Source organism: Alloactinosynnema sp. L-07 (genome assembly GCF_900070365.1).
GTDB lineage: Bacteria > Actinomycetota > Actinomycetes > Mycobacteriales > Pseudonocardiaceae > Actinokineospora.
In genome coordinates this window covers 6,107,716-6,162,410 of record NZ_LN850107.1, presented here as the reverse complement: position 1 = coordinate 6,162,410, position 54,695 = coordinate 6,107,716, and the positions used below count along the sequence as shown (strand labels likewise).

Annotated in this window: 59 protein-coding genes, 2 tRNA genes, 1 other RNA gene and 1 pseudogene (1 of these 63 running past the window's edge); 25 read left to right on the top strand and 38 right to left on the bottom strand. The window is 69.4% G+C overall.

The genetic code is table 11. The features are described from left to right. Window positions 1–15 carry the start of a DUF4177 domain-containing protein gene (locus BN1701_RS36070; protein ID WP_157368260.1) on the bottom strand. Its footprint begins 144 nt before the window's first position, so only the first 15 of its 159 coding nucleotides appear in the window; the start codon lies at window positions 13–15; its stop codon lies beyond the left edge, outside the window. Between the two features lie 49 nt (window positions 16–64). Here BN1701_RS36070 and BN1701_RS28140 point away from each other — a divergent pair, with 49 nt between their 5' ends. From BN1701_RS28140 to BN1701_RS28130, 3 genes are read left to right on the top strand one after another with little or no spacing between them, the layout of a single operon-like run. Then, window positions 65–313, top strand: coding sequence for a hypothetical protein (locus tag BN1701_RS28140; RefSeq protein WP_054053778.1), 249 nt, complete (start codon window positions 65–67; stop codon window positions 311–313). 45 nt (window positions 314–358) lie between these two features. Beyond that, on the top strand, window positions 359–1,363 hold the full coding sequence (locus BN1701_RS28135) for an ArsA-related P-loop ATPase (protein WP_054053776.1): 1,005 nt from the start codon (window positions 359–361) through the stop codon (window positions 1,361–1,363). After that, a complete protein-coding gene (locus BN1701_RS28130; protein WP_054053774.1) occupies window positions 1,360–2,478 on the top strand; it encodes an ArsA family ATPase in 1,119 nt (372 codons plus the stop codon). Before BN1701_RS28135 ends, BN1701_RS28130 begins: the two co-directional genes overlap by 4 nt. 10 nt (window positions 2,479–2,488) lie before the next feature. Here the strand turns inward: BN1701_RS28130 and BN1701_RS28125 are convergent, their stop codons facing one another. Further along, entirely contained in the window at window positions 2,489–2,797 is a 309-nt protein-coding gene (locus tag BN1701_RS28125; protein WP_054053773.1) for a WhiB family transcriptional regulator, read from the bottom strand. A gap of 217 nt (window positions 2,798–3,014) precedes the next feature. Here BN1701_RS28125 and BN1701_RS28120 point away from each other — a divergent pair, with 217 nt between their 5' ends. Continuing rightward, window positions 3,015–5,525 (top strand): transglycosylase domain-containing protein, encoded by a 2,511-nt coding sequence (locus BN1701_RS28120; protein ID WP_054053771.1) that lies wholly within the window; start codon window positions 3,015–3,017, stop codon window positions 5,523–5,525. Between the two features lie 157 nt (window positions 5,526–5,682). Here the strand turns inward: BN1701_RS28120 and BN1701_RS28115 are convergent, their stop codons facing one another. Continuing rightward, on the bottom strand, window positions 5,683–6,153 hold the full coding sequence (locus BN1701_RS28115; RefSeq protein WP_054053768.1) for a GatB/YqeY domain-containing protein: 471 nt from the start codon (window positions 6,151–6,153) through the stop codon (window positions 5,683–5,685). A 90-nt stretch (window positions 6,154–6,243) separates the two neighbouring features. Here BN1701_RS28115 and BN1701_RS28110 point away from each other — a divergent pair, with 90 nt between their 5' ends. Continuing rightward, window positions 6,244–7,188 carry a metallophosphoesterase gene (locus BN1701_RS28110; protein ID WP_054056190.1) on the top strand — a complete coding sequence of 315 codons (945 nt, stop codon included), beginning with the start codon at window positions 6,244–6,246 and terminating at the stop codon, window positions 7,186–7,188. 20 nt (window positions 7,189–7,208) lie between these two features. Further along, window positions 7,209–7,282 (top strand) — tRNA-Pro (locus BN1701_RS28105). Window positions 7,283–7,378: 96 nt separating this feature from the next. Here the strand turns inward: BN1701_RS28105 and BN1701_RS28100 are convergent. Both BN1701_RS28100 and BN1701_RS28095 read right to left on the bottom strand, forming a co-directional pair. Further along, window positions 7,379–8,104, bottom strand: coding sequence for a class I SAM-dependent methyltransferase (locus tag BN1701_RS28100; protein WP_231949736.1), 726 nt, complete (start codon window positions 8,102–8,104; stop codon window positions 7,379–7,381). A 35-nt stretch (window positions 8,105–8,139) separates the two neighbouring features. Further along, the gene (locus BN1701_RS28095) at window positions 8,140–8,811 is read right to left on the bottom strand and encodes a DNA alkylation repair protein (protein WP_231949735.1); all 672 of its coding nucleotides are present in this window, start codon (window positions 8,809–8,811) and stop codon (window positions 8,140–8,142) included. 34 nt (window positions 8,812–8,845) lie between these two features. Between BN1701_RS28095 and BN1701_RS37615 the strand changes: the two genes are divergently transcribed. Both BN1701_RS37615 and cpt read left to right on the top strand, forming a co-directional pair. Continuing rightward, window positions 8,846–9,397, top strand: coding sequence for an MOSC domain-containing protein (locus tag BN1701_RS37615; RefSeq protein ID WP_054053766.1), 552 nt, complete (start codon window positions 8,846–8,848; stop codon window positions 9,395–9,397). 17 nt (window positions 9,398–9,414) lie between these two features. Further along, window positions 9,415–9,936 carry a chloramphenicol phosphotransferase CPT gene (gene cpt, locus BN1701_RS28085; RefSeq protein ID WP_054053764.1) on the top strand — a complete coding sequence of 174 codons (522 nt, stop codon included), beginning with the start codon at window positions 9,415–9,417 and terminating at the stop codon, window positions 9,934–9,936. A 39-nt stretch (window positions 9,937–9,975) separates the two neighbouring features. Here the strand turns inward: cpt and BN1701_RS28080 are convergent, their stop codons facing one another. From BN1701_RS28080 to BN1701_RS28065, 4 genes are read right to left on the bottom strand one after another with little or no spacing between them, the layout of a single operon-like run. Then, window positions 9,976–10,350, bottom strand: coding sequence for a hypothetical protein (locus BN1701_RS28080; protein WP_054053761.1), 375 nt, complete (start codon window positions 10,348–10,350; stop codon window positions 9,976–9,978). A gap of 23 nt (window positions 10,351–10,373) precedes the next feature. Then, the gene (locus BN1701_RS28075; RefSeq protein WP_157368259.1) at window positions 10,374–10,973 is read right to left on the bottom strand and encodes a hypothetical protein; all 600 of its coding nucleotides are present in this window, start codon (window positions 10,971–10,973) and stop codon (window positions 10,374–10,376) included. A gap of 57 nt (window positions 10,974–11,030) precedes the next feature. Further along, window positions 11,031–11,240, bottom strand: coding sequence for a ferredoxin (locus BN1701_RS28070; protein WP_054053758.1), 210 nt, complete (start codon window positions 11,238–11,240; stop codon window positions 11,031–11,033). 33 nt (window positions 11,241–11,273) lie between these two features. Next, on the bottom strand, window positions 11,274–11,849 hold the full coding sequence (locus BN1701_RS28065) for a hypothetical protein (protein WP_054053756.1): 576 nt from the start codon (window positions 11,847–11,849) through the stop codon (window positions 11,274–11,276). A 67-nt stretch (window positions 11,850–11,916) separates the two neighbouring features. Here BN1701_RS28065 and BN1701_RS28060 point away from each other — a divergent pair, with 67 nt between their 5' ends. Beyond that, on the top strand, window positions 11,917–13,758 hold the full coding sequence (locus BN1701_RS28060) for a prolyl oligopeptidase family serine peptidase (RefSeq protein ID WP_231949734.1): 1,842 nt from the start codon (window positions 11,917–11,919) through the stop codon (window positions 13,756–13,758). On the opposite strand, the gene BN1701_RS28055 is transcribed toward BN1701_RS28060, so the two are convergent. Further along, a complete protein-coding gene (locus tag BN1701_RS28055) occupies window positions 13,751–14,311 on the bottom strand; it encodes an NADPH-dependent FMN reductase (RefSeq protein ID WP_054053754.1) in 561 nt (186 codons plus the stop codon). The two genes, BN1701_RS28060 and BN1701_RS28055, sit on opposite strands and share 8 nt — an antisense overlap. Before the next feature lie 82 nt (window positions 14,312–14,393). Between BN1701_RS28055 and BN1701_RS28050 the strand changes: the two genes are divergently transcribed. From BN1701_RS28050 to BN1701_RS36950, 3 genes are all read left to right on the top strand, one after another. After that, window positions 14,394–15,440 (top strand): alpha/beta hydrolase, encoded by a 1,047-nt coding sequence (locus BN1701_RS28050; protein WP_054053753.1) that lies wholly within the window; start codon window positions 14,394–14,396, stop codon window positions 15,438–15,440. A 133-nt stretch (window positions 15,441–15,573) separates the two neighbouring features. Further along, window positions 15,574–16,803, top strand: coding sequence for an MFS transporter (locus BN1701_RS28045; protein WP_054053751.1), 1,230 nt, complete (start codon window positions 15,574–15,576; stop codon window positions 16,801–16,803). A 57-nt stretch (window positions 16,804–16,860) separates the two neighbouring features. Continuing rightward, on the top strand, window positions 16,861–17,592 hold the full coding sequence (locus tag BN1701_RS36950) for a hypothetical protein (protein ID WP_197672148.1): 732 nt from the start codon (window positions 16,861–16,863) through the stop codon (window positions 17,590–17,592). 63 nt (window positions 17,593–17,655) lie between these two features. Here BN1701_RS36950 and BN1701_RS28035 read toward each other — a convergent pair whose 3' ends face one another. From BN1701_RS28035 to BN1701_RS28025, 3 genes are read right to left on the bottom strand one after another with little or no spacing between them, the layout of a single operon-like run. Then, window positions 17,656–19,335 carry a serine/threonine-protein kinase gene (locus tag BN1701_RS28035; RefSeq protein ID WP_067520912.1) on the bottom strand — a complete coding sequence of 560 codons (1,680 nt, stop codon included), beginning with the start codon at window positions 19,333–19,335 and terminating at the stop codon, window positions 17,656–17,658. A gap of 56 nt (window positions 19,336–19,391) precedes the next feature. Further along, on the bottom strand, window positions 19,392–20,456 hold the full coding sequence (locus BN1701_RS28030) for an aspartate-semialdehyde dehydrogenase (protein ID WP_054053747.1): 1,065 nt from the start codon (window positions 20,454–20,456) through the stop codon (window positions 19,392–19,394). Further along, complete coding sequence (locus tag BN1701_RS28025; RefSeq protein WP_054053744.1) at window positions 20,456–21,721, bottom strand: aspartate kinase; 1,266 nt, start codon at window positions 21,719–21,721, stop codon at window positions 20,456–20,458. Before BN1701_RS28025 ends, BN1701_RS28030 begins: the two co-directional genes overlap by 1 nt. A 190-nt stretch (window positions 21,722–21,911) precedes the next feature. Here BN1701_RS28025 and BN1701_RS28020 point away from each other — a divergent pair, with 190 nt between their 5' ends. The 3 genes from BN1701_RS28020 (at window position 21,912) to BN1701_RS28010 (ending at window position 24,907) form a co-directional block, all read left to right on the top strand. Continuing rightward, window positions 21,912–23,036 carry a serine hydrolase gene (locus BN1701_RS28020; RefSeq protein WP_054053743.1) on the top strand — a complete coding sequence of 375 codons (1,125 nt, stop codon included), beginning with the start codon at window positions 21,912–21,914 and terminating at the stop codon, window positions 23,034–23,036. A 106-nt stretch (window positions 23,037–23,142) separates the two neighbouring features. Continuing rightward, entirely contained in the window at window positions 23,143–24,351 is a 1,209-nt protein-coding gene (locus tag BN1701_RS28015; RefSeq protein ID WP_054053740.1) for a DUF2029 domain-containing protein, read from the top strand. Continuing rightward, the gene (locus BN1701_RS28010) at window positions 24,341–24,907 is read left to right on the top strand and encodes a nitroreductase family protein (RefSeq protein ID WP_054053737.1); all 567 of its coding nucleotides are present in this window, start codon (window positions 24,341–24,343) and stop codon (window positions 24,905–24,907) included. Before BN1701_RS28015 ends, BN1701_RS28010 begins: the two co-directional genes overlap by 11 nt. On the opposite strand, the gene BN1701_RS28005 is transcribed toward BN1701_RS28010, so the two are convergent. Next, window positions 24,908–25,249 (bottom strand): hypothetical protein, encoded by a 342-nt coding sequence (locus BN1701_RS28005; protein WP_054053736.1) that lies wholly within the window; start codon window positions 25,247–25,249, stop codon window positions 24,908–24,910. Window positions 25,250–25,268: 19 nt separating this feature from the next. Then, window positions 25,269–25,571, bottom strand: coding sequence for a hypothetical protein (locus BN1701_RS28000; protein ID WP_054053733.1), 303 nt, complete (start codon window positions 25,569–25,571; stop codon window positions 25,269–25,271). Window positions 25,572–25,628: 57 nt separating this feature from the next. Between BN1701_RS28000 and BN1701_RS27995 the strand changes: the two genes are divergently transcribed. From BN1701_RS27995 to BN1701_RS27985, 3 genes are read left to right on the top strand one after another with little or no spacing between them, the layout of a single operon-like run. Then, window positions 25,629–25,886, top strand: a complete 258-nt coding sequence (locus BN1701_RS27995) for a hypothetical protein (protein ID WP_054053732.1) — start codon at window positions 25,629–25,631, stop codon at window positions 25,884–25,886. 3 nt (window positions 25,887–25,889) lie between these two features. Continuing rightward, a complete protein-coding gene (locus tag BN1701_RS27990; RefSeq protein ID WP_054053730.1) occupies window positions 25,890–26,558 on the top strand; it encodes a hypothetical protein in 669 nt (222 codons plus the stop codon). Further along, entirely contained in the window at window positions 26,558–26,902 is a 345-nt protein-coding gene (locus BN1701_RS27985) for a hypothetical protein (RefSeq protein ID WP_054053729.1), read from the top strand. The genes BN1701_RS27990 and BN1701_RS27985 overlap by 1 nt, the downstream gene beginning before the upstream one ends. A gap of 73 nt (window positions 26,903–26,975) precedes the next feature. On the opposite strand, the gene BN1701_RS34750 is transcribed toward BN1701_RS27985, so the two are convergent. Together BN1701_RS34750 and BN1701_RS27980 are read right to left on the bottom strand one after the other, a co-directional pair. Next, window positions 26,976–27,146, bottom strand: a complete 171-nt coding sequence (locus tag BN1701_RS34750) for a DUF397 domain-containing protein (protein WP_082860099.1) — start codon at window positions 27,144–27,146, stop codon at window positions 26,976–26,978. Window positions 27,147–27,152: 6 nt separating this feature from the next. Further along, entirely contained in the window at window positions 27,153–27,995 is an 843-nt protein-coding gene (locus BN1701_RS27980) for a helix-turn-helix transcriptional regulator (RefSeq protein ID WP_054053727.1), read from the bottom strand. Between the two features lie 247 nt (window positions 27,996–28,242). Between BN1701_RS27980 and leuA the strand changes: the two genes are divergently transcribed. Beyond that, window positions 28,243–30,033 (top strand): 2-isopropylmalate synthase, encoded by a 1,791-nt coding sequence (leuA, locus tag BN1701_RS27975; protein WP_082860097.1) that lies wholly within the window; start codon window positions 28,243–28,245, stop codon window positions 30,031–30,033. 5 nt (window positions 30,034–30,038) lie between these two features. Here leuA and BN1701_RS27970 read toward each other — a convergent pair whose 3' ends face one another. Genes BN1701_RS27970 through BN1701_RS27955 form a run of 4 tightly spaced genes read right to left on the bottom strand, consistent with a single transcriptional unit; the run spans window position 30,039 to window position 33,156 of the window. Further along, window positions 30,039–30,629, bottom strand: a complete 591-nt coding sequence (locus tag BN1701_RS27970) for a TetR/AcrR family transcriptional regulator (protein WP_054053723.1) — start codon at window positions 30,627–30,629, stop codon at window positions 30,039–30,041. 3 nt (window positions 30,630–30,632) lie between these two features. After that, entirely contained in the window at window positions 30,633–31,508 is an 876-nt protein-coding gene (locus BN1701_RS27965) for an alpha/beta fold hydrolase (RefSeq protein WP_054053721.1), read from the bottom strand. A gap of 30 nt (window positions 31,509–31,538) precedes the next feature. Then, window positions 31,539–32,300 carry an SDR family oxidoreductase gene (locus BN1701_RS27960; protein WP_054053719.1) on the bottom strand — a complete coding sequence of 254 codons (762 nt, stop codon included), beginning with the start codon at window positions 32,298–32,300 and terminating at the stop codon, window positions 31,539–31,541. Window positions 32,301–32,307: 7 nt separating this feature from the next. Next, entirely contained in the window at window positions 32,308–33,156 is an 849-nt protein-coding gene (locus tag BN1701_RS27955) for an NAD(P)-dependent oxidoreductase (RefSeq protein WP_054053717.1), read from the bottom strand. 82 nt (window positions 33,157–33,238) lie between these two features. On the opposite strand from BN1701_RS27955, the pseudogene BN1701_RS27950 reads away from it, so the two are divergent. Next, window positions 33,239–33,573: pseudogene (locus BN1701_RS27950) on the top strand (winged helix-turn-helix transcriptional regulator). Here the strand turns inward: BN1701_RS27950 and BN1701_RS27945 are convergent. Together BN1701_RS27945 and BN1701_RS27940 are read right to left on the bottom strand one after the other, a co-directional pair. Next, window positions 33,570–35,174: a LuxR family transcriptional regulator gene (locus tag BN1701_RS27945; protein ID WP_054056187.1), complete on the bottom strand. Its 1,605-nt coding sequence runs from the start codon at window positions 35,172–35,174 to the stop codon at window positions 33,570–33,572. The pseudogene BN1701_RS27950 and the gene BN1701_RS27945 overlap by 4 nt on opposite strands. 20 nt (window positions 35,175–35,194) lie before the next feature. Then, window positions 35,195–36,283: an NAD(P)/FAD-dependent oxidoreductase gene (locus tag BN1701_RS27940; protein WP_054053715.1), complete on the bottom strand. Its 1,089-nt coding sequence runs from the start codon at window positions 36,281–36,283 to the stop codon at window positions 35,195–35,197. A 149-nt stretch (window positions 36,284–36,432) separates the two neighbouring features. On the opposite strand from BN1701_RS27940, the gene BN1701_RS27935 reads away from it, so the two are divergent. After that, window positions 36,433–36,909, top strand: a complete 477-nt coding sequence (locus tag BN1701_RS27935; protein WP_054053713.1) for a helix-turn-helix domain-containing protein — start codon at window positions 36,433–36,435, stop codon at window positions 36,907–36,909. On the opposite strand, the gene BN1701_RS37920 is transcribed toward BN1701_RS27935, so the two are convergent. From BN1701_RS37920 to BN1701_RS27895, 9 genes are all read right to left on the bottom strand, one after another. Continuing rightward, the gene (locus BN1701_RS37920; protein WP_255364660.1) at window positions 36,898–37,026 is read right to left on the bottom strand and encodes a hypothetical protein; all 129 of its coding nucleotides are present in this window, start codon (window positions 37,024–37,026) and stop codon (window positions 36,898–36,900) included. The two genes, BN1701_RS27935 and BN1701_RS37920, sit on opposite strands and share 12 nt — an antisense overlap. Window positions 37,027–37,152: 126 nt before the next feature. Further along, complete coding sequence (locus tag BN1701_RS27930; protein WP_054056186.1) at window positions 37,153–38,220, bottom strand: ABC transporter ATP-binding protein; 1,068 nt, start codon at window positions 38,218–38,220, stop codon at window positions 37,153–37,155. A 20-nt stretch (window positions 38,221–38,240) separates the two neighbouring features. Then, a complete protein-coding gene (locus BN1701_RS27925; RefSeq protein ID WP_054053712.1) occupies window positions 38,241–39,323 on the bottom strand; it encodes an ABC transporter ATP-binding protein in 1,083 nt (360 codons plus the stop codon). Further along, complete coding sequence (locus BN1701_RS27920; protein ID WP_054056185.1) at window positions 39,320–40,333, bottom strand: ABC transporter permease; 1,014 nt, start codon at window positions 40,331–40,333, stop codon at window positions 39,320–39,322. The genes BN1701_RS27925 and BN1701_RS27920 overlap by 4 nt, the downstream gene beginning before the upstream one ends. A gap of 92 nt (window positions 40,334–40,425) precedes the next feature. Further along, window positions 40,426–42,198: an ABC transporter substrate-binding protein gene (locus BN1701_RS27915; RefSeq protein ID WP_054056184.1), complete on the bottom strand. Its 1,773-nt coding sequence runs from the start codon at window positions 42,196–42,198 to the stop codon at window positions 40,426–40,428. Between the two features lie 54 nt (window positions 42,199–42,252). Next, window positions 42,253–43,251 carry an ABC transporter permease gene (locus tag BN1701_RS27910; protein WP_054053709.1) on the bottom strand — a complete coding sequence of 333 codons (999 nt, stop codon included), beginning with the start codon at window positions 43,249–43,251 and terminating at the stop codon, window positions 42,253–42,255. Window positions 43,252–43,553: 302 nt separating this feature from the next. Beyond that, window positions 43,554–44,045, bottom strand: coding sequence for a uridine kinase (locus BN1701_RS27905; RefSeq protein WP_231949935.1), 492 nt, complete (start codon window positions 44,043–44,045; stop codon window positions 43,554–43,556). Window positions 44,046–44,089: 44 nt separating this feature from the next. Beyond that, a complete protein-coding gene (gene recR, locus BN1701_RS27900) occupies window positions 44,090–44,686 on the bottom strand; it encodes a recombination mediator RecR (RefSeq protein WP_054053705.1) in 597 nt (198 codons plus the stop codon). Beyond that, window positions 44,686–45,039: a YbaB/EbfC family nucleoid-associated protein gene (locus BN1701_RS27895; protein WP_054053703.1), complete on the bottom strand. Its 354-nt coding sequence runs from the start codon at window positions 45,037–45,039 to the stop codon at window positions 44,686–44,688. Before BN1701_RS27895 ends, recR begins: the two co-directional genes overlap by 1 nt. Before the next feature lie 67 nt (window positions 45,040–45,106). Here BN1701_RS27895 and BN1701_RS27885 point away from each other — a divergent pair, with 67 nt between their 5' ends. Both BN1701_RS27885 and BN1701_RS27880 read left to right on the top strand, forming a co-directional pair. Continuing rightward, a complete protein-coding gene (locus BN1701_RS27885; RefSeq protein WP_369800632.1) occupies window positions 45,107–46,015 on the top strand; it encodes an N-acetylmuramoyl-L-alanine amidase in 909 nt (302 codons plus the stop codon). 25 nt (window positions 46,016–46,040) lie between these two features. Next, window positions 46,041–46,916 carry a hypothetical protein gene (locus BN1701_RS27880; RefSeq protein ID WP_157368258.1) on the top strand — a complete coding sequence of 292 codons (876 nt, stop codon included), beginning with the start codon at window positions 46,041–46,043 and terminating at the stop codon, window positions 46,914–46,916. Between the two features lie 43 nt (window positions 46,917–46,959). Here BN1701_RS27880 and BN1701_RS27875 read toward each other — a convergent pair whose 3' ends face one another. The 3 genes from BN1701_RS27875 to BN1701_RS27865 form a co-directional block, all read right to left on the bottom strand. Further along, window positions 46,960–48,060, bottom strand: a complete 1,101-nt coding sequence (locus BN1701_RS27875) for a CU044_5270 family protein (RefSeq protein WP_054053696.1) — start codon at window positions 48,058–48,060, stop codon at window positions 46,960–46,962. Next, window positions 48,053–48,646, bottom strand: a complete 594-nt coding sequence (locus tag BN1701_RS27870) for an RNA polymerase sigma factor (protein WP_054053693.1) — start codon at window positions 48,644–48,646, stop codon at window positions 48,053–48,055. The genes BN1701_RS27875 and BN1701_RS27870 overlap by 8 nt, the downstream gene beginning before the upstream one ends. Before the next feature lie 241 nt (window positions 48,647–48,887). Then, entirely contained in the window at window positions 48,888–51,146 is a 2,259-nt protein-coding gene (locus BN1701_RS27865; protein WP_054053691.1) for a DNA polymerase III subunit gamma and tau, read from the bottom strand. 76 nt (window positions 51,147–51,222) lie between these two features. On the opposite strand from BN1701_RS27865, the gene BN1701_RS27860 reads away from it, so the two are divergent. Continuing rightward, a complete protein-coding gene (locus BN1701_RS27860) occupies window positions 51,223–52,218 on the top strand; it encodes an LLM class flavin-dependent oxidoreductase (RefSeq protein ID WP_157368257.1) in 996 nt (331 codons plus the stop codon). Here the strand turns inward: BN1701_RS27860 and ffs are convergent. Together ffs and BN1701_RS27850 are read right to left on the bottom strand one after the other, a co-directional pair. Further along, window positions 52,216–52,310: signal recognition particle sRNA small type (gene ffs, locus BN1701_RS27855), an RNA gene on the bottom strand. The genes BN1701_RS27860 and ffs overlap by 3 nt on opposite strands. Before the next feature lie 111 nt (window positions 52,311–52,421). Then, window positions 52,422–52,511 (bottom strand) — tRNA-Ser (locus tag BN1701_RS27850). A gap of 203 nt (window positions 52,512–52,714) precedes the next feature. Between BN1701_RS27850 and BN1701_RS27845 the strand changes: the two genes are divergently transcribed. After that, window positions 52,715–53,281, top strand: coding sequence for a LysM peptidoglycan-binding domain-containing protein (locus BN1701_RS27845; RefSeq protein ID WP_054053687.1), 567 nt, complete (start codon window positions 52,715–52,717; stop codon window positions 53,279–53,281). A gap of 254 nt (window positions 53,282–53,535) precedes the next feature. Here BN1701_RS27845 and BN1701_RS27840 read toward each other — a convergent pair whose 3' ends face one another. Next, complete coding sequence (locus tag BN1701_RS27840) at window positions 53,536–54,657, bottom strand: DUF2786 domain-containing protein (protein ID WP_157368256.1); 1,122 nt, start codon at window positions 54,655–54,657, stop codon at window positions 53,536–53,538. Window positions 54,658–54,695 lie beyond the last annotated feature (38 nt).

The window sequence follows — 54,695 nt, the reverse complement described above, 5'->3', positions numbered from 1 at the left end:
CTCCCACTTCGTCATGGGCGGCAGCCTAGAACAGGTGCATACAGTTGATGGCTACGGTTGCGGTGTGGAGACCTGGCGGATGATCGCGACCGTGTTGCTCGCCGTTGGCGGCGTCGTCTTGATGCTGGTCACGATGGCCAAAGTGCGGGAGCGGACCGGCTCGGGCAGCACGGTGGCGATCACGGGGGCCATCGGGACGACGGTGCTGGTGTTGCTGTGCGTGTTGACCCTGACGGCGCTGGCGCCCCCGATCGCGTGGGGCACGGTGATCGTCGTCGGCGTGGTGGGTTCAGTGATGTTGCTCGTAGGGTGACCGGTCGATCAGCGTCGCGACCAACCGGGCATTTACGCTGAAAGGGTGACCACACCCGTCGTCGGCTGGACCGAGCAACTGGCCCACGCCCGTTTGCACGTGGTCACCGGCAAAGGGGGCACCGGCAAGACCACCGTCGCCGCCGCGCTGGCCCTGGCGATCGCGTCGAGCGGCAAGCGGGTGCTGCTGGTGGAGGTCGAGGGCAGGCAGGGCATCGCCCAGCTGTTCGACACCCGGCCGCTGCCGTACTCCGAGGAGCGGGTCGCCGCCACGCACGGCGGGGGCGAGGTCCGCGCGCTGCACATCGACGTCGAGGCCGCGCTGCTGGAGTACCTCGGGATGTTCTACAACCTGGGCTTCGCGGGCCGCACGCTCAGCCGGATGGGCGCGATCGAGTTCGCCACGACGCTGGCGCCGGGCCTGCGCGACGTGCTGCTCACCGGCAAGCTCAAGGAGTGCGCGACGCGCACCGACGACACCGGCAGGCACCACTACGACGCGGTGGTCCTCGACGCGCCGCCGACCGGCCGGATCGTGAAGTTCCTCGATGTCACCAAGGCCATGGCCGACCTGGCGAAGGTCGGCCCGATCAAGGGGCAGAGCGACGGCGTGGTGCGGTTGCTGCACTCGGCCGACACCGCCGTTCACCTGGTCACGCTGCTGGAGGAGATGCCGGTGCGCGAGACCGTCGAGGCCGTCGAGGAGTTGGACGGGGCGGACCTGCGGCCCGGCGCGGTGATCATGAACCGGGTGCGGCCGCCGCGGCTGCCCGCGCGGTCGGTCACCGCCGCCGCCGACGGCCGGGTCGACGCCACGCGGGTGCGCAACGGGCTGAAGTCGGCGGGGCTCAAGCTGTCCGCCGAGGACCTTGACGGCTTGGTCGAGGAAACCGTGGAGCACGCGATCCGGGTGCAGGCCGAGCAGCGCGCGCGAAACCAACTCGCAGAAGTCGACTTGTCGATAGTCGAGCTGCCCGACCTGGTGGACGGGATCGACATGGCCGCGCTCTACGAGCTGGCCGAGGCTCTGATCGACCAGGGTGTGCGATGAACCTCGATGTCGACGCGCTCATCGACGACCCGGACACCCACGTCATCGTCTGCTGCGGGTCCGGCGGCGTGGGCAAGACGACCACAGCGGCGGCCGTGGCGGTGCGCGCTGCCGAGCGCGGACGCAAGGTCGTGGTGCTGACGATCGACCCGGCGAAGCGGCTCGCCCAGGCCCTTGGCCTGCGGGAACTGGGCAACACGCCGAAGTCGGTCCAGGTCGACGGCTTCGAGCCCGATGGCGAGCTGAGCGCGATGATGCTGGACATGCGCCGCACGTTCGACGACATGGTGCTGGCGCACGCGGGTGAGAAGCGGGCGCAGGAGGTGTTGGCGAACCCGTTCTACAAGACGATCTCCAGCTCGTTCTCCGGCACCCAGGAGTACATGGCGATGGAGAAGCTGGGCCAGCTCGCCGCCGAGAGCCGCTGGGACCTGATCATCGTCGACACCCCGCCGTCCCGCTCCGCCCTGGACTTCCTCGACGCGCCACAGCGGCTGTCGACCGCGCTGGACGGCCGGATGATCAAGCTCCTCACCGGGCCCGCGCGCGCGGGCGGCTGGGGCATCCGCAAGGTCGTCAGCACCGGGTTCGGCCTGTTCGCGCGGGCCGTGTCGACCATCGTCGGCGGCCAGTTGCTGGCCGACGCGTCGGCGTTCGTGCAGGCCTTCGACGGCATGTTCGGCGGCTTCCGGGAACGCGCCCGCAAGACCTACGAGCTGCTGCGCTCGGAGGGGACCGCGTTCGTCGTCGTCGCCGCCCCGGAACCCGACGCCCTGCGTGAGGCCAGCTACTTCGTCGAGCGGCTCGCCGCGGAATCGATGCCGCTGGCGGGCCTGATCGTCAACCGGACCCACCCCGTGCTGTCGGCCCTGCCCGCCTCGAAAGCGCTGGCGGCCGCGGAGAACCTGGAGACGGCGGGCGACTCCCCGCTGGCCGCGGCCGTGCTGCGGCTGCACGCCGACCGGGTGGCGCTGGCCCAGCGGGAGCGCAGACTGATCTCCCGGTTCACCAAGGCCCACCCGACCGTCGCGCTGGTCCACGTCCCGGCGATGGCCACCGACGTGCACGACCTCGCCGGGCTGCGCACCATCGGCGCGAAACTCGGCAAGGACTAGGGCCTGTGTTCTAGCCGACTCGGATGTCCTCGTCGTCGTATGTGTGGCTGCGGCGCGCGTCGTCCAAGAGCTCGCGCCAGGAATCCACATCCGGCCTGCGGCGCAGCAGCGCGCGGCGCTCCCGCTCGGTCATGCCGCCCCACACGCCGAACTCGATCCGGTTGTCCAGCGCCTCGGCCAGACACTCCGTGCGGACCGGACACGCGATGCACACCAGCTTCGCTTTGCGCTGCTCGGCCCCGCGGACGAAAAGCCCGTCCGGATCCTCGTCCCGGCATGTCGCGCGGACTCGCCAGTCGACCTTCGTTTCGAGATGCATAGCCCCCACCCCTGTCGTCGTCGCGACCCTGAACCGATACCCCCCGGTACCGGCTGCGTCCCAGCCCGTGAGCTGTTCTGCCTGTCGTGAGACGTTGACGAACCTTAGTGGGTATCGGTTCCATCGAGAATGGGGGGCGGGGTAGGTGTTACCTAATGTCAACTTCCGATCGGTCGCCTTCCGGTGCTCCCTCCGGCGGACGCGTACGCTGGGCGCCGTGCGTCTGGGTGACAGTTTGCTGAAGCTTCTTGGTCTGTGCCTACTCGCCGGCGTGCTGGTGGCCGGCATGTTGTTCCCGCTGATGGGGGCGCTGGGGGTGGTGTCCAATCGGGCGAGCGACACGATCGACAGTGTGTCTGCGGACCTCGTCGCGACCGATCCGCCGTTGATCACCACGATCACCGACAGCGCGGGCAAGCCGATCGCGTCGCTGTTCGACCAGTACCGGATCCCGGTGTCGGCCGAGCAGATCTCGCCGACGATGAAGGCCGCGCTGGTGTCGGTGGAGGACCGGCGGTTCTACGAGCACCACGGTGTCGACTGGAAGGGCACGATCCGCGCGGCGGTGTCGAACCAGACCGGCGGGGACGTGCAGGGCGCTTCGACGCTGACCCAGCAGTACGTGAAGAACTACCTGATCAACGTGGTCAACCGGGGCAACAAGACCGAGCAGTCCAAAGCCCAGGAGCAGACCATCGCGCGCAAGCTGCGTGAGGCGCGGATCGCCATCCAGCTCGAACAGAAGATGAGCAAGGAAGAGATCCTCACCGGCTACCTGAACGTCGTCGAGTTCGCCTACGAGGTCTACGGCATCGGCGCGGCGTCGAGCGCGTACTTCGGGACCACGCCGGACAAGCTGACCGTCGCCCAGTCGGCGCTGCTGGCGGGTGCGGTGAACAACCCCGTGCTCTACAACCCGTGGCGCAAGCCGACCGAGACGCTGGCCAGGCGCAACGTGGTGATCGACAAGATGGTCGAGAACCAGAAGCTGTCCTCTGACGCCGCCGAGATCGCCAAGAAGGAACCGCTGGGCACCCTGCAGTCGCCGTTGAAGCCCGCCGCGAACTGTGTCGGCGCGGGGCCTGAGACCGGCTTCTTCTGCCAGTACGTCTACGACTACTTGCAGAAACTCGGCTTCACCCAGGACCAGATCCAGACCGGCGGCTACACCATCAAGACCAGCTTCGACGCCCGCGCCACCCAGATCGCCAAGGCCGCGGCCGAGGCGGAGGTGCCCAAGACGCAGCCGGGCATCGCGAACACGATGGCCATCGTGCAGCCTGGCAAGGAACGTCACCAGGTGATCGCCCTGGTCGCCAACCGCGACTACGGCCTCGACCCCGCCAAGGGCCAGACCACCTACGGCCTGCCGAGCCGGGTGGCGAACAAGTTCGGCGCGGGCTCGATCCACAAGATCTTCACCTCGGCCGCCTACCTGGAGAAGGGCGGCGGCATCATGAACCAGATCGACGTGCCCAACTTCCACAACTCGACGGTCTTCGTCGGCGGTGGCAAGAGTTGCGCGCGCACGGCGCGGCCCAACGACGGCGACACCCGGGTGTACTGCGTGCAGAACGCGGCGGACTACCCAGCCAAGATGACGCTGCAGGACGCGCTGGCGACCTCGCCGAACACCGGGTTCGTCATCCTGGAGGAGCGCGTGGGCATGGGGCCGGTGGTCGACATGGCCAGCCGCCTCGGTCTGCGCGAGACGATGGCGTCGAGCATGGGCGGGGTCGACCCGGATCCCAGCCGCAAGGAGGCCGAGTACCGCCTCAGCCAGTCCGACTACTTCAAGCCGTCGGAGAACAGCCCCGGCAAGGCGTCGTTCACCCTGGGCCCCGGCCCGCTGAGCACGGTCGAGCTGGCCAACGTCGGCGCGACGATCATGAGCGGCGGCGTCTGGTGCCCGCCGAGCCCGCTGATCGAGATCCTCGACCGGGACGGCAAGAAGATCGAGGTCAACGAGCAGCCGTGTGAGCAGGCGGTGGCCGAACCACTGGCCAACGCGCTGGCGGTGGGCCTGTCCAAGGACGACACCAGCGGCACCGCGACCCGCGCCGCGGCCGCGGTGGGCTGGAAGCGGCCGATGATGGGCAAGACCGGCACCACCCAGGACCACAAGTCGGCCGGGTTCATCGGCGCGACCCCGCAGTACTCCGCGGCGGTGCTGACGTTCAACGACAGCAACAAGCCCCAGGGCATCTGCGACGCCGAGCCACACCCGAGGCTGTGCGGCACCGGCGGCAACATCTACGGCGGCAAGGTGCCCGCGCGCACCTGGTTCGCCACGATGACGAAGGTCCTCGAGGGCCAACCCGCGCTGGGCATGCCGGGCGTGGAGCAGCGGTACCTCGAAGGCGGGCCGGAGATCAAGGTCCCGGACGTCATCGGCAAATCGGCCGAGGAAGCGACCGGCATCCTGCAGAACGCGGGCTACCAGGTCACGGCCAAGGACCGCAACGACGCCCGCAAGAAGGGCACCGTCGTCAGCCAGTCCCCGCGCGGCGCGGCCCTGACCGGCGAGATGATCACGATCTTCGTCAGCACCGGCTACGTGCCGCCGCCGAAGACCTCCGATGTGCCTGTCCCGCCGACGGAGCCGGGTGTGCCACCGCCACCGGGCGGTCCGGGCAACGGCCCGCCGGGCAACGGCGACGGTGTCACCAGACCGCCGGGCAACGGCGGTGGGAACGGACCGCCGATCACTATCGGCCCAGTCCCCTGACGAATTCGGGGCCCGATCACCTTGGTGGTCGGGCCCCGATTCTTTGTCGTGACGGTCATCGCGCTCCCGGCCCCGACACTGCCGACCATCGATTCAGGCGTTGAGGGCAGGCGGGTATCCGTGGTTGATCAGCGTGCTTGGGGTACGGGCACTCCGGTCAGCCGGTGAGCTTCGCCTTGACGGCGGCGGCGACGCGGCCGCCATCGGCGCGGCCCGCGACCTTGGTGTTGGCGGCCTTCATGACCTGGCCCATCTGCTTCTGGCCGGGGGCGGCACCGAGCTGGTCGGCGACCTCGGCCACAGCCGCGTCGACCAGGGCGGTCAGTTCGGCGTCGTCGAGTTGCTTGGGGAGGTAGGCGGCGAGGACTTCGGCCTCGTCGAGTTCGAGTTGGGCCTGCTCGGCCCGGCCCGCGCCCGCGAAGGCCTCGGCGGCCTCCTTGCGCTTGCGCACCTCGCGAGCCAGGACCTTCTGCACCTCGTCGTCGGTGAGTTCCCTGGCGTCGGTGCCCGCGACCTCTTCGGTGGTGATGGCGGCGAGACCCATGCGCAGTGACGCGGTCCGGGTCTTCTCGCGGGCCTTCATCGCGGTCGTCAGGTCGGTTTTCAGCCGGTTCTTGAGCTCAGCCATGCAAGGAACCCTACTGGCCTGGCAAACGCGATACCCGCGATGCCGCCCCGGCCCCGTACCCTCGACGGCGTGAGTGACCTAGCCACGACCCTGCGCCGCATCGCCATCGGCACCACCGCGCTCGGCGCCGCCACCCTGGCCTACGCCGCCGGGTACGAGCGCACCCGCTGGACGCTGCGCGAGGCCACCCTGCCCGTCCTGGCCGAGGGCGCCCGCCCGCTGCGCGTGCTGCACATCTCGGATCTGCACATGATGCCCGGCCAGAAGTCAAAGCAGGCCTGGGTCGCCGAACTGGACAGCCTCAACCCCGACCTCGTCGTCAACACCGGCGACAACCTTGCGCACAAGCAGGCCGTGCCCGCGGTGGTGCGCGCCCTGTCGCCGCTGCTGAACCGGCCGGGCCTATTCGTCTTCGGCAGCAACGACTACTACGCGCCGAAGCCGAAGAACCCCGCGCGCTACCTGTTCCCCTCGGACAAGCGGGTCCACGGCATCGCCCTGCCATGGCGCGACCTGCGCGCCGCCCTGGTCGAGCGCGGCTGGCACGACCTGACCCACACCCGTACCCGCCTCACCATCGACGGCCGCCTCATCGCCGCCGCGGGCGTCGACGACCCCCACCTCAAGCGCGACCGCTACGACGAGATCGCAGGCCGCCCCGACCGCACGGCCACCCTGCGCCTGGGGGTCACCCACTCCCCGGAGCCGCGGGTGCTGGACCGGTTCGCCGAGGACGGATACGACCTGGTCCTGGCCGGTCACACCCACGGTGGCCAGCTGCGCATCCCCGGCTACGGCGCCCTGGTGACGAACTGCGAGCTGGACCGCTCGCGCGCACGCGGGTCGTCGCGTTGGGGAGCGCACACGTGGCTGCACGTGTCGGCGGGCCTGGGCACCTCCCCGTACGCGCCGGTGCGGTTCGCCTGCCCCCCGGAAGCGAGCCTGCTGACCCTCATTCCCCGCCCGACCGGCGGCGATCCGGCGGCGGAGGGTTCAAGGGGAGCCCGATTCGGAGCCCGGGCGCGGGTCCGCTAGACTTCCCCTCGTTCCACACTCGGGGTGTGGCGCAGTTTGGTAGCGTGCTTCGTTCGGGACGAAGAGGTCGCAGGTTCAAATCCTGTCACCCCGACGCAGGTCAGGCCCTGTCCACTTTGGACAGGGCCTGATTTCGTCTCGGCCTGACCATGCGGCCCGACCGTCGACGCGCGGCCCGGCCGTGGCTGGTTCAGGCGATAAGCAGGCGAAGGCCGAGCTCCGCCGCTTCGAGATCGAGAAGGTCGCGGTTGCGTTCGGCCCACCGGCCTGAGGCGAGGTCGTCCCGGAGGGTGCGCACCGCCCTCTGCTCGGCGTCAGGTCCGACTTTGGCCCAGATCGATATCCCGCGACGGACACTCTCGTCCAGGTATGCCTCGGGCCTGCGCCAGTAGGCCTCGAAGAAGCCGTCAGCGCAGTCCCATGGGATCAGCACCGGTTCCATCCGGGCCCCGATCGCGCGCGCCAGTTCCGTGGCGAGGCCGACGCGGGAGGCGGCGACCTCAGGCAGGTAGTCGCGAGTCAGCCAGAACCGGCTATGCCAGCTCGCTTCAGTGGTGTCGCAGGTGAACACCACCACGCGGCGCGCGACGCGGCGCATCTCGCGCAGGCCTGCGATCGGGTCACGCCAGTGGTGGACGGTGGCGAAAGCCATCGCGGCGTCGAAGGACTGGTCCTCGAACGGAAGGCGCTCCGCGGCGGCGGCCACGCACGGCGCCGCGCCTGCGGGGCGCTGCGCCCGCATGACCGCCGAGGGTTCCACCGCGGTGACATCGCGGTGGGAGGGCTCGTAGGAGCCGGTTCCCGCGCCGACGTTCAGCACGGTCCGGGCGTCGCCGAGCGCTGCCCAGACCTGCTCGGCGATCCGCGGCTCGGTTCGCCGCGTCGTGGTGTAGGTGGCTCCGATGGAGTCGTACAACTGCGCGCTGGAAATAATGTCCTCCCCGATTCTGTCTACTTGGCGTGCTGCCTGCGGACCATCTCGGTGATCCAGATGGGCGCGAACGGTGACGTGCAGTTCGGCGGCGTCGGGTAGTCCTTGAGCACCTCCAAGCGCTCACCGATGGCGAGTGCGCGGGCGCGGTGTCGAGCATGCTCGATCCCGATCTGGGCCAGGCAGTGGTTCATCGCCCATTGCAGGCGGTCCGGGGCGTCTTTCATCTCCGCCTCGATGAGGTCGAGCAGTCCGGCGAGGTCGAGGCCCTCTGGCTTCTTCGCCACGCGCTCGGTTGTCAGTGCCCAGCCCGCGCTCGCGACCACTGGATCCGGGTCGGCGAACCAGGCCAGGCGCAGGTATTCGACGTGTGCGGTCTTCTTCACGACATAGTTCACGAGCCAGTCGTGCACCTTGGGGGTGCGGGCCTCGCGCAGCATGGCGTCCAGTTCGTCGCGTTCGAACGCCTTCGGGCGGCAGATCAGGATCGCGAGCAGCCTTGCCGCGGTGTCGCCGGTCTCCCAGAGCCCGCGCGCGAGTTCCTGCTGCGTCTTCAGCCGCTTCGCGAGCGCGCGCAGTTTGCTGAGGTTCACACCGTGATCGTCACCGTGTCGCTCATTCACCACGCGTGCCTTGGGGTCCTCAAGCGCGGCCAGCTCGGCCATCACCTCGGCCCGCGTCGTGTCCGCCACCTCAGCCTCCTGCCTCCTTGACCATACTTATGCCATGGAGCCCGATCTCGCCACCGTTGTCGCGGTCTGTCGCGATGGGGAGCACCGGTTCAGCAAGCCCGTCACCGCGTCGATCAGCTTGCTCGCCGGGCTTGGGGTGGAGGGTGACGCGCACGCGGGGGTGACGGTTCGCCATCGGTCGCGGGTGGCGGTGGACCCGACGCAGCCGAACCTGCGGCAGGTGCATCTGCTGCACGAGGAACTGTTCGAGGAGTTGGCCCGCGCGGGATTCGGGGTCAAACCGGGGCAGCTCGGGGAGAACATCACGACCCGCGGGATAGATCTGCTGGCGCTTCCCCGGCACACGGTCCTCCGGATCGGCGCCGAGGCCATCATCGAGGTGACCGGGTTGCGCAACCCGTGTGCCCAGATCAACAGCTTTCAGTCGGGGCTGCTCAAGCAGGTGGCCCACCTGGACGCCGACGGTCGCCTCGTGCGCAAAGCCGGGATCATGGGTGTCGTCCTGCGTGGCGGCCGGGTCGGGCCGGGCGACGCGATTCGGGCCGAGATTCCGTCTCTGCCCCATCTTCCACTTGAGCGGGTGTAGTCATCGCTGAGATCCGGGTGATCGTTCTCAACGGTGGTTCCAGTTCGGGCAAGTCCGGGATCGCTCGGTGCCTGCAAGCGGTGCTGCCCGATCCGTGGCTGACGTTCGGGGTCGACACGCTGATCGAGGCGATGCCCGCGTCGATGCGGGAGTCGGACGCGGGCATCGAGTTCGCGCCGGACGGTGGGGTGGCCGTTGGGGACGGGTTCCGGGCCCTGGAGGACGCGTGGATCGACGGGATCGTGGCGATGGCGCGGGCGGGGGCACGGGTCATCGTCGATGAGGTGTTTCTCGGTGGAGCCACGTCGCAGCGGCGGTGGGTCGACGCGTTGGGTGGGTTGACGGTGTTGTGGGTCGGTGTCCGGTGCGAGAGCGCGGTCGCCGAGGGACGGGAGATCGCGCGGGGCGATCGGGTTCCGGGGATGGCCGCCGCGCAGGCGGAACTGGTTCATCAGGGCGTGGTCTACGACCTGGAAGTGGACACCACCCGTGCCGAGTCGATGGAGTGCGCGCGGATTGTCGCCGCGAGAGTGGTTTGACGGGCTGCTTGTCCGCGAAGACAAACAGCCCGTCGACGCCTACTTTGGCAGCACGACCAGGTTCAGCTGATCGTCGGTTCGGCGGGTCGCGACCACGTGCCAGGCCAAGGACTCCGCGCACCAGACCTCGGCGTGGACTGACTTGACCGCGACGTTGACGTCCATCGTCGACTCGTTCCGAGTCAGCGCGGTGATCACCGGGCGGTGGCCGTCGTCCGGCATCATCACCACGGCGATGACGAGCATGTCGCGCGTCCAGTCGATCTCCGGCAGCGGACTGGGCTCTCGCCGAGTGGACCACCAACGCGCCCACTCGGCAGGCTCCCGCACCGGATACGCGCCGAAGTCGGGCTCCTTGACCTCCCACTTCGTGACGAGCAACTCGTTGCGAACTGTGTTGAACGGTTCGGTCATCACTCACCCCCGCCGCGAAGTATCTACTCCGACTCGTGCAGGTGGGTGGCGAGGGCGGCGGCCTGGGCGGTGAGCCAGGCGTCGAGGCGTTCGACGTTCGTGTTTCGGGCGAGGCGGAACTCGCGGGCTCGGCGGAGGTCGACCACCAGCGGCGTCGCGCCCGGGAGCAGGTCTGACATGCAGATTTGCAGGACGCGCAGCGCCGCGTTGGCCGCGTCCTTGGTCAGTGGCTGTTCCTTGAGGTGGAACAAGACCGCATGTTCCCCGGCCGACGAGCGCATGCCCAGGTGCGGTGCCACCGACACGTCCACGTCGCCGACGCGCAGGTTGCTGGTCCCGGTCGAGGTGAGCGTCGCGCGGGTGCGGGGCCACCAGGTGAGGAAGCCGTCGGACAGCTCCGTGTAGGCGCGGGACTGGCCGGACAGGTCCGTGGCGTCGATCGCGGCGGACAGCAGCGGCTCCGGTTCGTCGGACGCGGCGGCCTGACGCAGCGCGCGCAGGATCGGGCCGTAGAAGTCGACCCCGGGCCGTCCGGCGACGATCTCCGTGCGGCGGGTGCGGTCGCTGGTGGCGTACTCGGCGAACGAGGTGGTGGCGATCATGGCTGGCGTGCGGTGAATCATCGGGCTCCCCTCGAAATCCCTTGTCTCCCAAGGAAACTACCGAAGGGGTACGACAATTCAGGCGAGCAGATCGCGCCCGTTCTCGGTGACCGAGATGGCCATCCCGGGGCACCCGCCCGCGGCGTCGAGGACGTCGTCGTCCGGGTCGATCTCGGGGTTCTTGACGGTCGCCGCTCGGCCTTCGAGGGCGAAGTGGTCGGGGGCTATACCGGTGCACAGGCCCGAGGCCACGCACGCGCGCTCGTCAACTTCGACTTTCCAGGTCACACCGCCAGCCTAGAGGCGACCCGGGCGGCGGGCCTACTTCTCCCGGAAGGAATCCGTCACCGTGCGCAACGCGGGCTCGGCCTGGTCGCGGCGGTCGGCGAGGGTCCAGGTGAGTATCTGGTGGTAGGCGCGGGGGCCGTCCACCACGGTGCACCAGTAGACGATCCCGTTGCCCTCGAATTCGCCGGTCAGCTCGTAGCGAACCGCCGGGCGGCCGCCGACCTCGATCGGCTCCGGCTGGCCGGTGGCGGTGCCGCCGAGGCCTTCCACGGAGATCAGCGCGGTCTCCTCGTAGTCGGCGAAGTCCTTGAAGTCGGCCTTTTCGTCGCTGACGACCATCAGGTACCGCTCCTGGTAGATCTGCGCCTGCGCGATGACCGCGCCGCTGACCTGCAGGGACTCGGGCATCTGGGCCCACTTCGACGGCACCGACACGGTGCTGCCGCCGTCGCTGGCGGTGACGACCTTCGTCGTGGTGTCCTCGACGGCGCGGGGTCGCTGTTCTTTGGTTCCCGTGGTCTCGACGACCAGCCAGACGACTACGCCGATGAACAGCGCGGCGACGGTGGACAACAGGATCCACAGCCGCCGATGACTCTGACCGACCATGACCACTCCCCCACCCGCGTTCGATAGCGGACGACGTCGAGCGTACCGGCCTGGCAGGATCGCAACGGTGACCAACCATCCTGTCGCCGAGGTCCCCGACCGGCTCTTCACCGACGACGCCACCGAGGCGCGCTGGCGGGCCCGGTTCCACGCCGCGCGGCTGTCGCTGCCGGAGTGGGCCAGGGACGCACCCGACCGCACCGTCTACACCTCCAACGCCAGCGGGGTGTGGGAGGTCTACGCCTGGGACCGGGCCACCGACACCCACCGGCGGGTCACCGACCGGCCCAACGGCACGCTGCACGCCGTCCTCACCCCCGACGGTGAGCACATCTGGTGGTTCGCCGACACCGACGGCGACGAGTTCGGCTCGTGGGTCAGCGAGCCCTTCGGCGGCCGTCCGGCGGGGGCCGAGGCCACCGCGGCGGTCAAGGGCACCAAGCCCGGCTACCCGGCGGGCATCGAGGTCGGCCGCGACCTGCGGGCGGTCGGGGTCGCCGACGACGACGGCACGACGGTCTTCCTGGCGCGCGGCGGCGGCGAGGCCGAGGTCGTCTACCGCGACGAGCACGACGGCGGCGTGGCCGCGCTGTCGCAGGACGAGACGCTGCTGGCCATCGCGCACTCCGAGCACGGCGACAACCGCCACCCGGCGCTGCGGGTCTTGGCGACCGCCGACGCCTCCACCCTCGCCGAGAAGTGGGACGGCAAGGGCAAGGGGCTCGACGCGATCGCGTTCAGCCCGGTCGACGGCGACCAGCGGCTGCTGGTGCTGCACGAGCGCCGGGGCCGCGAGGAGCTGCTGATCTGGGACGTCGCCGCCGACACCGAGCACGAGATCACGCTCGACCTGCCCGGCGAAGTCACCGCCGACTGGTACACCGACGGCACCGCCCTGCTCGTCGCGCACACCCACGAGGCGCGCAACTCGCTGCACCGCTACGACATCACCACCGGCGAACTCTCCACTTTGGACACCCCAGCCGGCACGATCGGCTCCGCGCACACCCGCCCGGACGGCACGGTCGAGTACTCCTGGTCCAGCGCCGCCGACCCCGCGGTGGTCCGCGCGCTGTTCGCCGACGGCACCGAGCGCGTCCTGCTGACACCGCCCGGCGAGCGCGCGCCCGGATCGGCCCCGCTGGCCGACGCCTTCGTGGAGACCCCGAACGGCCGCGTCCACGCCCTGGTCGCGCGCCCGCAGGACGCGCCGGACGGGCCGCTGCCGACGGTGTTCAGCCTGCACGGCGGCCCGCACGCCGCCGACGAGGACCGCTTCTCGGCCTACCGCGCGCTCTGGCTCGACGCCGGGTTCGCCGTGGTGCACGTGAACTACCGCGGCTCCACCGGCTACGGCTCGGCCTGGCGCGACGCCATCGAGGGCAGGCCCGGCCTGACCGAACTGGCCGACGTCGCCGCCGTGCACGCGTGGGCCGTGGAGTCCGGCCTGGCCGACCCGCGGCAGTGCGTGGTCAACGGCGCGTCGTGGGGCGGCTACCTGAGCCTGCTCGCGCTGGGCACCCAGCCGGACCTGTGGGCCGCGGGCGTCGCGGGCGTGCCGGTGGCCGACTACCTGGCCGCGTATGAGGACGAGATGGAGCCGTTGCGCGCCTTCGACCGCGCGCTGTTCGGCGGTTCGCCGGACGAACTGCACGACCGCTACGTCGAGTGCTCCCCAATCACCTACGTCGACGACGTGAAGGTTCCGGTGCTGGTCCTCGCGGGCGAGAACGACCCGCGCTGCCCGATCCGGCAGATCGACAACTACCTCGACCGGCTGGCCGAACGCGGTGCGCCGTATGAGATGTACCGCTACGACGCGGGCCACGGGTCGCTGGTGGTCGCGGAGACGATCAAGCAGTCATTGATCGAGGTCTACTTCGCGCTGCGGGCGCTCGGGCTCAGGTAGCGCGGGCCAAGGCGAACTCGACGACCTGCAGGCCGATGGTCCGCAGGCTCGTCGAGACCTGCGGGTCGCTGCACTCGCCGCCGCCGTCGAACAGGACCTCGGCGGAGTTCACCGCCGCGCCCAGCGGCGTCGGCCAGCCGCGCAGCGCGTGCACGACCGACCGCAGCGCCTGCAGCGTCGTCACCGACGCCTGCCAACCCGACGCGGTGGCGATGCAGCCCACGGCGCGGCCGTCGAGGTAGGGGCGGGTGTCGTCGCGCAGGTCCTCGACGTAGTCCAGGGCGTTCTTGACCAGCCCGGACACGGTGCCGTGGTAGCCGGGTGAGACGAGGATCACACCATCGGCCTCGCGAAGTTCGTCGACCAGCCGCATGGCTTCGCGCGAGCGCTCCGGCACGGCAGGATCGTAGAACGGGAGCACCAGATCGGCGCCGGACAAGGCGGTTGTCTTCGCACCCGCCTCAGCGGCCCCGGCCAGCGCGATCCGCAGCGCGCGCTCGGACTGAGAGTCTGTCCGCAGGGACCCACCGATTCCGACCACCGACACCGTCACCCTGCCATCCTCGCACCCGAAGAGTGGCTGTCCGCACGCCCTACCGACAAGTAACGTGCCCGGGAGATGTCAAGGAGGCCAGATGTCGAATCCGTTGGACCGAGTGCCGCTGTCGGTGCAGTCCGCCTTCGTCCGCGCCCTGCTCGCCCTGCCGAAACCGATCCGCAGGCGCATCGCGGGCAAGCCGGTCCGCATCGACGGACAGGAACTCGCGCTCGACGCGCAGCTGTTCCTGCTGCTGGAGAAGGCATCGGGCTACCGTCTGGTCAACGGCACTCCCGAACAGGCCCGGCAACGCCTCGCCGCGTCGCGCTCGCTGGTCAGCGGACCTCCGATCGAGCCGGTGACCGTGCGCGCGCTGACCATCGAGGACAGCGTTCCCGCCCGCTTCTACGCGCCGGAGGGTGTCGGTGACGACGCCCCGCTGCTGGTCTACTACCACGGTGGCGGCTGGGTCGTCGGCGACCTCGACAGCCACGACAACGTCAGCCGCTTCCTGGCCAAGCGGGCCGGGGTCAAGGTGCTGTCGGTGGACTACCGGCTGGCTCCGGAACACCGGTTCCCGGCGGCGGTCGACGACGCGCTGACCGCCTTCAACCACGCCGTCAAGAACGCCGCCGAACTGGGCATCGACCCGGACCGGATCGCGGTCGGCGGCGACAGCGCGGGCGGCAACCTGGCCGCGGTCACCGCGCTGCAGGCGGTCCGGGCGGGCGGCGCGGTCCCCAAGTTCCAGCTGCTGATCTACCCGGCGGTCGACGCCTCGGTCCGCAGGCGGTCTCGGGAGCTGTTCGCCGATGGCTTCTTCCTGACCAGCGCCGACATGGACTGGTTCCGCGAGCACTACGCCCCCAACGAGGACGACCGGGTCAACCCGCTGTTCTCGCCGCTGCTGGCGGAGGATCTGACCGGCTTGCCGCCCGCGTACGTGGCCACGGCCGGGTTCGACCCGCTGCGCGATGAGGGCGAGGCCTATGCGGAGAGGCTGAAGGAATCCGGGGTTAAGGTGATCGCGGTTCGCTATCCGGACCTGATCCATGGCTACTTCAACTTCCTCGGCGTCGGCAGGCGATTCCAGGAAGCGGCGGTAGAGGCGGCTGTCGCACTGCGGACAGCGCTGGCGCTCTGACGCGGCCGGGGCGCCGGGTTGGCGGGTGGGCCCGTCACCTATGCCCGTTCGATCAGGAAGCTGGCCATCACCCCCTGTGACCCGACGCTAATTCGCTTGCCAACCGACCGCTGAACCGTGTCGGATCGGGGGCATGCAGCAGTACCGCCGGATGCTCGGCCTCCCCGGCGTGAAGACGCTGATGATCGTCATGTTCGTGGCCAGACTCCCGATCACCGCGGCGTCGATCGTGGTCACCCTGCACGTCGCCGTCGGAATGGACCGCGGCTACGGCCAAGCAGGCCTGGTCGGCGCGGCGAGCACGGTCGGGATCGCGCTGGGCGCACCGATCATGGGCCGGGTCATCGATAGGTTCGGGCTCCGGCCGATGCTCGTCGTCGTCACCCTCGGTGAGACCGCCTTCTGGGCCGCCGCTCCCTCCTTGACCTACGAACTCCTGCTGCCCGCCGCCTTCGTCGGGGGCTTCTTCGTGGTGCCCGCGATGTCGATCGGCCGCCAGGCGATCTCAGCTCTGGTGCCGGAGGAACTGCGCCGCACCGCGTACTCGCTCGACTCCGTTTCAGTCGAGTTGACGTTCATGATCGCCCCGGCCTCGGCGGTCGCCGTCGCCACTCAGGTGTCGACCGAGACAGCGCTGTCAGCGATGGCCGTGGCGGTGTTCGCCATCGGCGTGCTGCTGTTCATCGTGAACCCGAAGGTTCGCGCCGATCATGAGGAAGCCGCTGGTGGGGTGCGGATCCCGCGGCGGGAATGGCTGACGCCGCAACTGCTCGGGGTGTTCGCGGTGGGCGCGGGCGCGGTGTTCGTGCTCGCCGCCACGGATGTCGCCGTGGTGGCGACGCTGCGGGCGGCCGGGCAGCTCGACTGGACCGGCGCGGTGATCGTGGTGCTGTGCCTTGCCTCGGCGACCGGCGGCGTGGTGCACGGGTCGCTGCGCCGCGGTCTGCCGCCGAATGTCCTCATGGGACTGATGGGGTTGCTGACCCTGCCCGTCGCGCTGGTGTCCGGGCAGTGGTGGCTGTTGGCCCTCGCGCTGGTCCCCTGCAGCTTCCTCTGTGCACCCACAATCGCAGCGACCAACGAACAGGTGAACACTTTGGCCCCCGCGTCGATGCGGGGAGTAGCCACCGGCTTGCAGAGTTCCGCGTTCACCCTCGGCGCCGCGGCCGGTGCGCCGCTCGCCGGATTCGTGATGGATCACAGCTCAGCGCCGTGGGGGTTCGTCGTGGGCGGGGTCGGCGGGGTGCTGGTGGCGGCCATCGGGGTCGCCACGCGGCGGTCTCACGAAAAGGTGAACCTGGCTTTCCCACAAGAAGATTCACCAGCGGTGTGCTTACGATCGGCGAGCCCGGGCACCGACTAAAAGTCGTACGACTGAACGCTCTTCGGATCTTCAACTTGTCAGGGGAAGTGAGCCGAAATGTTCAGGAAATTGGCCATTGGTCTCGCCGCCGCCGCCACCGCGCTGGTCGGCTTCAATGTGCCCATGGCCGCCGCCGACCCACCGAGCGCGTGCGGCGCCGCCACCGCGACCCTGCAGGACAAACTCGCCGAGTTGGGCGAAGCCCTGGCCGCGCCGCCGGAGGAGCCCGCGCCAGACCCAGAACCGGCGCCAGAGCCAGAGCCCGCTCCGGAACCGGAACCCGCTCCCGAGCCCGCACCGGAACCCGAACCCGCGCCGGAACCGGCACCTGAACCCGAACCGGCACCCGAGCCGGAACCCGCGCCGGAACCGGAACCCGCTCCCGAGCCCGCACCGGAACCCGAACCCGCGCCTGAGCCTGCACCGGAACCCGAACCGGCTCCGGAACCTGAACCCGCGCCGCTGCCGCAGGCCCGGTCCACTCAGGACGATGGGTTGATCGTGGAGCTCGTGTCCGCGGTCAAGACGACCGTCGCCGCGCTGCTGGCCAACGCCTGTCTGCCGGACGTCCCGCCGGGTGAGGGCACGGAGCTGACCAGCTGCCACACCTTCACCGCGGCACTGCTTTCCCACGTCCACGGCGCGGTCGCCGACGTCACCGTCGCGACCGAGCTTGACCTCGACTCCATCGGCGGCCACGTCGACGGCGCCAACGACGCCATCGACGGGCTGCTGGCCGACGCCTGCGTGCCCGACGCCGAGCCGCCGCTGGTGCCCCCGCTCCCTTGATCCAGTGACGCGGAGTCAGTGAACGGCTCCAGCCCCGAAAAGGGGCTGGAGCCGTTCCTCATGTCACGGGGCGAGCAGGTACCCGAGCCGGTACTCCTGGTTGTAGCCCTCGCAGTTGGCATAACCCGAGTCGAAGTGGCCGCCGTTGTACGTGCAGCGATAGAGCGAGATCGTCTTCGCGCCTTCCGGTGGCGCGGTGAAGATGTGGCCGAGGAGGGCGATCATCTTGTGGCCCTCGCAGCCGCCGCTCTGGTCCGCGGACGTGAAGTGGTCGTCCGAGGCGTTCTGCTTGCAGGAGTACAGCTTCTTGGTGCCGGGCGCGGCTTTCGCGGACAGGTCGCCGAGCTGGTGTTCCCGGTTGAAGCCCGCGGGCGGCGGAAAGGCCGTCGTCGTGGAGAGGTGCCAGCCGGTCGGGTGGTTGTAGCGGATCAGGGTCGTCCGCTGCCAGGTCGGCGTCGTCGTGGTGGGTGCGACCGTGGTCGTCTGCTGCGGGGGCGGCGGCGGGACCGCCTGGGTGGTCGTCTTGCCAGGGGCGGCGGACGACGACACCGCCGAGGAGACCGTGGTCGGCGTGGCCGACGACGACGAAGGCGCCGAGGACGAGACCGAGGGCGTCGAGGTCACCGTCGGGGTCGACGGCTGGGCCGTCTGCGACTCAGTGGGGCGGTCGCGCTGGTCGTTGGCCACCGCGGACGGGTTGCCCTGCTGGCCGGTCGGCAGGAACGTGAACACCGCGACGAGGGCCGCGACGACCAGGGCGCCCGCGCTCGCCAGGAGCAACGGCAGCCGCTTGCGGCTCGGCTTGTCCTCCTCCCACGGGTCCACCGCGGCCCACGGCACCGCGACCGGAGCCGCGTCGTTCGGCCTGGTCGAGCGGGTCGGGGCGGCGACCATGGTCGTGGGGGCCTCGACGACCTGGGTCGCGTCGGCCGGGGTGACCGCAACCGTCGCGTCCGACCCGAGCAGCGCGCGGGCGGACGCGCCGGTCAGGCGGGTCTCGGGGGTCTGGGTCAGCAGACCCGCCAACAGTCCGGCCAGCGGCTCACCGCAGCGCGACGGGACCGGGCGTTCGGTGAGGATCGCGTGCATCGTGGCGGCCGTGGTGGTGCGCGTGAACGGCGCCCGACCCTCGACCGCGTGGAACAAGGTCGCGCCGAGGGACCACAGGTCGGTCGCGGGTGACGGCGGCGAGCCGGTGAACAGCTCCGGGGCCATGTAGCCGGGCGAGCCCATGATGCCGCCGGTCGCGGTCAGGCTCGGGTCGTCCACGGCGCGGGCGATGCCGAAGTCGGCGAGCTTCACCCGGTCGCCGGGCAGCACCATGATGTTGCTCGGCTTGACGTCGCGGTGCACGATCCCGGCATCGTGCGCGGACTTCAGCGCGCCGAGGACCTGCTGTGCGATGGTGACGACGCGGGACTCGGCCAGCGGGCCCGCCGCGATCAGGTCGGCCAGCGTCGGCGCCTGGACCAACTCCATCACCAGGTAGGCGACGCCGCGGTCGAAGGACACGTCGAACACGGTGACCACGGCCGGGTCGTTGAGCTGGCCCGCGGTCCTGGCTTCGCGCAGCACGCGTTCCTGGAACACCGCCGGGTCCTGCCCGTGCGGGAACGGCAGTTCCTTGAGCGCGACCTGCCTGCCGATGACCCGGTCCTCGGCCCGCCAGACCACACCCATGCCACCCCGGCCGAGTTCGCCGAGCAGGGCGTAGCGCCCAGCGACCACCCTCGGTACGACCATGAAAACCCCCCGATCCCCGCTGTCGGCCGACAGCCTACGAAAGGGGGGTGTTCACGTCACCGCTGGGCCGCGATCGACTCCGCGATCTCGTAGGTGTTGAGCGCGGCACCCTTGCGGAGGTTGTCGCCGCAGACGAAGAAGTCGAGCGTGTTGGGGAAGTCCAGCGCCTGGCGGATGCGTCCGACGTAGGTCGGGTCGCCGCCCACCACGTCGGCCGGGGTCGGGAACTGGCCCTTCTCCGGGTCGTCGACCAGCACCACGGTCGGCTGGGCCGAGAAGATCGCGCGCGCCTGCTCGACCGTCACCGGCTTGGCGAACCGCGCGTGGACGGCCAGCGAGTGCGTCGTGACAACGGGGACGCGCACGCAGGTGGCCGAGACCTTCAAGTCCTCGATGCCGAGGATCTTGCGGGACTCGTTGCGCACCTTCAGTTCCTCGCTGGCCCAGCCGTCGGCCTTGAGCGAACCCGCCCACGGCACCACGTTGAACGCCAGCGGCGCGGGGAACGGCGAGTCCTCCTGCGCCAGACCGGCCGCCGCGAGCGCCTCGCGAACGTCCCCTGCCTTCTCGCCGACCGGCTTGCCCGCGACCGCCGCGTACTCGGCGTACAGGCGGTCGATGCCGTCCTGGCCCGCGCCGGACGCGGCCTGGTAGGAGGCCACGACCAGTTCGGTCAGCTGGTATTCGCGGTGCAGCGCGCCGATGGCGGCCATCATCGACAGGGTCGTGCAGTTCGGGTTCGCGATGATCCCGCGCGGCGCGTCGGTGATCTTGTCGGCGTTGACCTCCGGCACGACCAGCGGCACATCGGCGTCCATACGGAACGCGCCCGAGTTGTCGACCGCGATGGCGCCGCGCGCGGCGGCGATCGGGGCCCACTGGGCCGAGACCTCGTCGGGGACGTCGAACATCGCCACGTCCACGCCGTCGAAGACCTCCGGGGCGAGCGCGAGGACGGTCAGTTCCTCGCCGCGCACGGTGATCTTCTTGCCCGCCGAACGGGGCGACGCGATCAGGCGCACCTCACCCCACGGCCAGTCCTTGCGGCCGTTCATGATGTCGACCATGACGGTGCCCACGGCACCCGTCGCGCCCACCAGGGCCAGAACCGGACCGGACATCAGCGACCACTCCCGCCGTACACGATTGCCTCTTCGTCGCCGCCGAGTTCGAACGCGTCATGGATGGCGCGCACGGCCTCGTCGAGCTGGGTGTCCCGGATCAGGACCGAGATCCGGATCTCCGAGGTGTTGATGATCTCGATGTTGACCCCGGCCTTGGCCAGCGCCTCGCAGAACATCGCCGTGACCCCGGGGTGCGACCGCATCCCGGCGCCGACCAGCGAAACCTTGCCGACGTGGTCGTCGTAGAGGACCGCGGTGAAGCCGAGTTCCTCGCGGATCTTCTCCAGCGCGGCGACCGCGGTCGGGCCGTTGCTCTTCGACAGGGTGAAGGTGATGTCGGTCTTGCCCGACACCGTGCTGGACACGTTCTGCAGCACCATGTCGATGTCGATCTCGCTGTCGGCCACGGTCCGGAAGATCCGGGCGGCCACACCGGCGTGGTCGGGGACGCCGGTCACGGTGACCTTCGCCTCGGACCGGTCGTGCGCGACGCCGGTGATCATCGCCTGTTCCACGGTCAAGTCCTCCATTGATCCGGCGACGATCGTGCCGGACTTGTTGCTGTACGACGATCGGACGTGGATGGGGACGCCGTAGCGGCGCGCGTACTCCACGCAGCGCAGCATGAGCACCTTCGCCCCGCTGGCGGCCATCTCCAGCATCTCCTCGTAGGTGACGCGGTCGAGGCGCTTGGCGTCCGGCACGATCCGCGGGTCGGCGGTGTAGACGCCGTCGACGTCGGTGTAGATCTCGCAGACGTCGGCGTTGAGGGCCGCGGCGAGGGCGACCGCGGTGGTGTCCGAACCGCCGCGGCCGAGGGTGGTGATGTCCTTGGTGTCCTGGCTGACGCCCTGGAAGCCCGCGACGAGCACGATGTAGCCCTCGTCGATCGCGGCCTGCACGCGGCCCGGCGTGACGTCGATGATCCGCGCCTTGCCGTGCACCGAAGTGGTGATCACGCCTGCCTGGGAACCGGAGAACGACCTTGCCTCGGCACCGAGCGCGCTGATCGCCATCGCCACGAGGGAGTTGGAGATGCGCTCACCGGCGGTGAGGAGCATGTCCATCTCGCGCTCCGGCGGGACGGGGTTCACCTGCTTGGCGAGGTCGAGGAGTTCGTCGGTGGTGTCACCCATCGCGGAGCACACCACCACGACGTCGTTCCCCGCTTTTCGCGTCGCGATGATCCGCTCGGCGACCCGTTTGATCCGGTCGGCGTTCTCCAGCGAGGATCCGCCGTACTTCTGGACGACGAGCGCCACTGCGTGCAACCTCCTCAAGCCGCGGGCGGTCGGGCGATGCCGTGCCGCCATCTCCGGGTGAGCCTACCTGCGACGTCGTTTACCTCTTATGCGCTGTGTGTTCCCCGCCACCACATCGCGGCCCGAACATCCGCCCATTGGTGAACGTAGATGTTCATAATTGAGGTGATCACCAACGAAGGGAAGATCGATGCGCTTGTCCATCAGACTCGGCGGCCTCATCGCCGCCGCCTTGCTGCTGACCGCGGGCACCGCGGGTACCGCCGCCGCCGACGCACACCCCGCGGCCCAGGCCGCCATCGAGGAACTGCGGGCCAGCTACGGCGCCCCGGGCGGCAGCGCGGTCGTGCGTGACGGCGACACCCTGTGGAGTGTCACCACCGGCACCCGCGAGCTCTGGTGGAACCTGCCGTTCGGCCCGGACCACAAGGTCCGCGTCGGCAGCCTGACCAAGCCGATGACCGCCACGATCGTGCTCCAGCTGGTGGCCGAAGGGAAGATCGACCTCGACGCGCCCGTCGCGACCTACCTGCCCGGCGTCGTCACCGGCAACTACGACGGCAACGTCATCACCACGCGCCAGCTGCTCAACCACACCAGCGGCATCGCCGACCACCTGCCGAACGACGCCGCAGGCTACGCCGACTTCAAGTACACCCAGCCGCAGACGATGGCCACGGTCGCCTCCTGGGGCCTGGCCAAGCCCGCCCTGTTCGCGCCCGGTGCGGGTTTTCTCTACTCGGGCACGAACTACTTCCTCGCCGGAATGATCATCGAGGCGGTCACCGGGCGCACCTACACCCAGGAGCTGACCGACCGGATCGTCACCCCGGTCGGTCTGACCAGCACGTTCCTGCCCACGGTCAAGACCCTGCCGCCCGGACACGTGCGCGGGTACATCGGCACAGGGTTCTTCGCGGTGGACACCACCGAACTGGTCGATCCCAGCATCGGCGGACCAGCGGGCGGCCTGGTGTCCAGCGGCGCCGACGAGACGAAGTTCTACCGGGCGCTGTTCGGCGGCCAGCTACTCGCGCCCGCGCAGATGACCCAGCTGCTCACCCCCAACAACGCGCCGGGCTCGACGGCGCCGAACTACGGCCTGGGCGTCGACAAGTTCGTGCTCCCCTGCGGCGGAATCGCCTACGGCCACTACGGCGTGTGGCCCGGCTACCAGTCGATCGCGGGCGGCACGCTCGACGGCTCCCGCGCGGCGTTCGCGGTGATCAACGTGTTCAACGGCGGTGGCGGAAGCGACTCCAACGGCCTGGACCGCTCCGTCACGCTGACCAAGGTCCTCTGCGACGGTCACTGAGCTGACTGACGGGCACGGCGGTCCTCGCCGCCGTGCCCCATTGGCCCGGATGGCGCAGCCGCTACCCTGGTGGCCTACGGCCTGGCACACGGGGAGGCGGGCAGGCATGTCTACTGACGTGGTGCCCACGAGCGCCGAGGAGGCGACGCCCACTCGGCAGGCGCCGGTTCCGCACCGCGTTCGACGCTGGTCGCTGGTCAGGATCGCCAATCTGCTCGCGCCTGGTTTGGTGTTCCTCGGGGTGCGCGAGATCGGTTTGCTGGTGCTGTCGTGGATGGCGGGGCAGAACGGCCAGTCCGCCACCAACGCGCTGAAGTCTTGGGACGGGCAGTGGTTCCTGGCCATCGCCGCGCACGGCTACGACGGTGTGCCGCCCAATCTGGTCGACGCGTTCAACCGGCGCAGCGCCGAGACGCCGCTGGCCTTCTTCCCCGGCTATCCGACGGTGGTCGGCTGGCTGAGCGATCTCGGGTTCCTGCTGCTGCCGTCGGCGCTGGCGATCACGGTCGCGTTCGGCGTGGTGTGCGCGTACGGGATGACCAGGCTCGGCACGATCATCACCGGCGGCTCGCGGCGGGTCGGGCTGATCCTGGTGGCGCTGTTCGCCGCGTCGCCGATGGCGATCGTGCTGTCGATGGCGTACTCGGAGGCGATGTTCTGCGCGTTCGCCGTGTGGGCGCTGGTGTTCGTGCTGGAGCGGCGGTGGATCGCCGCGGGCCTGTGCTGCGCGGCGGCGGGCCTGGTCCGGCCGACGGCGGCGGCGCTGATCCTGGCCGTGGGCCTGGCCATCGTGATCGCCGTGGTCCAGCGGCGCGAGACCTGGCGGCCGTGGGTCGGCGGGCTGATCGCCCCGGTCGGCCTGATCGGCTACCTGGCGTGGGTCGGCACGCGGACCGGCGAGTGGGACGGCTGGTTCGCCCTGCAGCGGCGCGGCTGGGACTCGGAGTTCGACGGCGGCGGGGCGACGGTCAAGTTCAGCCTGGAAGTGTTGGGCAACGCGCGGTCGGTGCTGGAGGTGGCCACGGTCGGGCTGATCGTGGTCGCGCTCGCCCTGCTGGTGATCTGCTGGCGGCGTCGGCTGGAGTGGCCGCTGGTGGTCTACGCGGCCGGAGTGCTGGCGATGGACCTGTGTTCGAACGGCCTGATGAACTCCAAGGCGCGGCTCATGGTGCCCGCCTTCACCCTGCTGATCCCGATCGCGATCGGCCTGGCGAAGCGCCGAACGTCGACGGTGCTGCTGACGCTCGCGGGCGCGGCCGTGGCGTCGGCCTGGTTCGGCGCCTACTCGATCACGTCGTGGGGCTATGCCATCTGAGCCGCATCCCTTGATCAAGGCCCGCTGGAGCCCGCGCGCGCTCGACCCGGCCGGTGTAGTGCCGGAGGACGCCCTGCGCCGGATGCTGGAGGCGGCCCGCTGGGCGCCGTCGTACGGCAACACCCAACCCGCGCGCTACCTGGTCGGGCCGCGCGGCACGTCGACGTTCGACCGAATCCTGGCGTGTCTGAACCGGGGCAACCAGGCGTGGGCGGTCAACGCGGGTGCCCTGCTGGTGGCGTGCGCGTCGACGGTGAACGAGAAGGGCGTGATCCCGTACGCCGAGTACGGCGTCGGGCTCGCCACGGAGAACCTGGTCCTGCAAGCCGTGGCCGAGGGCCTGGTCGCGCACCAGATGGCCGGGTTCGACAAGGCGGCGGTGGTCGCCGAGTTCGACCTGCCGGAGACGATCCGCCCGCTGGCCGCCGTGGCCGTCGGCGTGCTCGGCTCGCCGGAGCTGCTGCCGCCGGACAAGCGCGAGCGCGAAACCAAGCCGCGCAGGCGAAAGCCGCCGGAGGAACTCGCGTTCACCGACCGCTGGGGCCAGGCGTTCTGATCAGGCCAGGCGGCGGATGAGCTTGGCGACGACCGTGGAGACCACGAGCCAGAACACCGCCGCCAGGCCGTAGTTGACCAGGACTTTGAGTTTCTGGTCGTCCGGCGTGAAGAGGTCCCTGAAGGCCAGTGACAGAGGCTCGGCCCAGCTCCGGAAGAAGCTGGTGATGCCGTTGCCCGTGTTCGCGTTGCCCATCACCAGGACGACGTGCACGACCAGGATCAGGGCGATCAGCAGCCCGACCCAGCGGACCAGGCCCGCCACCAGCCCGACGATGTCGGCCCGCCACTCGGCGGGGGTGCGCCGGGGCTGGGCTTCGGTCTCTTCGGTGCTGTCGGCCATGAGCGAATTCTGACACCCGTCAGCGCAGCGCGCGAGCCACCAGTCCGGTCACCACCAGCCAGAACACGGCGGCCAGGCCGTAGTTCACGATGACGGCGAGTGTCTGGTTGGCGATGGGGAACAGACCGGGGAAGAACAGCGCGAGCGGCTCGGCCAGCGACTGGATGAACCGGAAGAAGCCGTTCGCGGCGTTCGCGCCGAAGATGATCAGCAGGACGTAGACGACCTCGATCAACGCGAACAAGGCGCCGATCCCGGCGACGATGCGGGCGGGGGTGCTGCGCCCACGCCCCCGAGCTGCGTACCACCTGTGCGTAGTCATGGTCGAGATATGCCCCGACCAGGGGATCGTCAAACGTTAGGCCGACACTGGGGAGCGATGAGCATCGAGGAATTGCGGGCCGCGATCGGGGAGGCCGAGACACTCATTGCACAGGGGCTGGCGATCTTGCAGGCCGCACCCGAGCCGATTGAGTCCGCCGTGGCCTGCCTTGGCGTGCTGCTCGAGTCATCGGTACGACTGGAGGCTGACGCGGCGCAGGGCAGCCTGGTCGAGGCCGCCGAGCAGTTGGTCGCAGCGCGGCAGGCGGCGAAAACGGCGCTGGAAGCCGCAGAGCTGTTCAAGGCGGTGCTGTAGGCGATGAGTGTCCAGGACGTCATCGCGGGTCTGACGCCCGTCGTCGAGGGGTCGGAGGCGCTTCGCGGACAACTCATGGTCGCAGCTGGTCAGTTCGACCAGGCCCAGGCTGTGTTGGCTAGGGCGACCAGTGGCAGCAGTAACCCCCACCCGCCCCGAGCGGTCGCCGCGCTGGAGCAGGTGCGGGAATCCGTCAGTCACACGCTTGGACTGCTCGCGGGGATGGAGAACTACCTCGCCATGTATATGCGGGGGCTAACCGATCCTGGCGTGGTGGCGGGGCTAGCGGCCCGGGAGGCTGAGGGGGCGAGCAACGGCAGCGAGCGTGACTGGAAGCTCGGCTATGACCCCGCGAGTCAGCGGTATCGGCGCGGCGAAACTGTCACTGCCCGACGCGTGGAAGACGAGCGTCGTACCGTCCTGGTCCGGTCGACGAGGAAAAAGGGGCCGGACTGGATCGGCCCGGACGGCAAGACCTATGACGCTGTCGGTCCATTCGCAGGCAAGTACTTCGATCGACAGTGGGAGATCTTCCAGGGCAGGATCGTGGATCACATGACCAAAGCTGACTGGGTGCCGGTCGACGTCTCCCAGTTCACTCCCGAGCAGATCGCGCGCGTGCGAGAATTCATCGGGCCTCTCGGCCCCCGAGTCTTCACCGTGGGAGAGTGATGTCAGGCGACATCTGGATCACCAGGCAGCTTCGTTGGCCGGTCAACGACTCGCTGTATCACTGGGTCCTGGACTTCCTCATCGATCGCACCGTTGACGCAGAGACCCTGGCCGACCTCGAAGAGATCCGCGACGAGAACCTTGGTGTCGTCGTGGTCGAGGACTTCCCGACTCCGGTTCGCAACACCATGGTCGCGGCCATCCGTGACGAACTTGTCCCGGACGCGGAGAAACGTCTGCCGGGCGAGGACTGGGCTGAGTACCGGGACGCCCTTCGCGAACTCGCTGGTCTGGCCTCGGCCGACGCGGCAATCGAGGCGCCGACCTCCGACGGCACGTTCTAGAGGTCGTCCTAGCGGGCGAGCAACGCTGAGCTGAGCAACGGCGCCCCAAGTCGGATCTTGACCTGCGGGGGCGTCAAACGTTGGCAGGCACGCGGCGGGGGAACCAGGTGGGGACCGGGAAGGTCAGGACGCCGCCGGACGGGTTCTTGGAGTCCCGCACACGGACCTCGGTGGCGAAGGCGACCTCAACGCAGTCAGCTTGGTTGGGATGGCTGAACGTCGACTTTCGCCACTCTCCGTGCATCCTGTTTCAGCTCCGTCCGTAGTCGACCACCATTCTCGCCAGGAAATCCACCGAATCGGATGATCCCAGCGCGACCCGGTCCAGCTTACCGGCGAAGCCACGGAACCTCGCGATGCTTTCCGACGCGTGCAGGAATCCCGCAGCATCGGCGCTCTCGATGTAGACGATCGGATCGTCGTCGCGGAACTCGAACAGCGTGAACGCGCCGTGACTGTCATAGAAACCGTGCTTGAAGGGGATGATCCTGACTGTGATGTGCGGCTGTTCATCTCTGCCCATCAGCCATTGGAGCTGATGAGTCATGACTTCCGATCCACCGCAGGGCCTGCGCAGCATCCCCTCGTCAAGATAGGCGACATAACGCGGGCTGAGCCTCGCGTTGAGGATCGCCTGGCGATCCAGCCGTGCGGCTATCCACTCTTCCCGCACCTGCTCATCGGAGTTGGCGAAACGCATGAGCGCCCGGATGTAGGCGGGTGTCTGGAGCAGACCGGGAACCAAAGCGGGTGAGAACTGCGTGATCTTGATGGCACGCCGCTCGAAGTGTTTCAGTGCGGGCAGGAGCCGGGGCCTGTGGTCTCCCGACTCTAGCCAGTGTGGGGCGTCGAGATTCTCGGCCAGTTCCATGATCCGAGTTCGATCCGCCCCCGTCACGCCGTAGATGGCCAACAGCGCCGACACGTCCGTGGCGAGGGCGAAACGTTTGGCGGTCTCGGTTCGGCTCAAGGTCGGCGCCGAGGTGCCGATCATGCGGGCCGCGTCCCTCGTTCTGAGGTTCGCGCCCTCGCGGGCGGCCTTCAACTCCATCGCGAGTGCCCGCACCCTGGCGGGGCTTTCGTTGCTGATCACGTCCTCATTGGAGCGCCGCCGACAACAGCGCGCAACCAGCCCAATCGGTTGAGTCATTTCGCCCCTCGAAACCGTGTCCGCCCAGGATGTGGACACCGGATTCCACATTCGGCCGAATGGTGGCTACTCTGGCCAGGTGGCTCTCCTCCTGCTTCGCTGCCGCGACGGGGCCTGACCAGGCCGGCCCCCCGTCGCGGGGTTTGGCGTTGCCGCCGGTCGCCGACTCTCGTCAGCAGGAGACCCGCACATGAGCAGCCCCGATTCGTATACCTCTGCCAACAGCCGCATCCGCACGCCCGCACGCCCGGCCCCCGACGGCCAGTCCGCGTGGAATCCGCAGCTGGGCAGCTCGATGCCGTTCCACCGGTACCGCCCGTTCCCCGAGCTGGTCGAACCCATCGTCGTACCCGACCGCACCTGGCCGGACAAGCGCATCACCAAGGCACCCCTGTGGTGTGCCGTCGACCTGCGTGACGGCAACCAGGCGCTGATCGACCCCATGTCCCCGGCCCGCAAGCGCCGCATGTTCGACCTGCTGGTGCGGATGGGCTACAAGGAGATCGAGGTCGGCTTCCCCGCCGCCAGCCAGACCGACTTCGACTTCGTCCGCGAGATCGTCACCGAGGGCGCCATCCCGGAAGACGTCCGCATCCAGGTGCTGACCCAGGCCCGCCCCGAGCTGATCGAGCGCACCTTCGAGGCCGTCGAAGGCGCGCACAGCGCGATCGTGCACCTCTACAACTCCACCTCGATCCTGCAGCGCCGGGTCGTCTTCCGGCAGGACCGGGCGGGCATCAAGAAGATCGCCACCGACGGCGCCGAGGTCGTGCTGGCCTTCTCCGAGAAGTACGCCGACACCGACTTCCGGTTCGAGTACTCCCCCGAGTCCTACACCGGCACCGAACTGTCCTACGCCGCCGAGGTGTGCAACGCCGTGGCCGCCGTATGGCAGCCGACGCCGCAGCGGCCGATGATCGTGAACCTGCCCGCGACCGTCGAGATGGCCACGCCCAACGTGTACGCCGACTCGATCGAGTGGATGCACCGCAACCTGGACAACCGCGACTCGCTGGTCCTGAGCCTGCACCCGCACAACGACCGGGGCACCGGCGTGGCCGCCGCCGAGCTGGGCTACCAGGCCGGGGCCGACCGGATCGAGGGCTGTCTGTTCGGCAACGGGGAGCGCACCGGCAACGTCGACCTGGTAACCCTGGGCATGAACCTGTTCAGCCAGGGCATCGACCCACAGATCGACTTCTCCGACATCGACGAGATCCGCCGCACGGTCGAGTACTGCAACCAGCTGCCCGTGGCCGAGCGCCACCCGTGGGGCGGCGACCTCGTCTTCACCGCCTTCTCCGGCAGCCACCAGGACGCCATCAACAAGGGTTTCGACGCCATGCGCGCCGACGCGGAGGCCGCCGGTGTCGGGGTGGACGAGCACCCGTGGGAGGTCCCGTACCTGCCGATCGACCCGAAGGACATCGGCCGCTCGTACGAGGCCGTCATCCGGGTCAACTCGCAGTCCGGCAAGGGCGGCGTCGCCTACATCATGAAGACCGAGCACCAGCTCAAGCTGCCGCGTCGGCTGCAGATCGAGTTCTCGCAGGTCATCCAGGCCGTCACGGACAACGAGGGCGGCGAGGTCAGCCCCAAGGAGATGTGGGACGTCTTCGCGGGCGAGTACCTCGACCGGGTCACCCCGCTGCGGCTGCGCCGCAACCGAATCTCCGATGACGGCGAGGGTCGCGACGAGATCGAGGCCACCGTCAGCGTTGAGGGCGAGGAACACCAGATCACCGGCGCGGGCAACGGCCCGATCGCCGCGTTCGTCGACGGCCTGGCCTCGGTCGGGTACGACGTGCGGGTCCTGGACTACTCCGAACACGCCCTCACCTCCGGCGATGACGCCCGCGCCGCCGCCTATGTCGAATGCGCGGTCGGCGACCAGGTCCTGTGGGGCGTGGCGATCGACAGCTCGATCGTGGCCGCCTCCCTTAAGGCCGTCGTGTCCGCGGTGAACCGGGCCAACAAGTAGCCGGTCTACGGAGTCAGGAGTCCGCTGAGGAGAAGGCCGAGGGCGTGCGAGACGGTGGCACGCGTCGCGGGCTTGTCGTCGGCATGGGCGATGAGGAGCGCGGACTCGATCAGAGCGCTGAGGATGATCTGGGCGAGCGGCGGGGCGGGTTGGCGCTGGATGAATCCAGCGTCCATCCCGGCCTCGAGCAGTTCGATGATCACTTGGAGGCCGTAGTCGGCCTCGATCGCCCGCCATTGGGTCCACCCGAGCACGACGGGGGCGTCGAGCAGCGCGATGCGGCTGACTTCGGGCCTGGTGCACGCGTCGAGAAACACGTTCATCGCGGCGACCATCTGTTCCGGCGGACCCTGCTGCGCCGACACGGCGGCGCGGATCTCGGCGACCAGCTCGGCTTCCACGACCAGCAGCAGTTCACGGAACAGTCCGCGTTTGTCGCCGAACTGGTGGTGCAGCGCGCCCCGGGTCAGTTCGGCGGCACTGACGATGTCCTCAGCGGTCACGGCGCTGTATCCGCGATCGGCGAACAGCTCACGGGCGACCCGGAGCAGGGTGGCCCGGGTCGCCTCCGATCGTTTCTGCGGCTTGCGGGGCATAGGTCATTGTGTTCCAGGGACTTCGGACCCGATGAAGTCGGTGATGAGTTCGGCGAGGCGTTCGGGCTGGTCCTCGGGGACGAAGGTGTAGCTGTCGGGCACCTCGACCAACGTCGCCATCGGGAACAGGTCGGCGAGCGCTTGCCCCAGCGACAAGGGAAACAGCCGGTCCTCTGGCGACCACGCCAGCAGCACGGGCTTGGTGAACCCTGGTAGCCGACGCGCCGCGGCAAGGCTGTGGCGCCGGTGCACGGATCCGACGAACGCTCGAAGATCCCGCCGGATATCCGAACTGTCCCCGGAGGGCAGGCAGTAGGAGTCCATCACCTCGCGTGGGATGGGTCGCTTGCTCAGCCAACCGTATGTGAGCGGCAGGCGGCGCAGGGGCGGCACCCGCAGTATCCGACCCAGGAGCCAAGCCGCGCCGGGCAGCCGGATGAGCTTGGTCAGGTAGTTGAAGGTGGGCGGGAAAAAGCGGTCGAGTGCGTCGCAATTGGTGAGCACGACCCGTCCGATCCGCTCCGGGTGCCGGGTCAGCAGGATCTGGGTGAGCGCTCCGGCGGTGTCGTTGGCCACCAGGGTCACGTCGACCAGGTCGAGCGCGGTCAGGAATTCCGCGATGAGGTCTGCGACCGCCGGGGGCGACAGGTCGGCACCCGCGGGCATCGGAACTCGATGCGCGCCGAGCGGCAGATCCACGGCCAGGCAGCGATACCCGCCTGCGGCCACCTGGGGAACGACCGCCCGCCAGAGGTCCGAGTTCGCCATCAGACCGTGAAGGAACACCACCGGAGGGCCCTCGCCGCGCTCGAAGTAGTCCAGTTTGGCCGCTCCGGCGTCCACCGCGCGACGGGAGCCGAGTTCCGTGCTGATCGTCATGCGGCCAGTAAAACATACATCCCGTATGTTTTAAATGTCGGTGGGCGAGTTGATCTGGGCCAAGCCGCCGTCGACGGCCAGTTCCACACCGGTCGAGTAGGTGGCGTCGAAGCCGAGGAACAGCACGGCTTTCGCGACTTCCTCCGCGGTCGCGTGGCGGCGCATCGGGATGATCGCGTCGCCCGCGGCCATGAAGTCGGCGCGCTCGGCTGCGGTCAGGCCCGCGACGCCCATGGTCGGGGTGTCGGTGTAGCCGGGGGCCACGGTGCTCACCCGCACGCCGCGACCGACCAACTCGACGGCGAAACCCTTGGCGAAGGAGCGGACGGCGGCCTTGGACGCCAGGTAGACGGTCATCCCCGGCGCGGCGGTGCCGTCGGTGACGGTGGTGAACACGATCGCGCCGCCGTCGACCACCAGGGGCGCGAGGCCCTGGGCGGTGAAGAACGCGCCTTTGGTGTTGACGTCGAAGATCCGGTCGAAGGCGGCTTCGTCGACCTCGCCGACCGGGCCGAGTTCGGCAACGCCCGCGTTGACGAAAACCAGGTCGGTGCGGCCGAACTCTCCTTGGACAAGTTCTACGAGCGCGTCAATGTCGGTGCGGACGGTGGTGTCAGAGCGGACCACGATGGCCTGTGGGCCAAGCTCGGCGGCGGCCTTGTCGACGGTGTCCTTGTTGCGTCCGGTGACGATCACCCGGCCGCCGCCCTCGATCACGGCTTTCGCCGTGGCGAGGCCGATGCCGTGGGTGCCGCCGCTGATGACGGCGGTTTTGTCGGTGTAGGTACCCATAATCCCTTCAGAGCAGATCGACGAGGCTGGAGAGTTCGGTGTTGGCATGACCGGCGGCCACGGCACGGTCGACCAAGGCGGCCAGCGGGGCCAGCAGTTCCGGGCTGACGCCGTTCGCGCGGCACGCGGCGGCCAGGTTGGGGAACGCGGCGGCCTGCATGCCCAAAGGCGAGTCGACGTCGGTGGTGTGGTCGCCGGAGTCCACGCGCCGGGCCAGGTCCGGCAGCAGGCCGGACATCGCGGCCAGCCACGGGACCAGCAGTTCGGTCAGTTCGGTCGCGGTGGCCTGCTTGCGGACGAACGCGGCGGCTTGGACGAACCCGGCGAACATGCCATACATGCCGGTCAGCAGGGCCAGGTCGAACATCGCCGCCCGGCCGGGCTCGGCGCCGACGTAGTTCGCCGCACCGAAAGTCGAGAGAACGGGCTCGGCCTGGTCGAACGCGGTCCGCGAACCGCTGTAGAGCAGCATCGCGTGCGGGGTGCCGATGCCGGGGGGCACGGCCATGATCCCGCCGTCGAGGTAGTCGGCGCCGCGCTCGGCGGCCCAGTCGGCCATCGCGTCGGCCTGCTGGGGAGTTCCATTCGTGAGGTTGACCAGGGTGCGGCCCGCCCAGTCCGCCCATTTGGCCACGTCCTGGGCCACCGGGTAGTCGAGTACACAGAGGACGGTCAGCGGACTCGCGGCGACGGCTTCGGCGGCGGTCGCGGTTTCGTTCGCGCCCTCGGGGGCTTTGCCGGGGGTCCGGTTCCAGACGGTCGTCGGGTGGCCCGCGGCGACCAGTGCTCGGGCGAGCGCCGACCCCATGGCGCCCAGGCCGATCACCGTCACGGGGTTCTTGTCATTTCCGTTCACGCGACCAATCGTCGGCTCCTGCCGGTGAATGATCAAGTAGGTACAATATTGTCAGCTACTTACCTTGAGGTTAGCGGGGGAAATGGAATCGCCTTATGTGTGCGGAATCGACGCGGCCATCGACGTCATCGGCGGCAAGTGGAAAGTGCTCATCCTGTGGTCGCTCAACGTCCGGACCTGCCGCTTTGGTGAGCTCAAGCGGGAGCTGCCCGGTGTGAGCGAGAAGGTGCTCGCCGCCCACCTGCGGGAATTGGAGGCAGCGCAGGTGGTCCACCGGGAGGTGTTCGCCGAGGTCCCCCGCGAGTCGAATACTCACTGACCGAATACGGAGCCGAATTGAACGCCGCACTCGGGCCACTCGGTGAATGGGGGCAGAAACACATGGACACCATTCTGCGCAACCGGGTCGAGGCTTAGGTCAGGCGGTTCTCGAAGGCGAACTTCGCGGCGGCGGTGCGGGATGAGACGTCGAGTTTGGTGAAGATGTTCGACAGGTGCCGGGCGACGGTCTTCTCGCTGAGCACCAGGGTCGCGGCGATCTCGGGGTTGCTGTGCCCGGCCGCGACCAGCCGCAGCACCTCGACCTCACGTTCGGTGAGTCCACCTGGGACGGTGGGGGTGAGCAGGCGGGCGGCGGGGGCCGCGCCGAGGTCGAGGAAAGCCTGGCGGGCCGAGGTGAGTTCGGCTGTCGCGGAGTGCTCGTCGCCCAAGGCGCGCAAGGCCGTGCCGATGAGCGCGCGGCAGCGGGCGACCTCGTACGGCGCGTCGAGGCGCTGCCACTCGTGCAGGGCATTCTTGAGTTCGGCGAGCGCGGCGGGCGGGTCGGCGGCGAGCAGCACACCGCCGCGCGCGTAGTGGGCCATCGCGCGCAAGGCCGCGCAGCCGAAGGACTCTGCGATCGACATCAGCTCGGCACTGATGGCCGCCGCGTCGTCCGGTTCGCCCGCGGCGAGCAGGACCTCCACGGCGCCGGGCAGCAGTTGCGACCGGTGCACCGGGTCGCGGGGTTCGGCGAGCAGCCTGCGGACCGCGGCCAGCGCGGCGTCCGCCCGGCCGTTGACCAGCCACAACAGTGCCAAACCCGGCTGCGCTTCGTGGCCGAAACCCGCTGCCCGGTCGTAGGCGGCCTGGGCCGCTTCGAACTCGCCGCGCAGCCGCAGCACATCGCCCCACTCGGCCAGCGCGAGTCCGGCGGGCGCCGGGAACTCGGCGTCGAGGTAGCGGTGGACGGCGAGGTCGAACTCCTCGATGGCCTCCGGGTAGCAGCCGTGCACCCGCATGAGCTGGCCGCGGTGCACCGCGCACTGGCCGGTGAACAGGAGCAGGCCCGGCTGTGCGTCGATCCAAGCGGTGAGGGCGCTGGTCCACTCGGCGGCGCGGCCGTAGTCGGAGACCTCCCGGCAGGCTTCGATCATCGAGCAGTAGACCTGGCCCGCGATGATCGGCGACACCTCGCCAGTGGCGACACCGATCATCGCCTCGTCCAGCAGCGCGAGCCCTTCCTGGACCCGGCCCGAGTAGAGCGCCATCCTGCCCTGCGCATTGAGGCCGGTAGCGGTCAGGTCGGGGTCGCGGAACCGGCGGCCGTAGTCGGACACCTCCAGCGCCATGGCCTGCGCGGCGGCGAACTCGCCCGCGAAGACGCTGCCCATCATCAGGTGCATGAGCAGGTAGCCGCGCTCGACCACGTCGCCGGGGACCTCGTCCAGCAGGCGTTTGCAGCGGCTCACCCAACCGCCGCCGATGGCGGCCTCGCCGCTGGTCAGCAGGACCAGCGCCAGCCAGAACCCGCAGCGGACCGCGGCGAGCGGGTCGCCCGCGTCGAGGTGGCCCTGGTAGGCGCGCTGCATGGCCTGCACGCAGTCGTTCTTGCGGCCGACCAGGTAGGCGGCGGTGGCGAGGCGGGCGAAGTCGTCGGGATCGAGGTCACCGACGTCGGACAGCGCGTCGTACGCCGCCACCCAGCGGCGGTGCTCGAAGGCCGCGCGGGCCTTCGCCAGGTCGTCGACCACGCCCACCTTGGCAGGATAACCGCCGGTCAAGCCGCCACAGACACCTTGCGCGCGGCGATTCGCCTGGCGACGAACTCCGCGTCGCGGCCCGCGCCGGGCAGCAGCATCGAGCTGAACGCGTACTGGAAGCTCAGGCCGCAGAAGTAGAGCCCCGGGGCGTCCTTGACCAGGCCGCGCAGTTCGGTCGGCCAGCCGTCGTCGCCGATGATGGGGAGTTTGATCCAGTCGAACACCTGCTGGAATCCCGTGCACCAAACCACGTTGGCCACGTCGATGGTTGTTCCATCGGCGAACTGCGGGAGCCCGTCCTTGACCCCGGTGACCCGGTCGGTGACCCGCTCGACCTTGCGTTCTTCGAGATCGGCGCGCTTGACCCGGAGCATCGGTCCACCGTGGACCCGGATCTCCTTCATCACCTTGCGGCCGATCGGCGTCCGGCGCGTGAGCAGATGCTTGGCCAGGAACATCATCACCGGCAGCCCCAGCTTCGCCCGCCGCGACTCCAGCCGGAACGGGATCTGTCCACAGTCACGTCCACAGAGGACGGTCTCATGGGTGAGCGCGACCTCGTAGGCCACATCGGTCCCCGAATGCGAAGCCCCGACGACAAGGACGCGGCCGGGCTTGAGCTGGCTGGGCCTGCGGTACGCACTGGAGTGCAGCTGGCGGATGCCGGGGTCGAGCCGGTCGGCGAACTCGGGGATGTCCGGTGTGCGGCCGAAGGTGCCGGTGGCGACGACGACGTTGTCGCACGTGATGGTGTCAGCGCCGAGGGCGGCTTCATAGCCCGTCTCGGTGGCTCGGAGGGCTTCGACGCGGGTGCTCATGCGGACGGGGAGGTCCCAGCGCAGGGCGTAGGACTCCAGGTAGTCGGCGACCTCGTCCTTGCCGGGGAAGGTCCAGGGGGCCTTCGGGAAGGGCATGCCGGGGAGGCCGTCGTACTTGGCCGGGGTGTAGAGCCGCAGGGTGTCCCACTGCCTGCGCCAGTTGTCGCCGAGGCGGTCGTTGCCGTCGACGACGAGGAAGTCCCGCCCCAGCTTGCGCAGGTGGTAACCGGTACTGAGACCGGCCTGACCTGCACCGATGATGAGCGTCTCGACGTGTTGAGTGGTCATGTCGCGCCTCCTCTGTGGGGGTGGCTTCGACGTTAGAGAGTGACGGGGGCGTTCGCGTCGGACGGAATACCCATCCTTGCGGAGGCCGCGTGGGTAGGTCGACTCATTCAGAGAGCGTTCGTTTTGTTCGTTTGCGGTAGCATTGGGCTATGGCGACCACTATGAGCGAGCGGACGTTACTGCCTCCGGCCGACCCCGGACGACTGAACGACGCCCTAGTGGCCTTGACTCGACACTCACCCGACCGAGCTGCCCTGGTCGCGCCTGACGGCAGCCGCTTGGACGTGCCCACCGAGGTGTTCGACCTGCTGAGAGACGTACTCCAGGCGCTCTCGCAAGGTCTCGCCATCACGATCGCCCCATCGCACACCGTGCTCACAACCAGCGAGGCCGCTCATCTTCTTGGGATCTCCAGGCCGACGCTGGTCCGGTTGCTCGAATCAGGGGAAATCCCATATGAGCAGCCCGCCCGGCATCGACGCGTCCGCCTTCAGGACGTCCTCGCCTATCAAGAGCGCGCTCGGCGTGCACGAGCGGCGGGTCTGGACGAGATGGTGCGCGACGCTGAGGATCACGGAATCTACGACTTGCCGGAGGACGTGCCCTTCGAGCGTCTACCCCGATGAACAGCAGCGCGGCCCGGTGCCGCCCATCCGGTACGCGCGGCGGTAGCCATGGATCTCCTGGTACCGCAGGGTCACGGCGAGCGGGTCGGGCGCGAACACATGAGCGGCCTCGGGCATGACGCACCTCCGCGCCCATTGACGCGCGCGAGTGTTGTGCCCCGATATCCGCCGGGTTTCACTTGAACCGCCCTCGGAAACGGCGATGGGCGCCACTGAAGTGACGCCCATCGCCGATCAGGACACTTAGGACTCAGTCGCCGCGGCGCCCGTTGGGTCGATGGTGATCTCGCCCTGGTTCTCCGGGAAGTGGCAGGCGGCCTGGTGGCCGGGGGCGAGGTCGACCAGCGGGGGCTCCTCGACCTTGCACACCTCCTGCGCCTTCCAACAACGGGTGTGGAAGCGGCAACCCGACGGCGGGTTGATCGGGCTGGGCACGTCACCCTGCAGCCGGATCCGCTCGCGGTTCTCGCGGCGGGCGGTGTCCGGGATCGGGACCGCGGACAGCAGGGCCACGGTGTACGGGTGCATGGGGCGCTCGTACAGCGCGGTGCGGTCGGCGACCTCCATGATCTTGCCGAGGTACATGACCGCGACCCGGTCGGACACGTGGCGCACCACTGACAGGTCGTGGGCGATCATCACGTAGGTCAGGTCGAACTCGTCCTGCAGATCTTCGAGCAGGTTGACGACCTGGGCCTGGATGGACACGTCCAGCGCGGACACCGGCTCGTCGGCCACGATCAGCTTCGGGCGCAGGGCCAGGGTGCGGGCGATGCCGATGCGCTGGCGCTGGCCGCCGGAGAACTCGTGCGGGTACCGGTTGTAGTGCTCCGGGTTCAGACCGACCAGGGCCAGCAGGTCCTGCACAGCGCGCTTGACGCCGTGTTCGGTCTTGACCTTCTGCAGGCGGAACGGTGCGCCGACGATCGTGCCGACGGTGTGGCGCGGGTTCAGCGAGGAGTACGGGTCCTGGAAGATCATCTGCACGTCGCGCCGCAGCGGTCGCATCTGGGCGGTCGACATGTGGGTGATGTCGCGACCCTCGAAGACGATCTTGCCCGCGGTGGGCTCCAGCAGGCGGGTCAGCAGCCTGCCGGTGGTCGTCTTGCCACAGCCGGACTCGCCGACCAGCGACAAGGTCTCGCCCTGCTTGACCGAGAAGGTCAGCCCGTCGACCGCCTGCACGGCGCCGACCTGGCGCTGCAGCAGGCCGCGGCGGATGGGGAAGTGCTTCTGCAGACCGGTCACGGTCAGCAGGTCCGCGCCGAGCGTCTTGGGCTCGGCGGCGGGGGTGTCGGTTTTTGCTGTCACGGCGTCCCCGTCTTCGATACTCACAGCGTCGGCCTGATCTCGGTGTCCCAGATGCGGACCCGGTCCTCGGCGGTCAGGTGGCAGGCGATGTGGTGGCCGCCGCCGATGTCGCGGAACTCGGGCCGCTCGGTGGTGCTGAGCCCGCCGGTCGACTCCTGGTAGACGCAGCGCGGGTTGAACGGGCAGCCGTCCGGGACGTTGATCAGGCTCGGCGGCGTGCCCTTGATCGGCACGAGCCGCGCGGTGCGCTCCCGGTCAAGTCGCGGCATCGACCGCAGCAGGCCCCACGTGTACGGGTGCTGCGGCGAGTTGAAGATGTCCGACGCGGTGCTGTACTCCACCGCGCGGCCCGCGTACATGACCATGATGTCGTCGGCCAGCTCCGCCACGACGCCGAGGTCGTGGGTGATGATGATGACCGCGGAGTTGAACTCCTGCTGCAGGTCCCGGATCAGGTCGAGGATCTGCGCCTGCACCGTCACGTCCAGCGCGGTGGTCGGCTCGTCGGCGATCAGCAGCTCCGGGTCGCACGAGAGCGCCATGGCGATCATCGCGCGCTGGCGCATGCCGCCGGAGAACTGGTGCGGGTAGTCGTCCACCCGCGACTTCGGGTTCGGGATGCCGACCCGGTCGAGCAGGTCCATGGCGTGCTTGCGCGCGACCTGCTTGGTGACCTTGTTGTGGATCCGGTAGGCCTCGACGATCTGCGCGCCCACTGTGTAATAGGGGTGCATCGCCGACAGCGGGTCCTGGAAGATCATCGCCATCCGCTTGCCGCGCAGCGACCGCACCCGCTCCTCGCTCGCGCCGACAAGGTTCTCGCCGTCGAGCAGGACCTCGCCGGTGATGTGGGCGGTGCCCTTCTTGTGCAGGCCCATGACCGACAGGCTGGTGACGCTCTTGCCGGAGCCGGACTCGCCGACGATGCCCAGCGTCTGTCCGCGGTCGACGCCGAAGGTGAGGTTGTCGACCGACTTGACGACGCCGTCGTCGGTCGGGAAGTGCACCCGCAGTTCGCGGACTTCGAGGAACCTGTTGCCGGGGGCCGCCTGCGGAATCACTTCGCTGACTTCGGCCAGGCTGTCTTCGGGATTCGTGGTCACGTGGTGCGCACCCTCGGGTCGACGACGGCGTACAAGAGGTCAACGACCAGGTTGGCGATGACGATGAAGAAGGCGCCGGTCAGCGTCACGCCCAGCACCTGCGGCAGGTCGTTGTTGGCGACCGCGATGACCGCGTACTGGCCGATGCCCGGCAGGGAGAAGGTGGTCTCGGTCAGGATGGCGCCGCCGAGCAGCAGGCCGACGTCGAGACCGAAGATGGTGAGGATCGGCGTCAGCGCCGAGCGCAGGCCGTGCTTGACGACGACGGTTCGCTCCGGCAGGCCCTTGGCCCTTGCCGTGCGGATGAAGTCCTCGTTCATCGTCTCCAGCATGCCCGCGCGGGTGAGCCGCGCGTACTGGGCCGCGTAGAGGAAGGCCAGCGTGATCCACGGCAGCGACAGGCTGCTGAACCACAGCAATGGATCCTCGGTGAGCGGTCTGTAGAAACTGCCGCCGACCGACCAGCCGAGACCGTCGCGGAAGATCGACAGCGACAGCATGCCGGTGAAGAAGATCGGCAGCGAGACGCCCGCCAGTGCGATCATCATGGCGGACCGGTCGAAGATCGTTCCTCGGCGCAGCGCGGAGAGCACGCCGGTGGCGACACCGGCCAGCACCCAGATCAGGGCGGCACCCGCGGCCAGCGAGATCGTCACCGGGAGCCTGCCGAGGATGTCGGGCAGCACCGGGTTCTGCTTGAGGAACGAGTAGCCGAGGCAGGGCGCCGGGCACTGCTCGATCGACGTGCCGGTGTTGTACTCCGACCCGACGATCAGCCCCTTGGCGAACTTGCCGTACTGCACATAGAGCGGGTCGGTGAAGCCGAGCTTCTGGGCCATCTCGTGGATCTGCTCGGCACCGGCGGTCTTGCCAACGTAGCGGGAGGCAAGGTCGTCCGACGTGGCGCCCGCGAGGCGGGGCACCAGGAAGAAGATCGAGAACGTGACGGCGGTGACCACGAAGAGCAGGATCACTGCTCCGATCAGCCTACGGACAATGTATGTGAACACCGTACTCGGCGTGGTGGCCCGCGGTGCCGCGGCGATCCGCCGCGGCACCACAGGCCACCAGTGCCTTCACCTACCTCTATGCGTCTCGAGATCTACTTGCGGGAGGTACCGATGGCCGTGTAGTCGTACATGCCGAACGCCTCGGTGACGAAGACGTTGGTCAGGTTCTCCGGGCGGTACAGCAAGCCCTTCGACCAGACACCCGGCAGCGCCGCGGCGTTCTGCATGACCAGTTCGTCGGTCTTGGCCCACAGCGCCTCACGCTTGGCCGTGTCGGTCTCCTTGAGCGCCTCGTCGATGGTCTTGTCAACCTCGGGAAGACGAATACCGAGGTTGGTGTTGCCACCGGCCGCCCGGATGACCCGGGAGTCGACGATCTGCTGCATGAAGCCGAAGCCGTCGTTCCAGTCCGCGCCCCAGCCGTAGATGATCAGGCCGATGTTGTTCGCCTTGGCGAAGTCCGGCTTGCCCACGTACAGCTTGGTGTAGTCGGCCAGCGGGAAGGGCTTGATCTCCAGCTTGATGCCGACGCGGCCCAGGGCCTGCTGCATGGCCTCGGCGGTCGCCTTCTCCTTCGGACGCTCGGCCCGGTAGGAGATCGCGGTGCTGAAGCCGTCCGGCTTGCCACACTTGGCCAGGGCTTCCTTGGCCTTGTCGACGTCGCCCTCGGGCTTGGTCAGGGCCTCGTACAGGTCGATCTTCTTCTGACCGGGGATGACCGGCGGCATGAGGCTGGTCGCGATGTCACCACCGGTGGCACCACCGTAAGAGCGCTGGTAGGCGGTCTTGTCGGCGGCGTACAGAACGGCCTTGCGGCAGTCGATGTTGTCCAGCGGAGCGACCTCGGAGTTCAGCACCGTGAACCAGGTACGGGCGTTGACCGGGTTGTCGGACTTGGCCTTGAGCGCCGGGTCGTTGAGGACCTTGGCCTGGCCCGCGGGCTGCACGCCGGTGCCCTCGATCGAGATGTCGAGGTCGCCGGACTGCAGGCGGTTGTCGACGTCGTCCGCGTTGACGTTGAGCTCGACCTGAATCTTGTCCGCCAGCGGCTTGCGGCCGGTGTCGGGGTCGGACTTGGGGTCATAGTGCTCGTTGCGCACGAGGACGAACTTCTTGCCGAGCTCGTTGGTCTCGAACTTGTAGGGGCCCGTCGAGATGACGTGCTCCTTGTACTTCGTGCCCGTGTCCTTGGCCTGCGGCACCGGGATCGTCGACGGCAGCGCCATGAAGTAGTCGAACCCGGAGAACGAGGTCTTCAGGTTGAACTTGATGGTGTAGTCGTCCGGCGTCTCGATCGCGGTGATCGCGTCGACGTTCGGGTCGGCGTACGGGCCCTTGTAGCCGTCGGGCACGGCGAGGAAGTCGCCGAGGTACGTCGGGCCGTTCGGGAACGTGGTCTTGTCCAGCGAGCGCAGGACCGCGTACTTGACGTCCTTGGACTTGACCTCGGTGCCGTCTTCGTACTTGATGCCCTTGCGGAGCTTGTACGTCCAGGTCTTGGCGTCGTTGCTCGGCTCACCGAGCTTCTCCGCGAGGTCCGGGGCGAGCTTGTTGCCCTCGGCGCCCGGAGCGGACTTGAAGACGACTAGACCGCGGCCGTAGTTGCGGATGAAGTTCCACGAGTAGCCGTAGTAAGTGTCGGCCGGGTCAAGGGAGTCCCAGTCGCCCGAGTTGGCGAAGCGCAGCGTCCCACCCTTCGTGTCCGACGGGTTGAAGACCTTGCCGACCGCAGCGCCGAACCCGGGAGTGGTCGTGCCACCACCACCGTTGTTGCCGCCATTGGACGTGCCCCCGCCACAGGCCGACAGGCCCATCGCGGCGGCCGCACCGAGTGCGACAACCGAGACAACTCGATTTTTCTTCATCTCCAGTTGCACCCCTTTATCGGTTAGGAGTTGAAACTCAGGGAACGCGGATGATCACCGCGAGCGCGGGTCGAGCGCGTCCCGCAGACCGTCACCGAACAGGTTGAACGCCAGAACGGTCACGAAAATGGCGAGGCCGGGCGGGAACATGAACTGCGGATCGACCTGGTACCACCGGGTCGCGTCCGAGAGCATGCCGCCCCACGTCGCGGTAGGCGGCGGCACGCCCACTCCAAGGAAGGACAGTGCCGCCTCGAACAGGATGTTGGTGGGGATCAGAAGCGTGGAGTACACCAGGATCGGTGCGACAAGGTTGGGCAGCAGTTCCTTGAACAGCACGTACTTGGGCTTGGCGCCCAGGCTGCGCGCGGCGTCGACGAACTCGCGTTCGCGCAGCGACAGTGTCTGTCCGCGGACGATGCGCCCGATGTAGGGCCAGTTGAAGAACCCGATGATGAAGATGATCACCACGATGCGCAGGGTCAGACCGTCCAGGCCGAACCCCGCGGTGCCGATGACACCGACGAGCGCGATGGCGAACAGCAGCAGCGGGAAGGCCAGGAAGATGTCCATCAGCCTGCTGATCAGGGTGTCGACCCAGCCACCGAAGTAGCCTGCGACGATGCCCATGACGGTGCCGATGACCACCGACAGGATCGTCGCGAGGAACGCGATCAGCAGGGAGATCTTGGCGCCTTCGACGACCCGGCTGAAGATGTCGCGGCCGTTGCCCGGCTCGACGCCGAAGATGTGCTCGGAGCTGACCCCGCCGCCGCCGCCGATCGGCAGGCCGGTGTCGGCGTCGACGAGCTTGTAGTCGCGGAAGTTGGGGTCGGTCCCCAGCAGGTCGATGATCAGCGGGGCGAAGACCGCCACCAGGACCAGGAAGACGACGACGAGCCCGCCGGTCATCGCGACCTTGTCGCGCTTGAGGCGACGCCAGGCGATCTGGCCGAGCGAGCGGCCCTGGATCGCCTTCTGGCTCGCACCCGCGAGGGTGGCCTCCGGTGGCACCGCAGCGGTCGCCTCGGTCACTTCGAGTGGCGGCGTCATCCGCTCGACCGCCCGTGCCGGGGCGACTGCGCGACAAGTCGAGGCGTTCCTGCCCGACTAAGTCGCGCGGATCGCTGGTAAGCCATCACGCACTCCTCGTGTCCCCGATCGAAAACTGTGCACGGGATCTCACCGTGTGGTCGCCGACCATAGCCGCTTCGGTCTACTTCCCTTAACTACGGGAGGTCACGATCCGGCCAACTGGCATACGACGAATATGCCGTCCGCGATCGTGTCGCCACGGTCAGTGAGATTTGCGAAGAATTCGTCCGTTCAGCGGACACTCAAGGTGGGCTGACCGGTCAGGAACGGACACGCACGTCCGCGCGCTCGCGGGTGCCATCGACGGCGAACCAGCCGGTCTCGAACGCCTGCCAGCGACTCAGCTCGGCGCGGCTGGCTTCGCCGTCGCGGGCCACCGACCTGGCCAATCGGGTGCCGGGATCGGCGCATTCGGCCCAGACGAGCAGAGAAATCCGGTGCTGAACCGAGCGCCGCCCGGCCGAAACACCTTCGACGATCAGCACCTCAGGAACACCGACAGTGATCAAATCGCCGGGTCGGGGTATGCCATCTGCCCATATCATTTGCTTATAGCCGCCCGGCCGATTCGCGGCGAGCGGGTCGAGGACGCCCTCGACGAGCCGCGGCCACCAGGCGACCGGATCGGTCCACGTGGCGAAGTGATCAGTCGGCACGACGGCCGTGGACACACCCTGTTCGCGCAGGTCAGCGGCCAACTGGGCGGCCACGGTCGACTTTCCCGCGCCGGACGGGCCGTCGATGGCCACCAGCCGGACCGCGCCCAGCCGGGGCGGCGCCGCCAGGACCCGACCGATCACACCGTGCGACGGCCGGACAGCGCCCGGCCCAGCGTCAGCTCGTCGGCGAACTCCAGGTCGCCGCCCATCGGCAGACCAGAGGCCAGGCGGGTGACCGTCAGGCCGGGGAAGTCGCGCAGCATCCGCACCAGGTAGGTGGCCGTGGCCTCGCCCTCGGTGTTCGGGTCCATCGCCAGGATCACCTCGGTGATCTCCGCGGCGCCGATCCTGGCGAGCAGCTGGCGGATGCGCAGCTGCTCGGGACCGATGCCGGACAACGGATCCAGCGCGCCGCCGAGGACGTGGTAGCGGCCCTTGAACTCGCGGGTGCGCTCGATGGCGAGGACGTCCTTGGGCTCCTCGACCACGCACACCGCCGACGGATCGCGCCGGGCGTCACTGCAGATGCGGCACCTTGTCTCCGCGGAGACGTTGCCGCAGACGTCGCAGAACACCACGCCGTCCTTAACCTTCTGCAGTGCGTCCTGCAATCGGGTGACGTCGGCGGGTTCGGCGCCGAGCAGGTGGAAGGCGATGCGCTGCGCGCTTTTGGGCCCGACGCCCGGCAGCCTGCCGAGTTCGTCGATCAGGTCCTGGACCGGGCCCTCGTACATCACATGCCCGGCAGGCCGAGCCCGCCGCCCAGGCCGCCCGCGAGGGGACCCATCTTGTCCTCGGCCAGCTTCTGCGCCTGCGCGCCCGCGTCGCGCACGGCGGCGACGATCAGGTCGGCGAGGGTCTCGGTGTCCTCCGGGTCGACCACTTTCGGGTCGATTTCGAGGGCCTTGAGCTCACCGGCGCCGGACACGGTCGCCACCACGAGGCCACCGCCCGCGGTCCCGGAGACCTCCGCGTCGGCCAGCTCCTGCTGCGCGCTGAGCAGCTGTTCCTGCATCTTCTGCGCCTGCGCCATGATCGCCTGCAGGTCCGGCGCACCGCCACCAGGAAACACCGTGGCCCCTCTCATCCGGGAACGACCCGACCACCTCGGGTCGGCGTCAAGTCCAGCTTAGTGGGCACCCACCTGTGGCATCGTGGGCGCCGTGCTGAGACGACACGCGACGGCCCTCGCCGCCGCCGGTGCCCTGGCCGCGGCGATGTCCGCGTGCGCGGGTCCGGCGGCCCAGTCCGGACAGGCGCTGCCGGTGGTGACCACGTCGTCGTCACCGTCAACACCATCGACGACACCGCCACCGTCGTCATCGCCGTCGGCCGAACCGACATCGTCCAGCGCGGCGCCGACGACAGTGCCGCCGACAGCATCGGCGAAGCCGACGACGCAGAACCCGCCCGCGACCGGGCGGGTCGTGGTGATCGATCCCGGCCACAACGGCGGCAACTCCACCCACACCGCGGAGATCAACCGGGCGGTGCCCGCCGGGCGCGGGCGGACCAAGCCGTGCAACACCACCGGGACCGCCACCCAGACGGGTTACCCCGAGCACGCGTTCACCTGGGACGTGGCGCAGCGGGTGCGCGACCTGCTCACCGCGCGCGGGGTCAAGGTGATCATGACCAGGAAGGACAACGCCGGAGTCGGCCCGTGTGTGGACAAGCGCGCCGCCATCGGCAACGAGTCCGGCGCCGCGGCCGTAGTGTCGCTGCACGCCGACGGCTCGACGGCGGCGGGCGCGCACGGCTTCCACCTGGCGTACTCGTCGCCGCCGCTGAACGCCGCCCAGGGTGAGCCGTCGCTGCGGCTGGCCCGCACGCTGCGCGACAAGATGGTCGCGGGCGGCTTGGCGACCTCGACTTACGCGGGCACCGACGGCCTGTCCCCGCGCGACGACCTCGCCGGGCTGAACCTGACCGAGCGGCCCACCGTGCTCGTCGAGTGCGGAAACATGCGCGACACAGCCGAGGCGGCCGTGCTCGCGAGCCCGGCGGGCAGACAGCGCTACGCCGATGCGATAGCCAACGGCATCCTCGGATTCCTTGGCTGACACCAGATGTGACAGGGTGGAGATCATGTCGGGGATGCGGGTGCTCGATGTCGACGAGCGCGAACGGTTGCTCATCGCGGTGGGCCAGGACTTGGCTGAGCTGGACACGAAGGGCACACGACGGGATCTAGCGCGCGTCCCGGACCTGACGGCGGCGAAGTACCTGCCCGGCGAACGCAAGATCGTCATCCAACACGGCTCCCCCGCCCGCCTGTCGCAACTGAAGATCGGCGGCAGACTCACCCCGCTGCTCGGCTCGGCCGACCACGCGACCGAGCTGTTGGGCGTGCTCCCCGGCCGGGTCGTGTACCGGGCCAACCGGCGCCACCGCCTGCTGTTCACCGTGGTGATCCGCAACGTGCTGGTGGGCGAGGAAACGGCGGTCTACGACCGCGGCGGTTCGGTGCTGGAGGCCGCGGTCAGCCCGAACAGCCGCTATGTCGCCATCCGGCTGCCGCGCAAGCTGATCCTGGTCGACACCATGCCGGTGACCGAGGACGACCACGTCCGGCTGATCTCCGCCGAACCGGCCACGCTGGGCAGGCGCAACCTGCGCTGGCTGCCCGACTCGACCCGCCTGGTCGCCACCGAGTACGCCGCCGATGAGGCCAGGGTGGTGCGGTGGACGGTCGGGGCGGAGCTGTGGCAGCCGGTCGTGCCGTCACTGCCCGCGGGCGCGGAAGCCCTGGTGGCACCGGACGGTCGACGGATCGCGGTGGTCGACGGACAGCGGATCTCCTTCCACCAGACCGACAACGGCCGCTTCCTGCGCGCGGCCGACCTGCCGGACCAGGTGGACGAGTTCATATGGTCGCCTGCCTCGCGCAGCGTCGCGATCTCCACGAAGTCGGGCGAAGCCGCGGTCGTCACCGCGAACACCGCCGCCGTCCGCACAGTCTAGAAAGCTGGTTCGGCGGCCCCGACGCCGCCGAACCAGCTTTGTCCTACTTGGACGGTGCGACACCGATCTTGTCGACCACCGCGGTCTCGACCGAGGTGAACGAGGTGACCGTGCCCGCCGGTAGGTCGGACTGACCAGAGCCCGCGGTCTGCCGCTCGCCGATGAACTGGCCGGTCGCCTCATCGATGATGATCTCGTGGCGCGCGACGTCGGTCTGGACGCCGAAGGCGACGCCGACCTTGCCGTCGAGGTTCGCCGCCCGGTCGGTCACCACGATTCCGGGAACCATCGCCAGCGCGCGGTAGACGGTGGCCCGGGTCTCGGCGGGCACGGTCCCCGACCGCAGGAAGTCGGCCACGTAGACCAGGAACTCCTGGTCCGGGGTCTGGCCGAGGCCCTTGGTTTCGGTGCGGATGCGGTCATAGAGCTGCTTGGCATCCTTCGGCAGCCCCGCGATGAACTCCGGCGACGGCTTCGCCCAGCCCGACCACCCCGCGCAGGGCTTCTCGTTGCTGTCGGCGGCGTAGAAGTCACCGCAGGGGGCGCGGCGCTCGCCTTCCGGCCAGCTCGGCCGGTCGACCGGGTAGCCCGCCGCCTTCGCCTCCGCTTCGGTGCCCTTGACCCATTCGCGCTTGCCGGTGACGTCGCGGCGCTGCATCCACTCCTGGTCGTAGGTCTGGGGGACCCACGTCTCGATCAGGTTCTCGGCCAGGTAGGCGAAGTCGGTGCCGCCGTCGCTCGTCGCGATGCTGGACATCCACCAGGCGCGGGTCGCGACATAGCGGTACTGGCCAGGCCCGACCGGCTGGTCTGTCGCGCCCACCCGGTCGGCGGCCTGGTTGAGCGCGGCGGCCGCCGCGCTCGCCGCGGGCGGATTCCCGTTGAACGAGAACGTCTGCGCCACCAGGACGCCCGCCGCCACCGCGACCACCGCCGCGGCGGACGCAACCAGCCGCCAGTGCTTCTTCTTGGTCCCCATTGAAGTGTTCCCCTCATCGGTGGTCGCCGCCCCGGCGGCGACCATCAGCTCGGCGCGCAGTCGTTCCATCGCGCGCGCGTCGGTCCGCGGGGCGGGATTCAGCCGGTCGAGCGCGTCGTCCAGTTCCTCGTCGGACCAGAGTTCACGCGGGTTGTGGTCAGTCATGGCAGTCCTCCTCCCGTGCGGATTGCTGAGTTCGATGACCCCGCCGCAGCGTCTTGCGCACCCGGTGCAGCCGTGACCGCACCGTGCCGACCGGGATGCCCAGCACTTCGGCGACCTCGGTGGAGTCCAGGCCCGCCCACGACGTGAGCAGCAGGACATCGCGGTCGCCGTCGGACAGCTCGGCCAGCGACCCCGCGAGCCTGCGCACCGCGGCCTCCGCGTCGACCCGGTCGACCACGCGCGTGTCGTGCGTGTCCTCCCGGTCGAGTGAGCGGGACCCAGCCCGCAGCGCACGGATCTCCTGGCGGACGTGCCGCCGCAGGAGATTGGTCGCGATCCCGTAGAGCCACGAGCGCACGGCCCCAAGGCGGGGGTCGTAGGCGTGCCGTTGGTTGAGCGCGACCAGGAAGGTCTCGCTCACCAGGTCGTTGGCGGTGTCCGGTCCGACCCGCCGGGCCAGGTAGTTCCGCAGCGGCCCGGCGTAGCGGTCGAACAGGCGGCCGAACTCCCCCGCCGGGTCCGGTCCGCCCAGGTACGGGCGGTCCTTGTCGGCGGGCAGCGACTCGGCGCCGTCGCGATCGGTCATCGTCCTCACATCATGTGTTGCCCGATGCGAGGCGACGCGTTCACGCGGTGCTCGACGCGGCCGGGATCACCACCGGCGGGGTCGCCGGACGGGCAGTCGCTGCTGACCTTGGCAGGTCGCGGCCACGTCCTCACCGAGTGGTGGAATCCTCGATCGGACGGGCCCGCACGGTTAGAAGCTGCACGAGAGGGCCGGGGCCGTCTGGTGCGGTTGAGAGGGCATGGGAGTCCGGAGCCGGAACTCAAGCCTCGAGCGGGCGGGCGCCGAGTTTGTCGGCGAGGAGCTTGAGCATGGTCTCTTCCGGGTCCTGCCGGGACCCCTCGGCACCGGGCTCGGGGGCGCGGGCGGCCTGGGCCATCAGCTCCTCCTCGTCCTCGGGCTCCGGCGGGAGTTCGGGCTCGGGCGGCTCAGGCGGTAAACCATCGCTGGGCGGCCTGCTGTCGAGGACCCGCTTGGGCGGCTCGTAGGTGCGGGTCGGCGCCGCGGCCTTGGCCTGCTGGCGGACTGGGCCGCCGCTACCGGGCGGGGCGTGCACGATCTGCACCCGCCAGGAGCCGCCGACCGCGGATCGGATGGCGGCGGTGATCGGCTCGATGTTGTCCGGCGAGGACAGCCTGCGGGCCAGTGGTTCGGCGGGGTGGCCGATGGTGACCAGGTCGCCGTCGACGGACTGGACGGCGGCCTGGGCGAGCATCGAAGCCCGCACCTTGCCCAGTGCCCGGAGCACCTCGGGCCAGACGTTGCGCATCGCCGTCGCATCCATGGCGCCCGGCGCCGAGGCGGGCCCGGCGTCGGCGGGCTCGGTTTGGCGGGCCGACTCGGCCTGACGAGGCTCGGTCTGACGGGCGACCTCGGGATGGCCAGCGGACTCAGCTTGGCGAGCAGGCTCCGTCTGGCGAGCGGGCTCGGACTGACGGGCCGACTCAGCCTGACGGGCCGACTCAGCCTGGCGGGCGGGCTCAGGCTGGCGGGCGGACCCGGCCTGACGAGCGGGCTCGGCCGCGCGCGTGGTCTGCGCCGCGGTCGGGGTGGGCTCGGCGTCGGCGGTGGGCGCGGTCGGCCGCGTCGGCTGGGGCGCGGCCCGCGCGGACTCGTCGGACCGAGCGGCCACAGTGGACTCTGCCGACGACCGGCGGCGGTACTCGCGCGCCGGGGCGGACTCGGATCGCGCCGCAGCGGACTCAGACCGAGCCGGAGCGGGCTCGGATCGCGCTGGGGACGGCTCGGCCGCGGCCCGCGCGGGCGCGGTGGCCTGCGCGCGGTCGGTCTGTGCGCGGTCGGTCTGTGCGGCCGTCTGCGCTTGGGGAGCGGGGCCGGACCGCACCCCGGCGGCCATCCGCGACTCCATCTGCTCCAACCGCTGCAGCACAGCCGAATCCGCCGCCGCGTCGGTGGGCACCGCGCCCGGCAGCAGCATCCGCGCGCACAGCAGTTCCAGCAGCAGCCTCGGCGCGGTGGCGCCGCGCATGTCGACGAGTCCTGTGTGGACGATCTCGGCGTAGCGGGTGAGGGTGCCCGCGCCAAGGCGCTCGGCCTGGCCGACCATCCGGGTGAGTTCGTCGCCGGGCGCGCTGACCAGGCCGCGGCTCGCCGAGTCGGGGACCGCGCGCAGCAGGACCAGGTCGCGCAGCCGGTCGAGCAGGTCGGAGGCGAAGCGGCGCGGGTCGTGGCCTGCCTCGACCAGCCGGTCGACCGTGCCGTAGACCGCCGCCGCGTCGCCCGCGGCGAGACCGTCGACCATGTCATCGATCAGGGCGACGTCGGTGACCCCGAGCAGCGACACCGCGCGCTCGTAGGTGACGCCTTCCGGTCCCGCGCCAGCGAGGAGCTGGTCGAGGACCGACTGCGTGTCGCGCGCGGAGCCGCCGCCCGCGCGGATGACCAGCGGGAACACCGCCGGTTCGACCGTGGCGTTCTCGGCGGCGCAGTTGCGTTCCAGCAGGTCGCGCATGGCGCCCGGCGGGATCAAACGGAACGGGTAGTGGTGGGTGCGCGAGCGGATGGTGGGCAGCACCTTTTCCGGCTCGGTCGTGGCGAAGATGAAGATCAGGTGCTCCGGCGGCTCCTCAACGATCTTGAGCAGCGCGTTGAAGCCCTGGGTGGTGACCATGTGCGCCTCATCGACGATGAAGACGCGGTAGCGGGACTGGGCGGGCGCGTAGAAGGCCCGGTCACGCAGTTCGCGCGCGTCGTCGACGCCGCCGTGGCTGGCCGCGTCGAGCTCGACGACGTCGACCGTGCCGGGCCCGTTCGGCGCGAGGCCGATGCAGGAGTCGCACACGCCGCACGGCTCGTCGGTGGGGCCTTCGACGCAGTTCAGCGACCGCGCGAGGATGCGCGCGCTGGAGGTCTTGCCGCAGCCGCGCGGCCCGGAGAACAGGTAGGCGTGGTTGACCCGACCGGCGCTCAACGCCGTGCGCAGCGGGTCGGTGACGTGTTCCTGACCGACGACCTCGGCAAAGGTCGCCGGGCGGTATTTGCGGTAGAGGGCGAGCGCCACGCCGCGACCTTACCGGTCAGGCCCGACATCACGTCGGTCGGGAAGCACCGGCCGCCGCGCGGCGTTGCACCACGGCGTGGCCACCTTCGACATCCCGTTCTCCGTGCTGGACCTGGCGCCGGTCGCCAGCGACTCGACCGAGACGATCGCCCTGCGCAACAGCATCGACCTGGCGCGCGAGACCGAGCGCCTCGGCTATCACCGCTACTGGGTCGCCGAGCACCACAACATGCCTGGCATCGCCAGCTCGGCGCCCGCGGTCCTGCTCGCGCACCTGGCCATGGCGACCTCGACGCTGCGGGTCGGGTCCGGCGGGGTGATGCTTCCAAACCACCCGCCGCTGGTGGTGGCCGAGCAGTTCGGCATGTTGGAGGCGCTGCACCCCGGCCGGGTCGACCTGGGGATCGGCCGGGCCCCCGGCACCGACCAGGTGACCGCCCGCGCGCTGCGTCGCTCGACCGGGCCGCTGTCGGCTGACGACTTCCCCGAGCAGCTGGCCGAGCTGGCCAACTACTTCACCGGCCGCGACCGGCGCGGGGTGACCGCCGTGCCCGCGCTGGGCAACCAGCCCGCGCTGTGGCTGCTCGGGTCCAGCAGCTACAGCGCGCAGGTGGCGGGGATGCTCGGGCTGCCGTTCGCCTTCGCCCACCACTTCAGCGCCGAGAACACGTTGCCCGCGCTGGCGCTCTACCGCGAGCGTTTTCGCCCGTCGGAGGTGCTGTCCGAGCCGTACGCGATGGTCGCCGCGTCGGTGATCTGCGCCGATGACGACGCGACCGCCCGTGAAATGGCCCAGCCAGGCGCGCTGCAGTTCCTCCAGCTGCGCAAGGGCACACCAGGGCGGATGCCCACCCCGGCCGAGACCGCGGCGTACCCATACACCGACCTGGACCGACTGATGATCGACGAGCGGCTGGACAGCCAGGTCATCGGCGGACCGGAGACCGTCCGGGCGGGCGTCGCCGACCTGCTGACGGCCACGGCGGCGGACGAGCTGATGATCACCACGAACGTCTACGACCACGCCGACCGGGTGCGCAGCTATGAGCTGCTGGCCAAGACCCGGGCATAAAGGGGACCCCGTGCACCTGCCAGAGCCCGCTTATCCTTGCTGCCTTCCGGCCCTGGGGAGGTTCGCGAGATGAACACCGCACGGGGTCCGAGTTCAGTGTACCGGGGCCGTGGGACACGGGTGTCACCCACCAGGGCAACACTGCTTAGCGCTACTAACGACAGACGCACAGCGGCCCGTGTCCGAGGGACACGGGCCGCTGGTGGCGGAGGATAGGGGATTTGAACCCCTGAGGGCTTTTACACCCAACACGATTTCCAATCGTGCGCACTAGGCCACTATGCGAATCCTCCAACGTCGGAGAGGGTACCGCAGCGGCTTGGACCACCCAAAAGCGGTAGTCAGGGTGGCGGGACGGGCCGCGCGCTGTGTCGCACACGGAACATTCACCGGAAACCCCTCTGCCGGGTGAAAACCTGTCCTGCCGGCAGGCGGGATCGGTGGCGCCGACTTAGCCTCGGGACGCTCATCGGTCTTCCAACGTAAGGACATAGACGTGGCTGACGCACTCGACTCCGGCCTGAGCCTCGCCGTGGGCCAGCAGCTCACCTCGCCGAACGGCAAGCACTCGCTGAAGCTGCAGGCCGACGGCAACCTCGTGCTGTCGACCAACGGCACGGCTGTTTGGGCCTCCGGTACCGACGGCTCCGGCGCCGTGCGTGGAGACATGCAGTCAGACGGCAACTTCGTGCTCTACAAGGACGGCGGCGACGCGGTCTGGGCCACCAAGACCGGCGGCACCGCGGGCGCCAGCCTGATCATCGGCGACGACCGCGGCGTGAGTGTCGTCGGTTCGGACGGCGGATCCCTGTGGACGTCCGGAACGGCCGAGGCCGTCGCCGCGCCGGAACCCGCCCCGGTGCCGGTGCCTACGCCCGCCCCGCAGGCCGCTCCCGCTCCCCCAGCGGCGCAGACCTACACGGTCGTTCCCGGCGACACGCTGTCGGCGATCGCGAAGCGGTTCTACGGTGACGGCAGCCAGTACATGAGGATCGCGCACGCCAGTGGGATCTCGAACCCGGACCTGATCCGCCCGGGACAGGTGCTCACCATTCCGGCATAACGCTCCACTTTGGACAGGCCCCGTCGATTCGGCGGGGCCTGTTTGGCTTGCTACGGCACAGGTTGCGGCCGTGGCGAGCTTGGTGTGCGGGTGCCTGTTTGGGTGGTTCGCCTTGATTTGGGGACCCCTAGAAATGGGCCTGTGCGGGTCAAAAGGCGAGCTCAAGGAACCTCACCCGCACCGCGATTTTAGGCCCATTTCCCCCAAATCAAGGCGAACCACCCAAACAGGCCGTTTTGCTTGGCCCGTTGCGTCTAGCCCGCCGCCACCCGAACCCGTTGCGGAACCAGGTCTGCCCGGTCGGCCGCTGCACGGCCCGCGCTCCACCCCGCCGCGTTGCTCACCGAAGAGTGCCGAGTTCGGACACCAGGGAACATGGCTTCGAATCGGGTGCGCACCGCCGCCTCCCGCCGAGTGAAGACCGGGACCAGACGGGTGTCGACCGAGACCTGGTTGACCACGGTCAGACGCTCGCGAATCCGTTGGGCGTATGCGACCAGGAACGCGTGTCGGTACGCCTTGGATCCGGAACCCGCCAGCGCGTGAGTGGCCTGGACATGTAGTGACCGCGAAAGCAGTGTGGCGAGCTCGATGTCGGTCGAGTGCCCCACAAGGACAACGCACCCGAGCTTCGGATAGAACACCGCCCGACATCGGTTCGCCCCGGCCACCGCGTCGACCAACTGTGCCTTGGGACCTTGGTAAGGCGCCTCGATCCACAGGCGAGCGGCGCCCGCCTCCTGCGGAACCTCATCAACAGCGGCCTGCTCGAAGGCGTACCTGGTCATCAGTTCCTGAGCCTTGGCCGAGAGCGCCTCAGCTTCCTCGGGAAACGGCGTCGACTCCGCCTTCGCCAGCAGACCCCGGACCTTCGCCAACACCCTTTCATCGACGCGGCCCGTGGGTTCCATCGCGACCACCGCGTCCGGAGGTGGCACCAACTCCGGGAGCGGCGGCAACGCGAGCAGGACCGCGAGCAGGTCGATCACCCGGGCGAGCGCGTCGGCCATGGGCAAGCGTTTGCGAGTGGCCCAGGCGGGTAAGTGGGCGCCAGTCCACCAGACGGTGGCGTCGATCTCCGCCAACTGGTCACGCCAGCGGGGATGGACCCGGCCGTATCCCGCGCACTGGGCCGCGATCGCGTCGGTGGCCAGGCCGGACAGGGGGCGAGGGGTGGCGCCGACGACGTCGGTGGGGGCCCAGCCGCGCCGCCAGAGGGACTCGATGGTGTGGGACAGGGCGGCGGCCGCGGCGGCGGGAGCCCGGTCGTGCACACCGATGTCGCGAACGTGTGCTGAGCGAGTCGCCGCGTCGGCCAGGGCGGCCGCGGTCAGGCGGGCCGCCAGGAGTGCGGTCTCTCGATCAGGTGTTCGCATGCGGACATGGTGCACCCCCGGTACGACAAACGCCGGCC

Coding starts and splice junctions, on each gene's coding strand:
- BN1701_RS28065 (WP_054053756.1), bottom strand. CDS start 11,849: ATGGTCGGTCAGAGTCATCGGCGGCTGTGGATCCTGTTGTCCACCGTC.
- BN1701_RS28045 (WP_054053751.1), top strand. CDS start 15,574: ATGCAGCAGTACCGCCGGATGCTCGGCCTCCCCGGCGTGAAGACGCTG.
- leuA (WP_082860097.1), top strand. CDS start 28,243: ATGAGCAGCCCCGATTCGTATACCTCTGCCAACAGCCGCATCCGCACG.
- BN1701_RS27935 (WP_054053713.1), top strand. CDS start 36,433: ATGGCGACCACTATGAGCGAGCGGACGTTACTGCCTCCGGCCGACCCC.
- BN1701_RS27895 (WP_054053703.1), bottom strand. CDS start 45,039: ATGAGAGGGGCCACGGTGTTTCCTGGTGGCGGTGCGCCGGACCTGCAG.
- recR (WP_054053705.1), bottom strand. CDS start 44,686: ATGTACGAGGGCCCGGTCCAGGACCTGATCGACGAACTCGGCAGGCTG.
- BN1701_RS27870 (WP_054053693.1), bottom strand. CDS start 48,646: ATGACCGATCGCGACGGCGCCGAGTCGCTGCCCGCCGACAAGGACCGC.
- BN1701_RS28115 (WP_054053768.1), bottom strand. CDS start 6,153: ATGGCTGAGCTCAAGAACCGGCTGAAAACCGACCTGACGACCGCGATG.
- BN1701_RS28015 (WP_054053740.1), top strand. CDS start 23,143: ATGTCTACTGACGTGGTGCCCACGAGCGCCGAGGAGGCGACGCCCACT.
- BN1701_RS34750 (WP_082860099.1), bottom strand. CDS start 27,146: ATGCACGGAGAGTGGCGAAAGTCGACGTTCAGCCATCCCAACCAAGCT.
- BN1701_RS28000 (WP_054053733.1), bottom strand. CDS start 25,571: ATGACTACGCACAGGTGGTACGCAGCTCGGGGGCGTGGGCGCAGCACC.
- BN1701_RS27970 (WP_054053723.1), bottom strand. CDS start 30,629: ATGCCCCGCAAGCCGCAGAAACGATCGGAGGCGACCCGGGCCACCCTG.
- BN1701_RS28075 (WP_157368259.1), bottom strand. CDS start 10,973: ATGATTCACCGCACGCCAGCCATGATCGCCACCACCTCGTTCGCCGAG.
- BN1701_RS27995 (WP_054053732.1), top strand. CDS start 25,629: ATGAGCATCGAGGAATTGCGGGCCGCGATCGGGGAGGCCGAGACACTC.
- BN1701_RS28050 (WP_054053753.1), top strand. CDS start 14,394: ATGTCGAATCCGTTGGACCGAGTGCCGCTGTCGGTGCAGTCCGCCTTC.
- BN1701_RS28080 (WP_054053761.1), bottom strand. CDS start 10,350: ATGACCGAACCGTTCAACACAGTTCGCAACGAGTTGCTCGTCACGAAG.
- BN1701_RS36950 (WP_197672148.1), top strand. CDS start 16,861: ATGTTCAGGAAATTGGCCATTGGTCTCGCCGCCGCCGCCACCGCGCTG.
- BN1701_RS27990 (WP_054053730.1), top strand. CDS start 25,890: ATGAGTGTCCAGGACGTCATCGCGGGTCTGACGCCCGTCGTCGAGGGG.
- BN1701_RS27880 (WP_157368258.1), top strand. CDS start 46,041: ATGTCGGGGATGCGGGTGCTCGATGTCGACGAGCGCGAACGGTTGCTC.
- BN1701_RS28035 (WP_067520912.1), bottom strand. CDS start 19,335: ATGGTCGTACCGAGGGTGGTCGCTGGGCGCTACGCCCTGCTCGGCGAA.
- BN1701_RS28010 (WP_054053737.1), top strand. CDS start 24,341: ATGCCATCTGAGCCGCATCCCTTGATCAAGGCCCGCTGGAGCCCGCGC.
- BN1701_RS28005 (WP_054053736.1), bottom strand. CDS start 25,249: ATGGCCGACAGCACCGAAGAGACCGAAGCCCAGCCCCGGCGCACCCCC.
- BN1701_RS28020 (WP_054053743.1), top strand. CDS start 21,912: ATGCGCTTGTCCATCAGACTCGGCGGCCTCATCGCCGCCGCCTTGCTG.
- BN1701_RS37920 (WP_255364660.1), bottom strand. CDS start 37,026: ATGCCCGAGGCCGCTCATGTGTTCGCGCCCGACCCGCTCGCCGTGACC.
- BN1701_RS28030 (WP_054053747.1), bottom strand. CDS start 20,456: ATGTCCGGTCCGGTTCTGGCCCTGGTGGGCGCGACGGGTGCCGTGGGC.
- BN1701_RS27915 (WP_054056184.1), bottom strand. CDS start 42,198: ATGAAGAAAAATCGAGTTGTCTCGGTTGTCGCACTCGGTGCGGCCGCC.
- BN1701_RS37615 (WP_054053766.1), top strand. CDS start 8,846: ATGGAGCCCGATCTCGCCACCGTTGTCGCGGTCTGTCGCGATGGGGAG.
- BN1701_RS28130 (WP_054053774.1), top strand. CDS start 1,360: ATGAACCTCGATGTCGACGCGCTCATCGACGACCCGGACACCCACGTC.
- BN1701_RS27840 (WP_157368256.1), bottom strand. CDS start 54,657: ATGCGAACACCTGATCGAGAGACCGCACTCCTGGCGGCCCGCCTGACC.
- BN1701_RS27960 (WP_054053719.1), bottom strand. CDS start 32,300: ATGGGTACCTACACCGACAAAACCGCCGTCATCAGCGGCGGCACCCAC.
- BN1701_RS27875 (WP_054053696.1), bottom strand. CDS start 48,060: ATGACTGACCACAACCCGCGTGAACTCTGGTCCGACGAGGAACTGGAC.
- BN1701_RS27940 (WP_054053715.1), bottom strand. CDS start 36,283: ATGACCACTCAACACGTCGAGACGCTCATCATCGGTGCAGGTCAGGCC.
- BN1701_RS27965 (WP_054053721.1), bottom strand. CDS start 31,508: ATGACGATCAGCACGGAACTCGGCTCCCGTCGCGCGGTGGACGCCGGA.
- BN1701_RS27910 (WP_054053709.1), bottom strand. CDS start 43,251: ATGACGCCGCCACTCGAAGTGACCGAGGCGACCGCTGCGGTGCCACCG.
- BN1701_RS28125 (WP_054053773.1), bottom strand. CDS start 2,797: ATGCATCTCGAAACGAAGGTCGACTGGCGAGTCCGCGCGACATGCCGG.
- BN1701_RS27985 (WP_054053729.1), top strand. CDS start 26,558: ATGTCAGGCGACATCTGGATCACCAGGCAGCTTCGTTGGCCGGTCAAC.